This window comes from Paenibacillus prosopidis (assembly GCF_003337375.1).
Lineage (GTDB): Bacteria > Bacillota > Bacilli > Paenibacillales > Paenibacillaceae > Pristimantibacillus > Pristimantibacillus prosopidis.
In genome coordinates this window covers 1-57671 of sequence record NZ_QPJD01000013.1, presented here as the reverse complement: position 1 = coordinate 57671, position 57671 = coordinate 1, and the positions used below count along the sequence as shown (strand labels likewise).

Here is a 57671-nt window from a genome sequence, read left to right as displayed (position 1 = left end):
CTTCCGCTTCGTACCCACTCCGCTGACAGGCCTGACAGCTCTTCTACCGCTGCTATCCATTCCGGAAAATGACGCAAGCTGTGCAGGCATAGCTGGAAGAAGCTGTCCGGCTGTTCCGTATTTTCTGAATATGGCGCAAGCATCCCCGCAGCTGCGCCGGACGCTTGACCGCCAAGCGCAGCCGGCTCAATGAGCGTGACCCGCATGCCTCTGCGTGCCGCTTCAAAGGCACAGGATAAACCGATAATGCCGCCACCCAGTACAATGACCGATTGCGGCATTACGTTTCGCCTCCGCCGGATACGCCTTCACCGGCAGCCGCCGCTTCAAATAAGGAACCCGCCCAGTCGCTGCTTGCTGAAGCGTACCGCTTCTTCGGAATCCTTCCGGCAAGCCTTGCCAGTCGTCCCGCTTCTATAGCTAACCGAAAAGCGCGGGCCATCATGACAGGATCCTGCGCTTTCGCAACCGGCGTATTGGCTAATATGCCATCCGCGCCTAGCTCCATCGCTTCCGCAGCATCCTTCGCCGACCCGATGCCTGCGTCAATAATGACCGGTACGCCTGACTGCTCAGCGATAAGTCCGAGATTGTAAGGATTCAACAATCCGAGTCCTGTGCCGATCGGCGATCCTCCCGGCATAACGGCCGAAGCACCCGCTTCCTCCAATCTTTTGCACAATATCGGATCATCAGACGTGTACGGAAGCACGATGAAGCCTTCGCTTGCCAGCTGCTCCGTTGCGCGGAGCGTCTCTATTGGATCGGGCAGCAGCGTTCGCGGGTCGCCGCTTATTTCCACCTTGATCCAATCGCCCAAGCCTGCTGCCCGGGCAAGCCGTGCAATACGAACCGCTTCCGCAGCCGTTCTCGCGCCCGATGTATTCGGCAAATAATGAATGCTCTTCTCATCAAAGTGCTGCAGCACGGAGTCATCCTCTACGCTGTCTAAATTAACCCGCCGGACAGCAAACGTAATCACTTCGGAGCCCGATGCTTCAAGCGCTTGCTGCAATACCGCCGGACTCGGAAAGCGTCCCGTTCCAAACAAAAACCGCGAGCGCAGGGCATGGCCCCCAATGACTAACGGATCGTCACCCATCCATTCCTTCAACCTGCTCAGCCCCCTCCGACAAAATGTACCATCTCAATCGATGCACCATCCTGCAATTCTGTCGCTGTCCATTGCGCGCGCTGGACAATGACACCGTTTAGCTCGATTATAAGCTTCTTGTTTTGTTGTCCTAACTGCTGCACCAGCTCCTCAACCGTTCGCGCGCTTGTCAGCTCCTGACGCCCGTTCACAGTCAACGACTTCTTGTTCGCGATTTCGGCCTTGCCGCCCGCCGCTTCAATCCGTCTCAGGAAGGAACGGCATACACTGGCCGGATCATCGCTTCCTACGATCGCCGAAACGGCGCAAATTCGTTTTGCGCCAGCAGCGAGCACTAAATCCACGTTATCCAGCGTAATCCCGCCAATCGCTACGAACGGAATGGAAACATGGCGTGCTGCCTCCGCAACATAGCTTGTCGTGACTGCGGCTCTGCCAGGTTTCGTATCGGTTGGAAAGACCGGTCCGACACCGATATAATCAGCCCCGTCCCGTTCCGCCGCCAGCGCCTGATCCAAATTATGCGTAGAAATACCTATGATGCGATCCGGCCCTAACAGCCGTCTCGCCTCGGCAACCGGCATATCCTCCTGCCCCAGATGTACGCCGTCCGCATCCGTCTCTATGACGATATCCGGATAATCATTAATAATGAACGGGACGTTGTATTTGCGCGTCAATAAACGCAGCGCCTTTGCCTGTTCAAGCACTTCAGCCCTTGTGCCTGTCTTATTACGAAGCTGTACGATCTGCGCGCCTCCTATAAGCGTCTGTTCAATGACATCAACTACCGGTTTCCCTGGATGATTAGATTGTGCCGTAATGACATACAGCCGAAAATCAAGCCATGCTTCCCTGCTCATTTCGTACGCTCCCTTCCATTCCTAAATAGTCATCTGTCGTTCGTTCCAATAAATAAGTTTTGCAAAGCCGGACGGCATGAGACGCCTCCGTCGTTCCTTGTACGAGCACCCGGCCATCCGGGAAAATCACCAGCTGCTCGCCGCCTGGAAGCTTCGCCCTTACCAAATACCGATTTACCGTCAATGGAAAGCTCTGTACGCTTAACCGTTTCTCCAGACGCTCCAGGTTAAGCGTGCTGCCAAGCGTTACCTGAACAGTATCCCGTCCGCAAAGCACGACGGAATGCATAGCTTCGTCATCCCTCTCAGCCGCAGCATTTGCATCCGAATTCCCGCCATGCCCCTGTCCGCAATAAGAACATTCTTCACGTCCCGAAGGAAGCGCCGATTCACGCAGACGGAATGACCATAAGTCTACGCTGACCCATGTTTGACGCATCGCGTCCTGATTTCCGGTAAGCCACTTTATAGCTTCGGCCGCTTGCAGCGAAGCGACGAACTCGACAGCCGGAGAGAGCACGCCAACCGTATCGCATGTGTCGGCTTCCCCTTCTCCGTCCGACGCTCCGATTAAACAGCGCAGGCATGCGGTTCGCCCCGGCACAAGCGCGGCATTCATTCCTTGCGCTCCTGCTACGCCGCCATATATAAACGGAATATGGCGCTGAAAGCAGACATCGCTAAGCAGCAGCCGGGTTGCTGCATTGTCGGTGCCGTCAAGCACAAGGTCCGCACCTGCCGCAAGCTGCTGAACGGTCAACGCGTTCACATCAACCACGGAAGCTTCAACACGGACAGCGCTATTTATATGGCGAAGCTTGTTGGCAGCTGCAACAGCCTTCGGCAGTACGGCAAGCGCATCCGCCTCGTCGAACAGCATCTGCCGCTGGAGATTGCTTGGTTCGACGAAATCGCGGTCGGCCAGCCTAACCTCGCCGACGCCCGCCCGAACCATATGCTGCGCAAGCGAAGCGCCGAGCGCGCCAACGCCGACGATCAGCACGCAAGCGTCAGCCAGCTTGCGCTGGCCGGCCTCACCTATGGGCGCAAATCTCGTTTGTCTGGAATAACGGCCAGACCAAACGGAATCAGCTGCATTAGCCATAAATAGAACTCCCCGCAGCCTTGAACGCTTCCGACTTCTCCTTCATGCCGGCCTCAATCGCCTCGGTTGTCTCCATTCCGTTTTGCGCCGCATACTCCCTAATGTCCTGCGTGATGCGCATACTGCAAAATTTCGGCCCGCACATGGAGCAGAAATGAGCCGATTTAGCCGCATCCGCAGGCAAGGTCTCATCGTGGTACGCCATCGCGCGTTCCGGATCAAGCGAAAGATGGAATTGGTCGCGCCAACGGAATTCAAATCTGGCCTTCGACAGCGCATCGTCACGAAGTTTCGCGCGGGGATGTCCTTTCGCCAAATCGGCTGCATGTGCCGCTATTTTGTACGTAATAACCCCTTCCTTCACATCCTCCTTGTTCGGAAGCCCGAGATGCTCCTTCGGCGTTACGTAGCAGAGCATAGCCGTACCGAACCAGCCGATCATTGCCGCCCCAATAGCCGATGTAATATGGTCGTATCCAGGGGCGATATCGGTCGTAAGCGGACCCAGCGTGTAGAACGGAGCCTCATCGCATACCTCTAATTGACGATCCATGTTTTCTTTAATGAGATGCATAGGCACATGACCCGGGCCTTCAATCATGACCTGTACATCATGCTTCCAAGCAATCTTAGTAAGCTCGCCAAGCGTATCCAGCTCGGCAAACTGAGCGGCATCATTCGCATCGGCGATAGAGCCTGGTCTGAGTCCGTCACCCAGCGAGAACGACACGTCATAAGCCTTCATAATTTCGCAAATCTCTTCAAAATGCGTATACAAAAAGTTTTCCTTATGGTGAGCCAGGCACCACGCCGCCATAATCGAGCCGCCGCGCGAGACGATCCCTGTCACCCGCTTCGCCGTCAACGGTATGTAACGCAGCAGCACGCCCGCATGTATCGTGAAATAGTCGACGCCCTGCTCCGCTTGTTCAATCAACGTGTCACGGAATACTTCCCAGCTGAGGTCCTCGGCTTTGCCGTTCACCTTCTCCAACGCTTGATAGATCGGCACGGTACCTACGGGCACCGGTGAATTGCGGACGATCCACTCGCGTGTCGTATGAATATTTTTGCCTGTCGACAAATCCATAATCGTATCGGCGCCCCAGCGCGTTGCCCATGTCATCTTCTCCACTTCCTCCTCGATAGAGGACGCAACGGCAGAGTTTCCAATATTCGCATTAATTTTAACGTGAAAATGACGTCCGATAATCATCGGCTCGCTCTCCGGATGATTGATATTTGTCGGAATGATGGCCCGGCCCGCCGCAATCTCGCTGCGCACGAATTCGGCATCCATTCCCTCACGTATCGCGATATACTCCATCTCGGGCGTGATGATGCCCTTACGAGCGTAATGCAGCTGCGTTACGTTATGACCTGCCTTCGCCCGCAGCGGCTTTCTTGTCAAGCCCGGAAACCGCTCCGCTCCGCGCTGCTCCGCCTTCTCCTCCGTGAAGAAGCCGTTATCCTCAGGCCGCACCTCACGCCCATCATAGCGCTCCACATCGCCGCGCTCGATAATCCATTCGCTTCTAAATGTCGGCAGTCCCCGTCTCACGTCAGCCTCATAGCTTTCATCGGTATAAGGTCCGCTCGAATCGTAGACAAATACCGGCTCGTTCGGCACTTCCTCTCCGTTTCTTCCTGAACTTGGCGCGAGCGCAATTTCCCTCATCGGTACACGAATGCTGTCTGTTGATCCCGTTACATACACTTTACGGCTGCCTGGCAGCGGCGTTGTTGCTATTGACATAATAAAAAACCTCCTAAATGGAATAGTCGGAATTCCACCTGGAGGCGTATATGAGCATATAAGAAAGTTTATTACACCGCTAAAATTCGCACGCGAAAGCGACGCGAGCTGCAATCGCTGAGGCGGAGAGAGACGCAGTGCAGCCTCAGATACGAGAGCGCAGCACTATGAAGTCGCAACAAAAAAACCGCCCCAACGAAGAAGCGGTTGAAATGTGTCGTCATGCGCGATAACCATTCCGGGTCATCCCCGGGCCGATCTTGCACTGCCATCCGTTCTTATTCCAGCTGACGATTCAGCTGAATCCGGCAGAGCATTTCCTCGCGCTAATGCATAAACGCACAATCCCACTTTCCTACGCTGGCATAACCCAGATCAGGTTCAAAGGGACCAAAGCATATCGCTTTATCTCAGCCATGACGGCGCCCCTAGTGGATTTCCTTGTTTGACTATAACGTTAATTCAAGAAAAGTGTCAACCCCCAATTTTGCTATCCACAGCTCTAAGGCGCCTGCTACAAGCCGCTTTCCTTCAGCAGCTTCACCCACCGGTCAGCCGTATGCTGCCAAGTAAACGTCTGCTCTACCCGTTCACGGCTGCGCTTGCCGAACTTCTGACGCAGCTGCTTATCACTAAGCAGCAACTGCAGCTTCTCCTTCAGATCCGATTCCACCCGGCTCTGTCTAACCAAATAACCGGTCACGCCGTTACGAATGATTTCCTTCATTCCGCCTGCCCGCGTTGCAACGACCGGCACGCCGCAGGACATCGCTTCGACGTTAACAAGCCCGAAAGCTTCACGCTGACCGGACGGAACAACGGCTACATCGGCGACAAGCATCCAGCCCGGCACCTCCGTATAGGGCACGTATGGCACGAATCGTACATGACCAGGGCTTTTGCGTCCAAGCATCTCCAGCTTGCGGGCATAAGCTGTCTTCCGGTGCGATCCGTAGAATGGGCTGCCGACAATGACAACGACAAGATCAGGATGGCTTTTTACGAGCTCGGGAACGATGTTAAGCAAGTGATGAACGCCCTTTAGCGGAATAAGCCTTCCCATGAACAAGATGACCTTTTTGCCGCTCAAACCTCTTTTTTGACGCAGTCTTTCCCGCTTGGCCGATCCTTCCGCAGAATATTGCGACGGAAACCGTTCCGTATCGACACCCGGATAAATAACCCGCATCTTCCCTGCTACTTCAGGCGCTTTAGCTACGACGACACGTCTTATAAACTCGCTGTTTACAATAATTTTATCCGCCGCCTGCAAGCACTGATGCAGCTTGGGTGGCGATATATAGGATGGAGCGATAAAAGTGGATGAATGCAAATAAAGCCAGATACGTTTGCCTGGATTCATTCTCTTCATGATCGGTACAAAGTTGGGGCGATTTTCGACGTCGATCACGTCTGGAGAAAAACGGTTAACGGCACGTGCTACCGCTTGAATATACCGCTGCCTGCTTCCGGCAGGAAACCGTTCACAGTCAACGCCATTAAACTGTCCGCGACGCGGCAGTCTCTTACTCAATTTCCCATATATTCGAGGTTCGGCATAAGGCTTTAGCAGCGGCGCAAACTTCTCAATCACCCGTTCAACGGAGCTGCTGTTTGATGACGGAATCGGGAAAGAACCGGGGGTGACGATCGCCACCTTAATGGGTGCCATATATTCGGATGCCTCCTACATATCTGCTATTTTGCAGTATCATACGCTCCGAACTATAGGATTGACACGGCCAGCCCCGTTCCTAAAGCTTTATTTTCATTTGGAACAATCCGGCCCTCCGGGCAGCCATATAAATAATGACGACAAGCGGTCCGATGAATACGCCGATGACGCCAACGAGCTTGAAGCCGACATATAAGCTAATAAGCGCGGACAAGGAGCCGATCCCAACGGAATCACCGAGAATTTTTGGTTCAACAATCCGGCGAAATACCGTTATGAACAGAAAGAGGATAATAAGCCCGACACCGGTGAATGCATTTCCGGTTAACGCCAAATAGGTTCCCCAAGGGACGAGCACTGAGCCTGTACCAAGAATCGGCATAATGTCAACAATTATTATGAGCAACGCTATCGCCAGCGGGTATTTAACATCAAGCACCAGCAGTCCGACCAAGGAAATAATATACGTTAGGGCACTCAAAATGAATTGCGAACGCAAGAAACCGAATATCGATTTTTTCAAATTGTTCAGCACATCGTTTACTTGCGGATGCGATTTTTCATCAAATAACGATAACACGCTAGCCTTCATCGTATTCAAGCTAAAGCTGAACATATACACCGCAACTAGAAATACGACAAAGAAGATGAACATGCCCGGAATACTTGATGCAAATGAAATGACTGTTTTTGATAAGGTTCCGACCATATTTGTAATCATATTCGTTAAATCCATTAGCCATCCTTCGAGCGTAGCAACCGCATCCGGCGGAAAATTCTGATATAACGCCTGTGCTTGCAGCATCAGGTCATCAACCACTTCGTTCGCATTCTCGAAATAATTAGGCACCTTTTTGAAAAAGGCGATAAGCTCAGCAACAATCTTCACGCCAAGCAATGCGATCAATCCGATGAGAATGACGGTAAAGATAGTGCTGGTCACGGTTGCCGCTACAAGTCTATTCATCCGAAACTTCTTCATAAACAGCTGGTTTAGCGGCTCAAGTGAAATAGCTACGACAAGGGCAAGCAAGAATGGCGCTCCGACAGTAAACATTAAGTAGAGCAGCAGCAATCCGAGCGCAATAAATACAATCGTCTTAATAGACAAGCCTTTTTCCTCCCCTCTCAATGCTATATGCGTTTGCTATAGTAATTAAGCCTTCTGTCTTAGCGTTTTATGGACTACTCCATTACTGCGCTGCGCTCATGGAAATCAATATGCTTATAGTACATATCTTTGACAAGCAAATTCGGCCCGCAGCATGCGGCTGCCGGACAATGACAATCAACGCTGCGCGCAAGGGAGTGGTCCAGCCATTTGTCAAACAAATCATCAAGCTTCGACGAACCGATGTTGCCGAAAGCCGGTACATCCGAAAAGTCCGTTACGAACACGTCACCTGTGAACAAATTAACATTAAGCCTGTTGCGGCCGTCCGGATCGTTTCGTACCGTTACATTCGGCTCATTCGCCAGCCTTCTGAGAAGTTTCCGTTCGTTCGCGTTATCGCTGCATTGATAGAACGGCAGTGTACCGAACAGCATCCAGATCGATTTATCTCTCGTATCAAGCAATTGTTCAATTGCCCGCAGCATTTGCCCGCGCGAGAGCACCGGCAAATCTTTTGCGAAGGCGCTCGGATACATCGGATGCACCTCATGACGTTTACAGCCCATTTCAACGATCAGCTTATGTATCTCGTCGATTTTGTTATAGGTTCTGAAATTAATCATAGATTCAGCGGAAACGAGTACGCCTGTCTCGCTCAAGCGGCGCGTATTATCAATCATCCGTTCATAAAGCTTCGCGGCCGCTTCTAGCGAAACATGATGGCCTGCTTTAGCAAAACCGATTTGGTGGAAATCTTCGGCCGATGTATAGTTAAAGGAAATATGCATGACATCTAAGTACGGAGCCAATTGCTCATATCTGCTGTAAGGGAGAGTTACGTTTGAATTGATCTGTGAACGAATCCCGCGGCTGCGCGCATATTGAAGCAGCGGCACCATATAATCGCGTACCGTTCGATCGGAGAAGGAAGGCTCTCCGCCTGTAATGCTGATCGTTTCGAGATGCTCCACTTCCTCCAGTCGGGACAGCATCTCCTTTAGGGGCAGCTTGGAAGGCTCAGATATTACGAGTGTATCTCCAACGGCACAATGCTCGCAACGCATGTTACAAAGGTTAGAAACCGTCATTTCTACACTGGTTAAACGGTGTCGGCCATGCCGCTGTAGCGAGCGGATGGGATCCCAAGGATCATTTGTTGGCGATAGGGCAGAAAGCGGACTATAAGATGGTTGCAAATCTATCATATTCATTTATTCAGCACCTGACTTAATTATCTTGTTATGATCGTTCTCTTTTTATTGTAATGTCCGTTTGGGCTGGAAGCAAATAAAACAGTGAAAAAAAGCGAAAAAGGAGCCTCAAAGGCTCCTAGGCAATCTGACCTATTAAATACCCGACGCTTGCTGTACTTTAGCATAGCTGTCATTTACGCCGACAATCATCACGGTCAGGTGCTTCGACAAATCAATTTCAAAAGGCATTGCTATCTCTTCGCCCGCTTCATTATACAGTATGCGGATAATCGGTCTATGCGGATAAGCATGATTGAGGTCGACAACGATTCCCGACTCTCCCGTTTGAAGCCTAACCGTAATACCGATCGGGTAAATGGCAACCTTATCGCGGAAAACCTGAACCATTCGTTGCTCATACAGCGTTCCCGTTCCAGCATACAATCGCTCTATGGCATGATGCGGCAGCATCGGCGCGCTGTAAACGCGGTTCGTCGTCATAGCGTCATAGGAATCGACAAGTCCGATCCATTTCGCGTAATCATGAATTTCATTGCCTCTAATTCCGCGCGGATAGCCGCTTCCATCGATCCGCTCATGATGCTGAAAAGCGCAATGTGCAACCAGCAGCGGTAAATTCGGTTCATCCTTCAGCAGCTCATAGCCGATTCTGGCATGCTGCTTCATCGCTTCGTATTCTTCGGTCGTGAGCGAGCCAGGCTTCCTAAGGACATCAATCGAAATTTGCGTCTTACCGATGTCATGCAGCAGCGCCCCCATCCCAAGCGTCGTCAGCTCATCGCGTGAATATCCGTTCGACATGCCAAGCAGCGTTGAATAGACGCAAACGTTAAGTGAATGCTGGTACAAATAATGATCGACGGAGCCCATATTCATCAGCATAATCATCGCATCGTGATGACCGGATAAATCGTCAATAATCATATTCATCATTTGTTTGAAAGGCTGAGCGATATAGGGATAAGTAACGCCCTTCTTGCGCTTTGGACGATCCATCATTTCGCGGAAGCTGGTGCGTATTTCTTTGAGTGCAACCCGCATCGTATCCTCACTGATTAAGGTTGGCAGAACAATATCGTCCGTTCTCGGATCGGCTATATACACATATTGAATCCCGCACTGTTCAAGGCGGGAAATAAGACGTACTGTCAGCTCAATATTTTCGCCGAGGAGGGCAAGTCCTTCCTGAGAAAATATTTTTTTGGCGAGCTTCATACCCGGTCTACACTCCGCAATTGGCAGCAAACGCATTTTCTCGATCCTTCCCTTACATGGTATCTTAACTATTACATCGGAAAAAGCCGTTCGTAATGTTAATGTACGGGAAAATCGACAAAATTTCAACCATTTTATGCTATTTATTCGACATCTCGTGTCGATTGTTGACATATTTTATTAATGCGATTGATCTTGCCAGCGAAGCTGACGACAGTCGTTGAGTGCCGACGAGCTTAGAAGCTGAGCGGCAATGACGTCCCGAATAAATTCCGGCAAATAGAAATACAATTGTTCCGCATTAGCCAGCGTTTCATAGCCTGCTTTGAAGCTGAACATATCGATTGTTCCAATCGTGTATAATCGCTCATCCGCCAGCGGGTCTCCATTCACGGAAACTGAAACAAGCTTATGCATAGCAGGACGCGAGGAATCATATTCAATGGTCATGCCATCTACCGCAAGCGTACCCAGCACTTCGCCGCGAAAGCCGAAGCCTTTGATCGGCTTATTTATAAATTCGGGCAGCAGCGACTGTTCAAGCGCTGCACGAAGATGTGTGCCGGCAATAATCATCCGGCACGGGTTGATCGGCGACGGACAGAGGGCGTGTAATTCGCCCGCTGTCACGTCTCCTTGCGCCAAGCCGCCAAGCAGCTGCCCCGCGTTAACGATGCCGATCTCGGCATCGGTCCAGCGGCGAAGGCCGGCGGCCAGAAGATTGCCGAGCGGCGATTCCCGCTCGGTTCTAACGGGCAGCGGCGCTTCAAGCCGGGCAATAACCCGGCTCAGGCGCTGCATGCCCGCTTGGCGAAAGCCGCCGATGATGGCGGCGGCTTCGGGATGCTCCGCTAATGCGGCCGTCGGCACGCATGCCGCACGGAACACCGGGCGGGAAGAAATCGGATCGATTCCGATTTCAACCCGCCCGATGTACTCGCCGAATTTCCCGGCTGCGCAAATCGTTGTGCCGCCGATAATAACCGGCTCCTCCAACAAATGATGGGTGTGCGCTCCGAGGATAAGGTCGACACCCTCCACCCGCTGCGCCATCATTCGATCCGACGAGAGCCCGAGATGCGACATAACTACAATAACGTCGGCACGGCCCTGCAGCAGCCCGACCTGCTCGCGCACGGCTTCGAACGGATCCGTTACGTTCCAGCCAAGCAAGGAATAAAAATCGGTAAATGCCGCGGTTACGCCAATAATGCCAAGACGCAGTCCATTTTTGTCGATGACCGTGCTCGGAACCAGCCATTCTGGCCGTTCGCCGGTTGCGGAATCCCGCATATTCGCGCACACTACCGCGAACGTCGCCCGATTGACATACGCGTCAGCAAGCGTCTTTGACGAATAGGTTAACCCTTCATTGTTGCCAAGCGTGACAGCTTCATAGCCTGCATCATTCAGCAGCTCAACGTTAACGATTCCGTCGCTGCCCTCGGTTTCCACCCGCATACGATCCATATGGTCGCCGCAATCGACCGCCAACACACGATCGCTGCCGAAAGTCCGCCGCTCCTCAGCGATGAAGCTTGCTATTTTGGCGGCATGCTCAAGTCGGCTGTGAATATCGTTACTATGAAGGAGCACTACTTGGGTACGTATGCTGTCAGTCAAATTTATGCACGCCTCCTCCTTGCTCCATTTCAGCGTTACAAAACAATCTACTTTTTCATACGCAAATCATCAGCAGTAAATGTATGTTTAAAGCCGTACGATGCCTCTTCCGGTTCACTTGCAGCATTATACCCTATCTTCAGCTTAACGATGCTTTTCACATTCAAGCACTTGCTGCTTCCGTTCGGGACATATAGACGTATAGGACCGGTTTTCGTCAGCGGCTCTCCCTCACATGAGATCAATACAGCCGCTTGATCAAGCTGCTCCCATGGAATCGTTGCTTCAAACGTATCTGCTGCCTCCACCATCAGGTACGACGGGGACAGAGCTGCCTCCTTCGTACCATTATGCTTCAGCCAAGCGGAATACCAGCTTTGCCAATCAATCGCCTCTCCTGCTGCTTCAGGCACTCTGTCAGCGATCGGGAAGCTCGCTCCCGCCAGCTCAGCCATCTCAGCCGCGCTCGTCACCGATAATCCGAGTTCAAAATGATCAATCGTTAATTCACGCATCCGTTTTCGTTAGCCTCCTATTTGTGACATTCGCCGTTCCGTCGGCACGTGTGACAACGCGCCATCGGCAAGCTTTGCCGCCATTTCATGATTTTCAGGCTTAATATCCATTGCCCTAAACAGCAATTGCTTCATTGCATCCGGATTGCCAAAAGCATCCTTCACGTTTAATTCGTCAACCCAATAAAGACACGGTTTAATCGAACCGTCTGCCGTTAAGCGCAGCCGGTTGCAGTTACTGCAGAAATGATCGCTGATCGGATGGATCAGCCCGAACGATCCGCGCCCGCCCTCCATTTGCCAATCGTCCGAAGGACCATTGCCGTGAACGTTAGGCCCGCGATTTATATCATAGCCTTCCTTCTCTGCTACCTCCAACACGCGGGATAGCGGCAGATAATGCTTTTTCCAATTTTCATCGGCATGACCGATCGGCATGTATTCAATAAATCTGACATGCAAGGGCTGCTCATAAGCAAGCTTTAGAAAAGACGCGATCTCATCTTCATTTACTTCCTTCAGAAGCACGCAATTCAGCTTTATCGGATCAAATCCAACGGCAGCAGCCGCTTCGATCCCTTCCATCACTCTTTTTAGGTCACCGCTCCGCGCAATAAAGCGAAACCGGGCCGGATCTAACGTGTCCAAGCTAATATTAACGCGGTTCAAACCAGCCGCCCGAAGCGCTTCAGCCTGCTTGGCTAGAAAAACGCCATTTGTCGTTAACGCTATATCCCGAATGCCGGGGATGGCTGATAATCGTTTAATTAATCCGTCCAAGCCTGGACGGATTAGCGGTTCGCCGCCCGTAATGCGCAGCTTCGATATGCCTAGCTCCGCTCCGGCTTCAACTACCTCAACAATTTGATCGTATGATAACAAATTTTCTGACTCGGTAAACTCCATGCCTTCTTCAGGCATGCAGTATAAACATCGCAAATTACATCGATCTGTTACTGAAATACGCAAATAATCGTGCACGCGCCCGAAACGGTCCGTCAAGGTCGGCATGAGTCACACTCCCTTTTCTATGTACATATCAGCATAACATTTTTTTTGAAATTATGATATTCTATTAACATCTTTAAGCCATGACGATGAGAGGTTTTATGCCATGACATATAATTGGAATATTAAACTGTTCGCCGGACTGCCTGAAAGACTAGGCCTTTCGGAAATTCACTTGCAAACCGAATCGGAGCAGCTAACCGTCGAACAATTGAAGGAAGCTGTCGCTGCCATTTATCCGGAACATGCCGGGCTGATTCAAATATCGTTTGTCGCACGCAACCATGCGTATGCCGCAGAGGATTCGGTTCTTCGCGCAACGGATGAGCTGGCCCTTCTGCCGCCGGTTTCCGGCGGCGAAGAAACACAAGAGCTCCCCTCCAATGATCAGCTTGAACGCTATGTGATTACAAACGATACCATTAACTCGGATGATGTGCTTGCGAAAGTAATCGTCCCGGAGCATGGCGCTGCCATTGCTTTTGTCGGGACAACAAGAGAATGGACGCACGGCAAGCGTACAGTGCGATTGGAGTATGAGGCTTACGCTCCGATGGCCATTGCTACAATGCAGCAAATAGGCGATGAAATAGCCGATCGTTGGTCAGGTGCCCTATGTGCGATAAGTCATCGCATCGGCGTTGTCGGGCTCGCCGAAACAAGCGTCGTTATTGCCGTGTCCTCGCCTCACCGGGAAAGCTGTTATGAAGCGAGCCGTTACGCAATAGAAAGACTTAAACAAATCGTGCCGATTTGGAAGAAAGAGATATGGGAGGACGGCTCGGAATGGAAGGGACATCAGCTGGGACCCTGGAACCCGACAGCGCCGTTAACCGATTTTTAAACCTATCCTTATGAAGTAAGTTTTTCTTTGTAAGCTTTGAAGGAGACTCTGTAGATGAACAAACAATACTCGCAAGCAACTGAATCCACTTCCTCTGTGCCTGCCGGATCCGCACGTTATGCAAGACAAATGCGCTTTGCGCCTATTGGCACGGGCGGTCAGCAAGCGCTTGGCAGCAGCCGTGCAGCTGTCGTTGGCATGGGCGCTCTCGGGTCCGTAATTGCCCAGCATCTCGTCCGATCCGGCGTAGGTTATGTGCGCATAATCGATCGTGACATTATTGAATGGAGCAATCTGCAAAGACAGATGCTTTATACCGAGCAGGATGTCGTTTCTCTGCTTCCTAAGGCGGAAGCGGCAGCCGTCCATTTGCGGGCAATGAATAGTTCAGTCACCGTAGAGGCTGTAGTTGCCGACTTGACAGCCGCCAATGCTGAAGAACTGCTTGCAGACGTACATCTCATTATTGACGGAAGTGACAACTTCTCCGTCAGATACTTAATGAACGACTACAGCGTTAAGCATGGCATACCTTGGATTTATGGCGGTGCAGTCGGCGCATCAGGGATGACGATGACCATCGTCCCTGATGAAACGCCTTGTTATCGCTGCTTATTTAATGAGCCACCAGTTCCAGGCACAACAGATACATGCGAAACAGCGGGCGTTATATCGCCTATCGTTGATATAATCGGTTCCGTTCAAGCTGCCGAAGCCATCAAGCTTCTTTCCGGCAACCGGCAGGCGCTGCATCGAACCTTATTCCAAGTTGACCTATGGAACCATTCCTGGCTTCCTGTCTCGATAGCCAAAGCAAAGCGCAGCGATTGTCCATCATGCGGGAGAAATCATTATGACTTTTTAGATGAGATGATGTCAGAACCGGCCGCTGCTTCATTGTGTGGCCGCAATTCCGTACAAATTACGCCTAATCAGCCGGTATCCCTGCATTTGGATGAGCTCGCTGTAAGATTACAGCCTGTGGGAGCCATTACCTTAAATCGTTACTTGCTTCGGATTGAGCTTGAGGATGACTTGACCTTTGTCCTATTCAGCGATGGACGGGCTATCGTTCAAGGGACCGATCAATTGACAAAAGCAAGGTCTATTTATTCCGAAATATTAGGAAATTAGTCATATTTTTAAAACCCTCTTATTGCCATTCCGACAATTCATTGCTACTATTGTACCTATAACATTACTACAATCAATTGAGGTGTCTTGATGAGGGTTCATGTCACAGATTTGATAAATGGGGATCAGTTGAGCCGCGATACGTTTAACAACTTCGGGCTTCATGTTCTCTCCAAGGGTACTACTTTATGCAACCAAGAAATATCAAGACTGTTTCAGCATCAAATTGATTATGTCGATATAGAAGAAAGAATGACCGAGCAGCTTGTACGCACGATCGAGTCCACCATCAATCCGAAGTGGCTTCCTACCGTACAGCCTATTTACGAAAACGCTGTCAGAAGCTTCGAGGGCTTATTTTCGAAAGCTCTTGATCAAGGTCTAATCGATGATGATGAAGTAAATGCGGTACTTCAGCCGCTTTTAAATAATATTCAGTTAGAACGCGATGTCGTATCCATGCTGCTTCTGCTTAATACCAAAGACGATTATACGTATCAGCATTCGGCACAGGTTGGGATGCTTTCGTATTATTTGGCCACCTGGGTCGGTTATTCCAATGAGGAAGCCCTCCAAATTAGCAAAGCCGGATTTCTCCATGATATCGGCAAGTGCCGCATTCCGGATGATATATTAAATAAACCGGGCAAATTAACGGATGCTGAGTTTGAAGAAATAAAAAAACATACCACTTACGGCCACGAAATTATTTCCAACTCATTTGAGGAAGCATACTTAGCTATTGGCGCACTTCAGCATCATGAACGAAATGACGGCAGCGGATATCCTCATGGACTAACAAACGATGCCATTCACCCCGTAGCCAAAATCATTGCCGTAGTCGATATATACAGCGCAATGATTTCAGAGCGCGTCTATCGGCAGAAGCGTGACTTGCTATTCGTACTTAAAGAGCTTTTCCAATTAAGCTTCAGCAAGCTGGATCCATTTACTACCCATACATTTATTAAACATATGATGCCTAATTTCATCGGTAAGCGCGTTGAGCTCGAATCCGGAGAGATTGGCATTATCGTCATGACTCATCCTATTGAGTTTTTCCATCCCCTTATTCAAATCAATAACCGTTTCATCGATTTGACAATCGAGCGCGAGTATGAAATCAAGCATGTATATTTATAAATAACCAAAAAGCCCCGTATGCAGACGAGTAAACTCGCTGTTAACGGGGCTTTACTTATTAATGGATTAGCCGATGGAGCCTTCCATTTCGAACTTGATCAAACGGTTCATTTCTACCGCATATTCCATTGGAAGCTCTTTTGTAAACGGCTCGATGAAGCCCATAACGATCATTTGCGTAGCTTCTGCTTCGCTAAGACCGCGGCTCATCAGATAGAACAATTGGTCTTCTGAAACTTTCGATACTGTCGCTTCGTGCTCAAGCGTAATGTTATCGTTCAAAATCTCGTTGTAAGGAATCGTATCCGAAGTCGATTCATTATCGAGGATGAGCGTATCACATTTGATGTTCGCTTTCGCACCGTCAGAGTTGCGTCCGAACGAAGCTAGACCGCGGTACGTTACTTTACCGCCATGCTTACTGATTGACTTCGAAATAATCGTTGAGCTTGTATCTGGAGCCAGGTGAGTCATTTTCGCCCCTGCATCCTGATGCTGGCCTTTACCAGCAACTGCGATCGACAATACCATGCCTTTCGCGCCGCGGCCACGCAAAACGACTGCCGGGTACTTCATTGTCAGCTTAGAGCCGATATTTCCGTCTACCCATTCCATCGTTGCATTCTCATCCGCAACCGCACGTTTCGTAACAAGGTTGTAAATGTTCGGCGCCCAGTTTTGGATCGTCGTATAACGAACGCGCGCATTCTTTTTGCAAAGAATCTCTACAACTGCGCTGTGAAGCGAGTTCGTGCTGTATACCGGAGCCGTACAGCCTTCAACATAATGGACAGTGCTGTCTTCATCGGCAATGATGAGCGTACGCTCGAATTGACCCATGTTTTCGGAGTTGATCCGGAAGTAGGCTTGAAGCGGAATATCACACTTTACGCCTTTCGGTACGTAAATAAAGCTGCCGCCCGACCAAACTGCGCTGTTCAAAGCCGCGAATTTGTTATCGTTTGGAGGAATGATCGTTCCGAAATATTCTCTCAGCAGCTCTGGGTGCTCACGCAGCGCCGTATCGGTATCTGTAAAGATAACGCCTTGCTTCTCCAGGTCCTCTTGCATGCTGTGGTAAACGACCTCGGACTCGTATTGTGCCGATACGCCGGCAAGAAACTTTTGCTCAGCTTCTGGAATACCGAGTTTGTCGAACGTTTCCTTGATTTCCGAAGGAACCTCTTCCCACGTTTTACCTTGCTTCTCGGAAGGCTTAACATAGTATTGGATGTCGTTAAAATCAAGATCATCCATGTTGCCGCCCCAAAGCGGCATTGGCATTTTGTTGAATTGCTCTAGCGACTTCAAGCGGAATTCAAGCATCCATTCCGGCTCGTTTTTCATTTCTGAAATGGTCCGGACGATTTCTGGCGTTAAGCCTTTTCCCGATTGGAAAATCGATTTGTGCTCGTCACGGAAACCGTATTTATACTCTTCCATTTCCGGCATTGATTTTGCCATTTTTTTCAGCTCCTCTATGCGTATTTAATGTTATTCGTGCTGATGCTCGATTCCTTTGCGCAATGCGTTCCACGCTAGCGTCGCGCATTTGATCCGCGCTGGAAACTTATTAACGCCCGAAAGTGCCTCTATATCCTCTAATTCCTCGAACTCGACAGGTTCGCCCTTCATCAGGGCTGAAAATTTGTCAGCCATCGTTAGCGCCTCGTCGAACGATTTCCCTTTGACAGCTTCCGTCATCATCGACGCCGAGCTCATGCTGATTGAGCAGCCTTCACCGCTGAACTTCGCATCCGTTACTTTGCCGTCAACGACTTGAAGCTGCAGCGAAATGCGATCGCCGCATGTCGGATTGTTGAGATTGATCGTCACCGATTCCTCATTCAACGTTCCGCGGTTACGAGGATTTTTGTAATGATCCATAATGACTCTGCGGTATAAATCATCCAATTGCATGACCGAAGAACTCCTTTGTCTGTAGTAATGCATCGACTAGCCGGTCTATGTCATCTTCGGAATTGTATAAATAGAAGCTCGCTCTAGCCGTTGACGATACGTTCAGCCATCGCATAAGCGGCTGGCAGCAATGGTGGCCTGCCCGTACGGCGACGCCTTTGGAATCCAGCACTGTCGCTACGTCATGGGGATGAACGTCATCCAAATTAAAGGTGACCAGTCCAACGCGATTTTGCTTCGGTCCGTATACCGTTATGCCTTCCATCGATGACAGCTTTTCATAAGCATATGACGTTAAGCGACGCTCGTGCTTATCGATTTCATCCAGCCCGACTTCTTTCAAGAAATCGATAGCCGCACCTAGACCAACCGCACCTGCGATAATCGGCGTGCCGCCCTCGAAGCGGTAAGGGATTTCTTTCCAAGTCGACTCGTACAGATCAACGAAATCAATCATTTCACCGCCGTACTCGATCGGTTCCATCTTGTTCAGCAGCGCCTTTTTGCCATATAAAGCCCCGATTCCGGTTGGTCCGCACATTTTATGTCCTGAAAACGCGAAGAAATCAACATCGAGATCCTTCAAATCGATCTTGATATGCGGCGCGCTTTGAGCTCCGTCCACGACCATTACCGCACCGTTGCGGTGAGCAATTTGCGTTATTTCCTTAATTGGATTAACAACGCCAAGTACGTTGGACAAATGAGTTACGGAAACGACTTTCGTCTGCGGAGTAATTGTTTTCTCGACATCCTCAATCGAAATTGAGCCGTCCGGCTGCAGCGGGATATACTTGAGCGTTGCGCCCGTTGCCTTCGCCGCTTGCTGCCACGGAATCAAATTACTATGGTGCTCCATCGGCGTTATGACGATTTCGTCGCCTTCCCCGCACTCGGACCGCGCATAGCTAGAGGCGACCAAATTCAAAGCAGTTGTTGTGCCCCGCGTGAAAATGATTTGTTCCGTCGCTCCAGCGTTCAGAAACTTCGCTACCTTCTCGCGCGCTCCCTCATAGGCGTCAGTCGCTCTAGAACCAAGCGTATGCACGCCGCGATGAACGTTCGCGTTATTCAGCTCATAGTATCGGTTAACCGCATCAATGACGGAACGCGGCTTCTGAGAAGACGCCGCGCTGTCCAGATAAACGAGCGGATGCCCGTTTATTTCTTGATGCAATATCGGGAACTGTTCCCGAATCGCATTTATATTCATCCCTCTAGCTTCCTTTCGAGCAAACGCTGAAGCTGCCCGCGAACCGCTTCGACCGGAATTTCCGATACGACCGGAGCCAAAAAGCCGTAAATAATTAAACGTTCAGCGTCCTGCTTAGATATACCGCGAGACATCAGGTAATATACCTGCTCCGGGTTAACTTGCCCTACGCTTGCCGCATGACCGGCAGTTACATCATCTTCATCTATAAGCAAAATCGGATTGGCATCGCCGCGCGCTTTAGGGCTCAACATGAGCACCTTTTCGGTTTGTACGCCGTTCGCTTTCGTCGCGCCATGCTCGATTTTTGTAATGCCGTTAATAATCGCAGATGCGGAATCTTTCATAACTGCGCGGGTAACCATGTTGCTGTCGGAGTTTTTGCCGAAGTGAACGGCTTGCGTCGTCAAGCTATTTTGCTGCGCGTTCTTGCCTACGCTAATTACTTTCGCGTCTGATGTTGAGCCTTGACCTTTAAGGATCGACTTTGTATCAGACAATGTGTTGCCATCATTCAAATCCCCGATAATCCATTCCATTTGACCGTCGTTTTCTATAATGGCCCTGCGAATCGTCATATCGACACCCGTCTCGCCCATAGAATGTATAGAACCGAAACGAACGTGCGCGCCCGGTTTCACGAATACTTCCACGATGGAAGGGTGAACGAACGGAGCAGCTGCCGTTCCAGGCTCGGACACAACACAGTCTACGTAAGTCACACGGCTGTGACTGTCAGCAACGATTAGAATGTGCGGCGCAAACGTCGATTCTGAATTATCATTGTACAAAATCGCTTGCAAAGGAAGCTCAACTTCTACATTCTTTGGAACGTAAACGAAAACTCCGCCGTTCCATAATGCTGCATTTAGTGCCGTCAGCTTGTCTTCGTCTTTCGCTATTGCTTGGAACAAATACTTTTGAACGAGCTCGCCATGCTCCTTGCATGCCGTCTCCAAATCCGTAAAAATAACGCCTTTGTTGGCAAGCCCGGTTGAAAGCTGCTTCCAAACGGAGCCTGAATTTCGTTGTACCAGTAAATTTTCCGTTCCTTCCGAGACCAATTCGCGAACGATTTCCGGCAGCTCGCTAATGGCTTTGACCGCCGTCGGCTGCTCGTAGCTTCCTACAGCCGTTAAGTTCCAACGCTCAATGCGCACCTTTTCAGGCTTTGGCCAACCAATTGTTCCGGCAAGCTCAGCCGCTTCGCCGCGCAATTCAACAAGCCAATTCGGCTCGCCCTTGCTGCGGGCCAATGCTTCTGCAGATTGACGGTCGGTCGGAGTCGATAGTTGTGTACTCATCCGTTATGCCCCCTTCTCCGCTTAAGCCTGGCCGACCGTTTCATCTACGATGCCAAGTTCTTCTTTAACCCAATCATAACCTTCGTTTTCCAGACGCTCAGCCAGCTCGGGACCGCCCGATTTAACGATGCGACCTTGCATCATAACGTGAACGTAATCTGGTTTAATATAGTTAAGCAAACGCTGATAGTGAGTAATGATCAAGAATCCGCGTTCCTCCGAACGCATTGCGTTAACGCCGTTCGAGACGATGCGCAGCGCGTCGATGTCAAGACCCGAATCGATTTCATCGAGCACAACAATCTTAGGATCGAGCAGCATCATTTGCAAAATTTCGTTACGTTTCTTTTCACCGCCGGAGAAGCCTTCGTTCAAATAACGGTGCGCAAATTCAGGATTCATTTCAAGTTCCTTCATTTTGCCTTCCATTTGACGGATAAACTTAATTAGGGAAATTTCATTACCTTCTTCACGGCGAGCGTTTAAAGCACTGCGCAAGAAGTCGGAGTTTGTAACGCCCGGAATTTCACTTGGGTACTGCATGGCAAGGAACAAGCCTGCGCGGGCGCGCTCGTCAACTTCCATTTCGAGCAGGTCTTCACCGTTCAACTGGGCTGAACCTTCTGTTACTTCATATTTTGGATGTCCCATCAAAGCGGATGCCAGCGTACTTTTACCGGTACCGTTAGGGCCCATGATCGCGTGAATTTCTCCACCTTTGATTTCTAAGTTAATGCCTTTCAAAATTTCTTTCCCGTCGATAGCCGCCTTTAGGCCATCGATAACAAAATGCGTTGCCATAGTATGCTGATCCCTCCAAGGTTGGTATAATTCGACCAGTCACTCGGCAGTGGACAAGCTTGTCTATAGCCGAGTGATTCTCATTGATTCTCAATAATTATTTTAATATAGTTTTTGTTATAAATCAATGCGGGAAATACCCGTTAAAGCAGATACCCCTACTTTGCATTCATTTATTTTAAGCTAACGCCCGTTTAATTTGCTCAACTTGAGCTTGAAATACTTCTTCATTTAGTACAGGGATCAGGCTGGGAACAGCCATTACATCTTCCAGTCTTACCCAAGATTTGCATCCATTATAAGCAGGGCGCATTGGAATTTCTAATGGCTCCTCTAGACGGTAAACCCGGAGAATCAATATATGCAGCGGTTTTGTTTTCTTCCAGCGCAGTCTCTCCTCCGCAAACGTATCTGTCCAAATATGAAAATCGCGGAGCCGGTCCAGCGTTTCCTGATCGGTTACTTCGATATCTTCTGCGACCTCTGCATACGATTCCACCTTCATCGTCTCCATATCCGCCGACCATCCTTCGAGCGTTTTGTCGAGTTCGTCAGCGTAGCCTTCTTTTAACAGCTGTTTTTTCTGATGCTCATAGGCAGGCATTAAATAAAAGGAATGGCTGATTAGCTGAAAATCACGGGTTTCCTCAATAATTCCGCCTTTGCGCATTACAATAATTTGCTTACCCTCGGCAAGAGCCTGTACGCTTACGGCCCACTCTTTTAGCGCAACTGGCTGCCGTTCATCAAGTACTGTCATTATGCTTCCTCCATCCATCATGTCTCTAATGTGATACTATTATATCAAATGAGGGTATTCCAAGGCGAAAAAATATACATTATACTATGTTGAGATGAATACTGGGCATTAAAGCCCGATTACTTAAAAACCGGAGGTGGACAGCCATGTCTGCATATCATCCTTTAACCGAACAAGAAGCAATTCAAATAGCTGGCTCGCTTGAGGGGTTCTTCCCCGCAGGAGCAGCGCTGCAATGCCGTGAAATCGGCGATGGCAACTTAAACCTGGTATTCCACATTACGGATTCAATAAGCGGCAAGAGTCTTATTATGAAGCAAGCTCTACCCTATGCGAAGGTTGTAGGAGAGTCTTGGCCGCTTACCCTCGACCGGGCACGCATTGAGAGCGAGAAGCTTCTTTTGGAAGGTAAACTGGCGCCAGGACTTGTTCCGGTCGTTTATAAATATGATGCCGAGCTGGCGCTAACCGTTATGGAAGACCTTAGTGACCATATCATCATGCGCCAAGGCTTGATCGCAGGTACCCGTTACCCGAAATTCGCCGACGATATTTCGACCTTTATAGCCCGTACCTTATTTTTCACTTCCGATCTAGGAATGAATCAGCAGGACAAAAAAATGCAAGTCAAGGCTTTTATTAATCCCGAATTGTGTAAAATAACAGAAGATCTTATCTTTGACGACCCTTACACGAACTCGCCAAACAACAGCTTTGACCCGGCTATCCAAGATGCTGCTGAAGCGCTTTGGCAGGATAACGGGCTTCACTTTGAGGTTGCCCTTTTGCGGGAGAAATTTTTGACAAACGCGCAAGCGCTCCTTCACGGCGATCTTCACACGGGCAGTGTATTTGTAACGCCTGCTTCAACAAAGGTGATTGATCCTGAGTTTGCTTATTATGGTCCTATCGGCTTTGATATCGGTGCCGTAATTGCTAACCTGCTCCTTAACTTTGCCGGTCAGGAGCATTGGACGGCCGATGCAGACCAGCGCGGCGACTTCCGCCGTTACCTGACTGACACGGTTCGTGATGTATGGAATTTGTTCGATAAGAAGTTTCGCGCGCTATGGGACGAGCATGGCTTAGACCGTATTGCATCTGAAACCCCTGGCTACAAAGATTACTACATGAATCGTTTGCTGCAGGATGCCGTCGGCTTTGCCGGCTGCAAAATCGTACGCCGCATCGTCGGCTTATCTCACGTTATTGACATCGACCGTATTCCGGATGCCGCTGTTCGCGAGAAGGCACAGCGTCTCGCATTAACGATCGGAACGTCTCTCATACTCAATAACCGTAAGACGCAATCCATCGAGGAAGTCATCGAATTAGCAAATTCAGCTGCAAGCAAATGATTCAAAGAGAGGATATGACATTATGACTTCAAATTATGCGGGCTTGCAATCGGTCATTTGGTCCGGGGATAAGCTTGATCTGTTAGACCAGCGGCTGCTTCCGGAGGAAATTATATATTTGCCTTTAACAACTTCAGAAGATGTATGGGAAGCCATTCGGCATCTAAAAGTTCGCGGGGCACCGGCAATCGGTATTTCCGCTGCCTATGGCGTTGTTCTTGGAAGCCGTGACGAACAGACATTGGAAGATTGGTTGGGGCAGGTTAACAAACAAGCGGAATACCTGGCCACCTCCAGGCCGACTGCTGTCAATTTATTTTGGGCACTCGATCGAATGAAAGCTGCGGCCGCCTCATTTGTTCAAAAAGGCTTGGCTCTAGAAGCATGTAAAGCTGCTTTGTTGACCGAAGCAATCGCCATTCAGAGCGAGGATGAGGAAACCAACCGATTGATCGGTGAACACGCACTTTCCTTGTTCAAAGATGATATGGGCGTACTAACGCACTGCAATGCCGGCGGGCTGGCTACTGCCAAATATGGAACCGCGCTCGCACCATTCTATCTAGCCTTGGAGCGAGGCATTACGCTGCGCGTATTCGCTGATGAGACACGACCAGTCCTGCAGGGCGCCCGCTTAACCGCCTTTGAATTGCAGCAAGCAGGCGTCGATGTAACGCTTATTTGCGATAATATGGCAGGTATGGTGATGTCAAAAGGCTGGATTGATGCTGTAATCGTCGGTACCGACCGCGTCGCCGCAAACGGCGATGTAGCTAATAAAATCGGCACATATAGTGTAGCTGTGCTGGCTAAAGCGCACGGTATTCCATTCTACGTCGCTTGTCCGTTATCGACTATCGATTTGAATACACCTACAGGCGCGGAAATTCCGATTGAGGAACGCAATGCGGAAGAGATTACGGAAGGCTTCGGCAAGCGTACGGCTCCGCAAGGGATCAAAGTATATAACCCGGCCTTTGACGTAACGCCTAATGAATATGTAACGGCCATCATCACCGAAAAAGGAATCGTGCAAGCTCCTTATGATGTTAATCTGCGCAAGCTGTTTGATTAATCAAGCGTAAACGGCTGTCGCCGTCCCTGGCGGCAAAAGCTCGTTTCGCGGTGAAATATAAGCATCGTTTAAGGTTCAAATTTATACTTTCTTATATTTTGAACAATTAAACCAGTTTAAAGAAACAGCCCTAATCAGCAGCGCATTGTTTCAATGCCGCATAGCTGATTAGGGCTTTTTATAGGGTTTGTCATTATACGCTCAAAATTACACTTCTTGATGAAACAGCATTAAACGAAGCGCTTCCGAGCCCTTCATGCCTACAACGACGCCAAGCCTCTCTGCTGTAGTCGTTACAGATTCAAGCGGCGCTTCCATCAGCTCCTCCAATGTTCGTACACCAACCGCACGACCGGCTATTATTTCCCGATCCTTAAGCCGTTCGTTAAGGAGAGAAACATCTAGCGCACCGCACATAATATATCCTTTGTCCGTCATTATCGCAAGCAATGTAGTTTTGGGCAGCTTCACTTCAACGCCAAGAACGGTTTCCCCATTCTCTAGTGTTAAAGGAACCATTCGCATCATATAGGATCCACCCCCTTCATCCGCTTAATAAGAGGCAATACACCGCAACATCATTATATGCAGGATTAGATTTTCAGGGCCCTGATAAATGCGTATTTATAGTACTACATGGACTGCTGAATTGATGGTATAATAATATATTATGTCGTTCGGAGGTTATATGAAAAAACAACCCTCATTACCTGATCAGTCTTCCTTTATCTACAATGTCGAGGTGCTTGTTGAAGATAAACACAATGCCGCTGCTCTGGAACAGCTGCTTCACGCGCTGAACAGCTGCGGCTTTCTTGATTACCGCATTCTTTCCGGCATACAGCTTGGCGGGCAAATTGATGAGCGGAAAGCAAACGCGGCTTCAATCAAGAATGTTCCCATTCAACTGAAGCAGACAGCAGCCGAAACCGGAAAACAATCTTCCGTATCACCTGCAAAAGCAGCTGCTGCCGCTTCCGAATCATTAAGCGGGTTTGAGAAAATAAAAGCTATTATGATAAGCAATACATTAATTCGTCTTATTGTGAACAAAGGACTTGGAATCAAACTCAGCATCCCTTGCAGAATAATTAATTTGGATGAGACTGAAAACCTTATTACGGTTTACCATGTCGACGAAAAACAAGTATATACGTTCAGGTTGACTGAAATTGAAGATTTTTCGTAAAAAATACCCGTTCAGATGACTGTTAAAGCAGCCAATGAACGGGTATTTTATATATGACTGGGACTTAGCAGCTGCTCAATGTTATCGCTTGAAACTGGCGGGCTCCAGTAATAGCCTTGCATTTCATCGCAATTGTGCTTGCGCAAAAATTCCATTTGTCCCTCTGTCTCTACGCCTTCAGCAATAACCTGAATGTTCAGGTTGTGCGCCATTGCAATGATCGCTGCAACGATTTCTGCATCGCTCGGATCCTGCTGAATATCGCGCACGAAGGAACGGTCAATTTTTAAACGATCGATAGGGAAGTTTTTTAAATAATGGAATGAGCTGTATCCGGTTCCGAAGTCATCGACACTTATGCCTACACCTAATTCCGTTAATGCTAATATGCAGCGGGATACGTGGCCCACGTCCATCGTCATCGATTCGGTTATTTCAAGATCAAGATATTTAGCATCCAGACCCGTTTTGTCGAGCACGGCAGAAACTTTGGTTGCCAAGTCGTTTTGCACGAATTGCCTGATCGACAGATTGACGGATACCGGTATTGGCGGAAGTCCCGCATCCTGCCATGCTTTATTTTGACGGCATGCTTCTTCCAGCACCCAATCGCCAATCTGGACGATCATTCCGCTCTCTTCCGCCAGAGGGATAAAGCTTCCTGGAAAAATGATGCCCTTAAGCGGATGGTTCCATCTGACAAGCGCTTCAACTCCAACCATTCTGCATGAGTCTAAATCGTATTGCGGCTGATAATGCAGAATAAATTCGCTGCGCTGAATCGCGCGGTACATTTCATGCTGAAGAGTAAGCCGCTCTAATGATGAGTTGCTCCAGCTCTCTGAATAGAGCAGACAGTCATTTTTGCCGCTTTCCTTCACTTTGACCAGAGCCATATCTGCTTTCTTAATAAGCGTATAGCTGTCGTCATCTTCGATACGGTTCGTAACCGAACCGATGCTTGCTGTAATATGTAAGGGAAACCCTTTTAATTCGTAGGGCTCTTCAATCGATTTCAACAGCTGTCGGGACAGCTCAAGCAAATGCTTCTCTGACTGCAGGTTACAAAACAATAAGGCGAATTCATCGCCCTCCATGCGTGCAGCAAAATCGTTCTCGGAAAGATCCCTGTTCAATCTCTCAGCAACTTGCATGAGAAGCATATCGCCGAATTCCCGTCCGAACGATGCATTGACGAGCTTAAACCGATCCAGATCTAAATAACAAATGCCGACTACCCGGTCTTCCTCTTTGGATCTGGCAAGCGTCTCTGTCAGCTTCATCTGAAACAAAGTCCGATTCGGCAATCCGGTCATGTCGTCATAATAAGCCATGTAACGGATTCGCTCAACGTTTCGCTTCCGGTCGCTCAGATCTTGACTGATCATTACAGTTCCGATAACTTCATCCTCTTGAATCATCGGGGCGCATATGACTTGAAGCTCCAGCGGAAAGCCTGAACGATGCGTAATGTTTATGTTAGTCTGCTTAGCTTCTCCCAGCAATGCCTGCTCAAGAGTCTCTTGCAGCAGCTGGCGGCTGCCCGGCTCGGCTAAGCGCCCAATCGGCTCTCCGAGAAGCTCCGAACGTTGGTACCCGAGCGTGCGGCTGGAGGCTTCATTCATCTCCATCACAATGCCGCTGCGATCTAATACAGCAAGCGGAACAGCTTCGGAACGAAGTAAGGTTTCCACTATTGCTGTGTGATAATTATGGAAGCTTAACGATTGATGCCGTTTTAAATAAACGATGATTGCTGTAACGAATAACGAAGCGGCAATGGCCGCAGTGGTCCATTTGTACATCGGATTAGAAATCAATAGAAATGAAATAACGATCCAAACCGACGCGAGTGCGGCTAATAGCGCACTAATTATCGACGGCCCGTTGAACGGCTGCTTTAGAAGCTGCCGCTTTCGTCTTTCAGGCAAACCATCCATCCGTTTCGTCACGCACCAACGTCCTTCCTCTTTTTCGAGTCAAGTGAGTGTTAGCTTCATTATAAACGATGTACTTGTTCGGGTATAGAAATATTTACTAAAGTTTATTGATTTTTTGTTAGATAACAACGAATTATGTCGAGACTGCTTACAGCATCCATTCTTAGCTTAAATTGTACTTTTTTTAAAAGCTGCCAAGATAACGCATGTCCAGCCCGCGAGAATAGCAACGCCTCCAAAGGGAGTAATGATGCCAAGCTCGCTCACACTGCTTAATGCAATTCCGTATAAGCTGCCGCTGAATAATACAGTTCCCGCCAAAATAAGACGGCCGCCATTCTGTACGAGTTTTGTGACGTCCGTATGTTTAGTAAACAGCGATATGAGCATTAGTCCAAGAGCACTATACATGTGATATCGGACGCCCGTTTCGAATACTTGCAGATAATGCTCAGAGATTGAATTTTCCAGACCGTGTGCACCGAATGCGCCAAGCGCGATAGCTAGAGCAGCATTTATGGCACCAATTGCAAAATATTTTGGAAACATGTGGTTTTCAATCCTTTCAAGTTTGTGTATAATTTTACCGTAATTAGTAAAGGAGACGATTTTAATGGAAAACGAAAACGACCGCAATGACTCACCCGAACTACAAAGACAGCATAATACTGAGAATAATAATGAGGAGCATAATCGTACCGCATTTGCGCCCTACCCTCCTGAATCAAGCATTTCAAGCATACCGCCGGGCGAACTAGGGCCTAAGAAGCAATCAGGACTGGGCATCGCATCATTCATAATCGCATTAGTATCTGTAGTACTGATAATTGTTTCAATTGCAATAGCAGCTTCATTCGCTGCAGATTTTGCTAATAATGAACTGCTGTTAAATGATCCTGCAGCCATTGAATCGATGGATGAGGAAGCGCTGGTACCAATCGTGTTAGCCGGCCTTTCAATTCTTGCTTCTATAGGCGCTGCCGTGATTGGGCTCATTCTCGGCATTATTAGCGCCTTCTCAAAGACACGGCGCAAAGTTTTTGGCGTTATCGGCATTATTTTGAATGGGCTTATCGTAATTGGTGCCGTTGGTCTGGTTGTCGTGGGCTTGGCTATAGGTGCATCGGCTGTTGCTTAAGCGCATAATGTTATACCATAATCTTACAATAAAGTTGTGCCTGTTCTTCAAAAAAGTCTGCTTACGCTCAATTGAACGCATAAAGCAGACTTTTTCTTATGAACTCCTGCCTACTTTACCGTAATCGATGTGTGGCTGAATCCTTCTTTCGTCTTGCTTACTTCAAGACAAGCAGGAAAAGCATCCTTGAGCTCCTGTACATGAGAGATAACACCAATCATTCTGCCTGCCCGCTGCAAATCGACCAGAGCAGTTATCGCCTTCTGCAACGACTCCTCGTCCAGTGAACCGAACCCTTCATCAATAAACATCATCTCGATCGTGACACCGCCTTGATGCGATTGGATAACGTCCGTCATTCCAAGCGCCAGACATAGGGATGCGTTAAATTTCTCACCGCCGGATAACGTCTTCACATCACGGTTTTGTCCGGTATAGGCATCATAAACGTCAAGACCCAGACCGCTTTGCTTGCCGCGATTTTCTAAACGTTCGCTTCGCTGCAGCATAAACTGCCCATTAGAAAGATCCCGGAGCCGGACGTTTGCCGCATATAGGATATGCTCCAAAAACTCAATAAGGATATACCTTTCAAATGAAATTTTCATCGCGTTATCGCCCTTAAGCATTTGGAAAAGATCCATCACTTCCTCCAGCTTGGACTCAAGCGACTTCACACGTTCATAGGCTCGTCCGATAGAAGCAGACAACCGCCCGGCTTCTTGAGCGGTTCGCTGTGCTGCCTGAGCGTCGGCAATCAATTGCTCAAGCTGCTGCTTCAAAGCGTTAAGCTGGTCTTGCAGCGCGGTGATGTCCATCCGCTGCTTTCCTTCAAGCTCTGCTCTTAGCTCAGCAAGCTGCTGCTGCAACAAAGCAACCGCTGATCGGTACGCTTCGATTTCTTTCCGCAGCTCTTCTCTAGCCGAATCACTCAGCGCTGCTTCGCGGTATTTCTGCAAGTCTGCAAAACCAGCCTTCATCAGCTCATCCATTAGCCTATGCTCAGCGGTCAACCGGTTGCTCTCCGCCTCCTCAAGCTGCTTTTTCGCCTGATCTTCGTAGGCTTTCTGTTCCGCCAGTTTCGTCGTCATTCGCTGTAGCTGCTCCTGGGCAGCCTTCCAGGAAGAGGCAAGGCGTTCAAACTTCGCCTGCTGCTCGCTTAACTTGGCCGCCATCCGTTCTGGAGAACGCAATGGTTCCGGAATTCGATCGAGCTCCATCTGCAGCACCGATTGCTGAGCTGTCCGCTCTAACATTCGCTCCTGCAGCTCCTGCTGCAACTGTTCCTTCGCTGTCAACTGCTGCTCAAGCAAAAGGTCCTGCTGCTCAGATTGCTGCTTGAGTACAGGAAGCTGCTGCGCTTTAAGCTGAAGCCTGTCGGTCTCATCCTTCAGCGCACGCCATTGCTGACGAAGCTGCACCTGCTGTTCCTCCAGCTTTGCAGCCTCCAAGCCATACTCGGCCAGATCTCTCGTTCCCTCCTCCCGCGTCGCTTGCGCAGCTGCTGCTTGGGCCCTCGCCTCGAGCAGTTCACGCTCGACCTTACCAAGCTGCTCCTTTACCTGCTGCAGCCGCTCCCTGGATGGGACTTCCGCGGACGTGTCCGCCTTCGATGGATGAATCTCGCTGCCGCACACCGGGCAAGGTTTTCCGTCATGCAAATGAACGGCAAGCAAAGTCGCTTGACCCTCGATCCACGAAGCCTCCAACCGGTCGTGCTCTGCCTTAACCTTCGCAAATGCCTGCCCGAATTCCGTTTCAAGCTGCGTAATCCGTGCGATTTCTTTTTCTACATCAATTAATCGCTTCAGCTGCTTTCCCTGCTGCTCGATCTGCCGCAACGTGTCCAGCTTATCGGTCAAATGAGCTGTTTCCGATTCAGCTTCTTTGATTTGTATATTTGCGGCTTGCTTCGCGTCGCGAAGCTGAGTGAGCGCTGCTTCGGCTGACGCCAGCTTAGCGGCACAGCTCTTCTCCTCCTGCAGAAGCCTTTCAATCGCTTGCTGCTGACTGGCGAGCGTCTTTACGACAGGCGCAAGCTCTGTTAGCTTATTCAGCTCCCGCTCACTTTCGCGCCTTTCTTCCTCCCGCTGCTCCTCGCCGCGATACCGTTCAACTGCCGACCCGTAATCCCGCTCAGCCGCTGCCAGCTCGTTCAGCCGCACCTCTAGCTGACTCCTTTTGGCGGTTGCATCAGCGGCCGTTCGTTCAGCCTGTTCCTTATACGGAGCAAGATGCGCAGCCCTCTCCGCAAGCGTCAACCGCTGCTCCCGCTGCGAATATTCACTCTTCTGGGCATCAAGCTGCTCCTGCTGCGCTCGCTTCCTGTCATACTCCTCGTACTTGCTGTTCAGAGCAATGGCTGCCCGAAGCTTCACTTCCTGTTCTTCCAGCAGAACAGAAAGCTTGCCTTTCCGTTCCTCAGCCTGCGAATTCAGCTCTGAATAGTATTCAATCTCCAGCTGTAATGCTTCCGTTACTTGTGCTGCACTGTAGACCTCTTGCTTAAAGGTGCGGTAGAGCTCACTGCCCTCTCGCTCCGGCAGCGCCTCATGCGCTTGCTTCATATAGGCAGCCGCATTCGTCCGCGCTTCCTTCAGCTGATCCTGCATGTCGCGATTTTTTTGCTGAAAACGGCTCTCCAGCTTCTCGTACAGCTCCGTACGAAAAATGCGCCGCAATATTTCTTCCTTATTGTCTGTGTCAGAGGTAAGCAGCTTGCGGAATTCACCCTGCGGCAGCATAACGATTTGACTAAACTGCTCCTTCGTAAGCCCAATAATCGCTTCGAGCTTCGCATTTACATCGGATACAATGAACCGATCTACTGCGGGAACGGGTTCCCCGCTTGTCGTTTCGTACAGCTCGGCCTTTCCGCCGGTCTCGCTTTTGTTCCCGCCCTTGCGATGCGCCATTTGCCTCAATACAAGATAGCTTCTGCGTCCCACCGCAAACTCAAACTCCACTGCGGTATGCGTTTCTTCATTAGCGAACTGGCTTCGCAGCATACGCGGGTCAGAACGGTCCTCACCGCTCGCCGTTCCATAAAAAGCAAAGCAGATCGCGTCAAAAATCGATGTTTTCCCTGCTCCCGTATTACCCGAAATGACAAATAAACGACGATGCTCGAGCAATCCAAAATCAATCGTCTCCATGTCGCGATACGGTCCGAAAGCGGTCATCGTTAGCTTAAGCGGTCTCATACGGCACCTCCTTCCTCGCGCAGCAGCTCCGCATATGTATCAGCAAATAGCTTTTTCTTCGTTTCCGTGAGCGGTGATCCTTTGACCTCCTGGTAAAATGCGGCAAACAGCTCAACTGGATCTGCTTCACGCCTCCCCGCTCCACCGGGTGCTCCAGCAGCTCCATCATCAGCACCTAAGTTGCCGGCTGGCGTCGTCCGGCGTTCCACATGAAGCGCATTCGGATAAACAGCACGCACCTTTTCCATCGGGAAAAGCACCGGATTTTCATTAAGCAGCGTTACAAAAACATAGTCGTCGTTCACCGGATGCGTCTCCAGCTCTTCAATCGAGGCGGCAACCCGCCGCATGTTGCGGAGCGGCGTCAGCTCGCGCTTCTCTACTTGAACCGCTCCTGCTTCATCAAGCTCAACTACGAAATAACCCTTTACGTGGTTTTCCTCTGAAATAGAATATTTAAGCGGCGAACCGGCATATCTTACCGTATTGTTCCGGACAAAGTGCGCCTGGTGAAGATGACCGAGCGCCGTATAGTGAAACCGTTCGAAATAAGCTGCGCTGACATGCTCAGCGCCGCCCACCGATAACGGACGCTCGGAATCGCTCGTATTATGCTCCGGTTCCCCCGTCGCCGTAACGAAAGCATGGCCGATGAATACATGCCTGGCGGCCTTGTCCATTACCGCGTCCAGCTTCGCCGTAATCGCGCGCATCGCATCGTCATGCGTCCGAATCGACTCATCTCCGAATTGGTGGCGTACTTGCGCCGGGTCAGCATAAGGCACAAGATGAAAATGAACCTCGCCATGCGCATCCCGAAGCACGACTGGCCTAAAGTCCGCCTTTAACTGTCCGGCCAAATAAAGACCGCGGCCTTCCATCATCTTTGTGCCAAAGTTTATTCGGTCCGGACTGTCATGATTGCCTGAAATAGCAAGCACTGGCGTATTCAAATCAATTACGATTCTCTCGAGCAGTTCATCAAGCAGCTCAACCGCCTCTGTCGGCGGCACGGCCCGGTCATAGAGATCGCCGGCAATAATGACAGCGTCCGGCCGTTCCAGTTCTATGGCTTGCAGCAGCTGCTGCAGCACGTAACGCTGGTCTTCAGTCATATATACACCTTGAACCAGCTTTCCTAGATGCCAGTCCGCGGTATGAAATAGCTTCATTCGTAGCTAACATCCTTTCATAGTAAATCGCTATAAATCCCTATCTATCAATCCAATCTATCTACTATATTAACATTCGTCTCTATCTATCGTATAGTGAGACGCAGGCTGCATGCCGAATGCCTTGCTTAACCTCACAATCCGCGATAAAGTTAAGGGCGGATCGATGCTGCCATTAAGCCTTTTTTCTCTCTATCATTTTACTCACGGAGGTCAACAAATTTTGTCAAGCCAATCTATCACCATAAACAAAAATTATATTCTGCTGTTAATTGTAGTGTTCGGCGGCTTTCTCGTATTCGGATTTTCTGAAAATATTAAAGGGCCTGCGCTCCCTCGGATGCAAGCGGATCTATCTCTAGACGAAATGCAAATCGGCCTGCTTCTAGCCTTCAACTCGCTGGGCTATCTGCTTGCGTGCAGTTTCACAGGCTGGCTGGTCCGCCGGGCGGGAATGAAGTTTACAACCTCGCTAGCCTTCGGCTCGATGGCTTTATCAGGCATGTTCATTTATTACGCCGCTAATTACGCGGCGCTGTCCACCGCCTATTTTCTCATGTATGTCGGGAATGGGATACTGGAAATTGCATTAGCCATACTGGCGGCTCGCATCTTCACGAAGAACACCGGTACAATGATGAACCTGTCACACTTCTTCTATGGGCTTAGCTCAACCTTCGCTCCTATTATCGCAGCAGCGCTGATGGGCGTGAACGTATTTGGCCCGGCTCTTGGGTGGCGCGGGATGTATATGCTGATGCTTACCTTGACCATATTGCCAATGCTGCCTGGGTTGTTTGCCCGCTACTCAGGTGACGAAATGAAACAGGAGGAACGGATTTCGTTGAAGGATTATGCTCGTGATCCGGTTGCATGGTTAATTGTGGCGGTGCTGTCTTTCGGGGTTATATCGGAGCTTGCCGTAGGCGGCTGGCTTGTTAACTTCCTTGAGAAAGCGTATGGCTGGAGCAGCGATGCGTCAGCAGGCATGCTTTCGGCGTTCTTTTTCTGCTTTATGCTGGCGCGGCTTCTACTTGGACCCGTAACGGATAAAATCGGCTATACAATGTCGCTTATCATATTGTCGGCTTGCTCTGGGCTATGCTCGATCGCAGCAATTATAGTAGGTGAACCGGGGGCGTTTCTGTTCGCATTAGCAGGAGTGGGCATCGCGCCGATTTATCCGACCGTGATGGCTCTTCTTGCCAAACGTTACCGAAGCGCAGCCGATACTGCGATCACATTCACTGTAACACTAATGGGAATCGCCAGCGTAATCGGTAACTTCCTGATTGGCGCGATAACCGAGTGGACGAAGCATCTATTTGCCTATGGTGAACTTGAAGAGGCAGGTCTGATTAAGGGGCTGCAAGCCGGCTATTTGTTTATCGGTATTTGCGCGTTGCTATGTTCCATAACTTCTTTGCTGCTCTACCGGATGCTAAGGAAGCGGAATGAAGTTTTGTAGCATAGGCTTTATTACACAAAAATAAAGGTTGCCCTAACAGGTCTGCTTCGCAAACAACCTGCATGGGCAACCTTTTTTAAGCCGAAACCGATTGTATACATTCATTTAGATCCGTATAACTAAGCCCATGCGCATTCGCAACAGCTTCGTAAGTCACGAAGCCTGCAATCGTATTTACTCCCTTGCTCAAAGCGGCGCTGTTTAGCAAGGCCCCTCTCACTCCCGCATTTGCGATCGCGAGAGCATACGGCACTGTAGCGTTCGTCAGCGCGGCGGTAGCCGTCTGAGGTACAGCACCAGGCATGTTTGCGACTGCATAATGCAGCACGCCATGTTTTTCGAATATAGGCGAAGCGTGAGTCGTGATCCGGTCGATTGTCTCAAAGATGCCTCCTTGGTCAATCGCTACGTCAACGACCACCGATCCATTCTCCATTGCCATTACCGCATCCTCACCGACCAGCTTTGGCGCACGCGCTCCGGGAATAAGTACCGCTCCGATTACCAAGTCGGACTCGGCCACCGATTCGGCTACTTGATGCGTTGTCGATGCACGCGTTTGAACCCTTCCGCCAAACCGTTCATCCAAATAACGCAGCCGGTTTGCATCGGTATCCATTATCGTTACGTTTGCACCTAAGCCAAGCGCGATTTGAGCAGCTCCCGTTCCCACGACGCCTCCGCCGATAATCGTAACCTTGCCTTTCCTGACACCCGGGACGCCGCCAAGCAAAATCCCTTTTCCGCCATGCGTCTTCTCTAGAAACTGCGCCCCAATCTGCGCTGCCATGCGTCCTGCTATATCGCTCATAGGCGTTAGCAGCGGCAATTGGCCGTTTGCCAACTGGACCGTCTCGTAAGCAATTGCCGTAACTTTATTTCGTACTAAAGCTTCGGTCAGCTCAGGCTCTGCCGCCAAATGCAAATACGTAAACAATATAAGCTTCTCATGAAAATAACGATATTCTTCCTTTAACGGCTCCTTTACCTTGAGCACAAGCTCCCTGCCCCATGCATCCTCCGGATACGGCACAACGACCGCCCCCGCTGCCTCAATCTGCTCGTCTGTTATTCCGGAACCAACACCCGCTCCGCTCTCCACGAACACTTGATGTCCGCCGCGTATAAACTCATGGATGCCGCCAGGCGTAATGGCGATGCGGTTTTCTTGACTCTTCACTTCTTTCGGAATGCCGATCTCCATCTTGCTTCGCCTCCTATGCGACCAAGCGCAATTAACTGATGCCATCCTCAAAAGTTATTTTCAAAAATATCTGGACGTTATCATCTTCTTCTTCGTATAAAACTCCACGCCGTCTCTTCCATTCGCATGCAAATCCCCATAGAAGGAATCCTTCCAGCCGGAGAAAGGGAAGAAGGCCATCGGAGCCGGAACGCCAACGTTGACGCCGAGCATGCCGGCCTCCGCATCCTCGCGGAACCGGCGAACCGCCTTCGCATTTTCCGTATAAATGACAGCCGAGTTGCCAAAGCGGGAGCTATTAACGATTGCCAGCGCCTCATCCAAATCAGCAGCCCTTAGTACCGATAACACAGGCCCGAAAATTTCCTCCTTCGCGATCGTCATATCCGTCTTCACGTCATCAAATATAGACGGACCAAGAAAAAAACCTTCTTCATCGGGAGCAGCGGCAAGCCTTCCATCCAGCAGCAGTTTCGCTCCTTCCTCCGTCCCCCGTTCGATATAGGCTTCCACCCGTGCCCGATGCTCGCTGCGGATAAGCGGGGTCAGCGTAACTTCATCCTTCATCCCGTTCCCGATAACCATCGCTTCTGCCGCTTTCTGCAGCGCATGCATAAACCCGCTCCCGTCGCCCACCGCCACGACCGCGGAGCAAGCCATACACCGCTCACCTGCACTGCCGAATGACGACGCGATAATGTTTTCTACCGTTTTGTCTACATGGGCATCCGGCATTACGATATGGACGTTTTTGGCGCCGGCTAGCGCTTGAACCCGTTTGCCGAATGAGGATGCCCGTTCATAGACGTATTTGGCAACCGGCTGCGAGCCTACGAACGATATGGCCTTAACGGCTGGACTGCTTGTTAGGGCATTGACAACGGCATGGCTGCCGTGTACGACATTAAGCACGCCGACCGGCAAGCCTGCCTCCTGAAACAGCTGCGCCAGCTTATTCGCAGTGAGCGGCGTTCGCTCCGACGGCTTCAGCACGAACGTATTGCCAAGCGCAACCGCAAGCGGGAACATCCAGCACGGTACCATCATCGGAAAATTAAACGGCGTAATGCCGGCAGCTACTCCAAGCGGAACTCGAAACAGCTCCGAATCGAGATCGGTCGCAATATTGGCAAGCGTCGCGCCCATCATATGCGTCGGCGCTCCGGCCGCAAACTCCACATTTTCAATGCCGCGCTGTACTTCGCCTAACGCTTCCTTGTAGCTTTTGCCGTTTTCGGTCACTATGATTTCAGCCAGCTCCCCGGCATGCTCCTGCAACAGCTGCCAGTAACGGAACAGCACTCTTGCCCTGCGCGGAACCGGCGTTTTGCTCCATGCCGGAAAAGCCTTCTCCGCAGCAAGCACAGCAGCATCGACATCCGCCTGCTCTGAGAGCGGCACATAAGCGATGACGGCGCCGGTCGCAGGATTTAACACTTTCTCTACCAGCTCACTCTCCGGATCAACCCATGACCCATTAATTAGATTCCTTAATTTGTGCGTCTCCTTTAACGATATCGGTTCTATGGCCATTACTCTCAGCTCCCGGCGGCACAAATTTTCCACACAATGATTTGGACATCTTGTATAATCAGTAAAAAACGTTATAAATCCAATTTGGACGGTGACTGCCTATGGTGAAGACAGTACTGCAGCTGACGGTAAAAGATATTTTGAAGCGCCCTCTGTTTAAAAAAGCGGAAGCAGTCGCCAGCGAAGAAGCGCTGAACCGCACCGTGAAGTGGGTTCATATCATGGAAGTAACGCAAGTTGGCCATTTATTAAACGGCCATGAGCTTATTCTTTGCACCGGCATTGGCTGGCACGATAATGAGCAGCTTAGCGTCTCGTTCCTGCAGCAGCTTATCGATAGCGGCGCATCCGGACTTTGCATTGAACTGGGTCAGTACACGAAGCAGCCGTTCGACAAAATGAAGGAGCTCGCTCAGCGCGAGAACTTCCCCCTTATTTTTTTCCACGAAGAAGTTCGTTACATCGATATTACCCAAGATCTTCATGCCTACTTTATCCATCAGCATCACCGCATGGTTTCGGAGCTTGAGACGCTGTCGACAGAGCTCAATCAATTGCTATTGTCCGGCAAGGGCATGATGTCGCTGCTGCGCCTGCTTCACCAAACGACCGGCGAGCAGGTCGCTTTCTTCCCGCTCGGTGCCGAAGCGCAGTTCGTGCCGTATATGCCGCGGGCGAAAGCCGATGTCTTCTACGAGCAGTGGATTTACGGCAAAATGTTTGCTGCGCCGAACACGAAGAGCACCCTTGCACACCGTCCGATACTGGCTCTGGACCATTTGTTTGCCGATTTATTGCTACAATCCAAGCAAGAGCTGAGTGAATTTCAAATATTAGCGTTAGACCGCTGCGCCACAGCCATTGCCCAAGAAATGATGCGCACGAAGTATATAGAAGAAAGGCGCCGCCACAAGGAGGACTTGTGGTCTGTCGATTGGCTGGGCGGCAAGCATTCGCCAAAGGATATACGGGACTACATTAGCTCGCTCAAGCCCTCCGCTAAGCTGACCGGTGTTACAGTATGCTTATTTGAATTGGACTCTTCCTCAAAACGAACAGCCGACAAGGATGACGGTTCGCTGGTTATTCAAAAAAACATGGTGGCGCGCGCTATTTTCGAGGGCGAGGGCTTTGTGCTGCTTCCGCTGCTGCTGCATGACCAGATCGTGTTTATCGTGCTTGATCAGCTTGGAGCCGTTAAATGGAAAGAGCGCCTGCTAAAAGCCGTTAACCGATTGCAAAAGACGGAACGGCATCAGGAGCCGGCTTTCTTCTCGTCACCGATGGGGATCGGCAGCTACATGACGCAATTAACGAATATAAAAGAAAGCTATGAGACCGCTAAAGAAACGATTGCCATTCAGAAGGATATCGGTTCTCTTCCTTCTCCCTTCTATAACGATCTGCACCTGCACAAAATCATTTATACGCTTAAAAAGGCGGATACTCTTCCTGCTTTGATAGAGGAATATATCGGTCCTGTCGTCGCCAGCGACCGGGAGAAAAATGGTCAACTGCTGTTAACCCTGAAGGTCTATTTATCGCTAACCGGATCGAAGCAGGAAACAGCTAAAGCGTTGTTCATCGCAAGGCAAACGCTTTACCATAGACTGGACAAGCTTAGTGCTCTTTTAGGCGATAACTTCATGGAGCCTGATAAGCGGTTAACGATAGAGCTGGCGCTTCGCGCCTACGAATACGTGCACGGCCCGATAGTTTAAGATATACGCGACTGCTTAATCAACACATTTGATGCATATTTACGGGCGTCCGCGGTCAGGAGCAGCAGGACAGCCTGATCGCCGCCCGGGTGCTGCAGCGAAAGCCAAGTACCGCTCAAATCTTCACGTACGCCTATAATGCTGTATTGCTGCTTAATAAAGTCATCAAGCTTGTTTTTCTCTTCTGCAAACTGTTTATATGCCGACATTGAGAGTACCCTCCTTCAGACTAAAGCTTCACTTTTGGCTTCGGATCAGGCGCTGTCTCGCTTGCAGTTATATACGGGGCACGCTTTAAGTAACGGCCGGCGCCAAGCTCACCGACGAACTGCTGCTCACGAATTACAAACTCTCCCCGGGACATAACGCTTACCGGTACGCCAGTCACCAGCAATCCCTCGAATGGATTATAGTCAACGTTCATATGATGCGTTTCCGCCGATAGCAGGCGCTGGGCCTCCGGATCGAATATGACGATATCCGCGTCGCTGCCGACCGCGATCGTCCCCTTCCGGGGAAATAAGCCGAATAACTTAGCGTTACGTGTGGATATGATGTCCACGAACTGGTTCAGCGTAATGCGGCCCTTGCGAACCCCTTCAGAATAGAGGAGTGAAAAACGATCCTCAATCACCGGACCGCCGTTCGGTATTTTACTGAAATCGCCAAGCCCAAGATCCTTCTGCCCGTTGAAATTAAAGGAGCAATGGTCGGAGCCGATCGTTTGCAGCTGGCCGCTCTTCAGCGCATTCCACAGCACTTCCTGATGGGACTTCTCGCGAAGCGGCGGCGACCATACGTACTTCGCTCCTTCAAAACCCGGCTGCGCCAAATACGATTGATCGAGCACCAAATATTGCGGACATGTCTCGCCCCATACGTCGACGCCTTGCCCCCGGGCTTCCGCAATTTGCTGCACCGCCTCCGCGCACGTCACATGAACGACATACAGCCTCGCTCCGGCGAGGGCCGCAAGCTTAGCCGCGCGTCCGGTCGCTTCCCCTTCGATAACGGAGGGTCTTGTAAGCGCATGATAGATCGGATCCGTATGGCCTTCCTTCAGCGCTTTTTGGATAAGAAACTCAATGACATCGCCATTCTCCGCGTGGACCATGACCATCGCACCGAGCTCCTTGGCGGCAAGCATGGTTCGGAATAACGTACCGTCATCGGCTTGAAACACATTTTTGTAAGCCATGAACACTTTTAATGACGTTATGCCCTCATCCTTAACAATTGAAGGAAGCTCAGCCAGCACCTCATCGTTTATTTCACCGATCATCAAGTGAAAGCCATAGTCGATGACCGCTTTTCCCTTTGCCTTGTTGTGCCATGCTGCGATGGATTCGCTAAGCGGCTTGCCCTTCGTCGTTAAGCAAAAATCCACGATCGAAGTTGTCCCTCCGAATGCCGCCGCCGTTGTGCCGGTTGCAAAATCATCGGCCGTCACCGTGCCGCCGAACGGCATTTCGAGATGGGTATGCGGATCGATGCCGCCTGGAAATACGTACTTTCCTGACGCATCAATGACTTCATCCGCCTCGGCATCCAGATCGAATCCGATTTTTGCAATAATGCCGTCCTTAATAAGCACTTCGGCTGTATACGTATCCGCCGCTGTTACGATTGTTCCGTTTTTGATCAATTTGGCCGTCATCCTACACCGCCTCCTTCGAATCGGAATCTTTCGAGCCTTTGTCTGTACCGGGTGTACTGAGTGCTCCGATTGCTGCTTGACGCATGTTCCAGCTTAGCGGCATCTCCGACGCAGGAATTTCCACCATCGAGATCGCGCCTTCGACAGGGCAAACAATCGAGCACAAATTACATCCGACACAGTCCTCCTCGCGCACTTTCAAATAGGCGGCTCCATTCTCGTCTGTATGCCGCTCGATACATTGATGCGACGTATCCTCGCAAGCAATATGGCATTTATTGCATACGATGCAGTTGTCCTGCTCGATTCGCGCGACTACCGCATAATTCAGATCGAGATCGCCCCAATCGGAATAGCGGGAAACCGACTTGCCGATTAGCTCGTTCACGGACTGCAGTCCTTTGTCATCCAAATAATTGTTTAACCCGTCGATCATATCTTCCACGATGCTAAAGCCGTGATGCATGGCTGCCGTACATACCTGCACGCCTGTCGATCCCATTAACAAAAACTCTACCGCATCCCGCCAATTGGATACACCGCCGATTCCGGAGATCGGAACGCCGACAAGCGGATTACGGGCGCATTCTGCAACCATGTTCAAGGCAATCGGCTTGACCGCAGGACCGCAATAGCCGCCGTGAGCCCCTTTGCCGCCAACGTGCGGAATCGTATTCCATGTATCGAGATCCACGCCGGCAAGCGAGTTAATTGTATTAATAAGCGATATCGCGTCTGCTCCTCCTCTGACGGCTGCCTTAGCGGTAGCCGTGATGTCGGTAATGTTGGGAGTCAGCTTAACGATGACCGGCGTTTGCGCAACCTCCTTCACCCACATCGTCTGCATTTCCACTAAATCCGGCTGCTGGCCGGAAGCGGAGCCCATCCCCCGTTCAGCCATCCCGTGCGGACAGCCGAAGTTAAGCTCCAGCCCGTCCACGCCGACAGCCTCTACCTTTTTTACGATTTCATGCCACTTTTCCTGCTTGGGCTCTACCATTAACGAAACCACGACCGCATGGTCCGGAAACCTTTTTTTCGTTTCATATATTTCTTTCAAATTGATCTCAAGCGGTCTGTCTGTAATAAGCTCGATATTATTGAAACCGGCTACCCTTTGCCCGTTAAAATGTACGGCCGCGAAACGCGAGGACGTGTTAATAATCGGATCGCCGAGCGTTTTCCATACCGCCCCACCCCACCCGGCTTCGAAAGCGCGCTGCACCTGATATCCGGTATTCGTAGGCGGTGCCGATGCGAGCCAAAATGGATTTGGTGATGAAATGCCTGCCAAATTGATGCGTAAATCAGCCATAACGTTCCCTCCTCGCACTTAGCGTTTTGTAAATGGAATAGGCGGCAAGCTTGCCCTGCTGCGCTGCCGATACAACCATCGCCTCGCCTTGGCCTTCCCCGAAAACAACGTCGCCCGCCGCATATACTTTAGGATTGGACGTTTGATAGGTTTCGGGATCAACGGTGACGGTTCCACGCTTGTTTACCAGACCAAGCTGTTCGATCAACGGTAAATGCCGAGTTTGGCCAATCGCCTTAATAACGGCATCTACCTCAAGCAGAAACGCCGATCCTTCCACGGGAACCGGACTTTTTCTGCCGCCATCCTCCGCAGTCTCCAGCCTCATTCGTATACATTCGAGCGCCTTCACGTTACCGGCCTCATCCCCGATAATTCGGCTCGGAGCGGTCAACCATTGAAATTCGACGCCGTCCTGCTTCGCGAATTCATATTCAAAATCGTAAGCGGTCATTTCTTCTCTTGACCGGCGGTAAACCATCTTCACATTGACTGCTCCGAGCCTAATCGAGCAGGTTGCCGCATCGATTGCCGTATTGCCTGCGCCAATAACCGCGACCCGCTTACCGACAAAGTCAGCGTTAATTTCCGTCTTGGTCGCTTCGATAAAATCAATGGCATCGAAGACCCCCTCCAGCTGTTCCCCTTCTATTCCGAGCATTGGCACCTTCGACATGCCGATTGCCAGCACAACCGCGTCATACTCCTCCAGCAGCTCCTCCGTGCCAACGTCTTCACCGACCTTCGTGCTCGTACGAATGTCGACGCCCAGCTTCTTCACTTGATCCACCTCCCAGAGCGATATGCTCTGAGGCAGCCGGAACGAGACGATCCCATACGTGTCGAGACCTCCTGCCTGTTCCTTCGCTTCGAATATCGTTACCGCGAAGCCGAACCTTGCAAGCTCGCGTGCCGCTGACAGTCCAGCCGGACCGCCGCCGATGACGGCCACCGACTTACCGTTGCTTTGTCCGGCCGTAAACAACGTCTGCTCGTTCTTCATTGCCCAGTCCGTCGCATAGCGCTGCAAATCGCCGATCATGATCGGTTTGGACGAATGATTAAGTACGCAAGCACCCTCGCACAGCTCTTCAGTCGGGCATACCCGCGCGCAGGTGGCGCCGACCGGATTCGCATCCATAATAGCGCGCGCCGACCCTTTCATATTGCCGGATGCAATTTTTTTAATAAAGGAAGGGATATTAATGCCAGTCGGGCATGCCTTAATACAAGGTGCATCGTAGCAATACAAACAGCGATTTGATTCCTCAATAGCTTCCTTCGGCCGCATTCCCGCTTTCACTTCGGCAAAATTCCGCCTTAGCGAATCGATGGGAATGAACGCCGCACTGGCAGACACGCGATTGCTCATGCCGCTTCCCTCCACAAATTTTATGCGATCCCATCATCCGATTCGAACTCATATGCTCATAAACCAAGCGTAAACGGCTTCGCCGTCCTTTGGAGGCGCAGCTTACGTTTCGCGGTGAAATATAAGCTTATTTATAACTGTGAAACTTATAAATTCTTATATTTGAACGATATTGTCATACGTTTCCGGCCTGCGGTCACGGTAAAATTGCCACATATTGCGCACCTCGCGAATGAATTCTTTATTCATTTCGCCAATAACGACCTCATCCCGATCTCTGCTCCCGATCGCAACGATCGAGCCTCTTGGATCAACCAAATACGATTGCCCGTAAAACTCGCCCATGTTCCAAGGCGCTTCCGTTCCGACCCGGTTGATTGCCGCCACATAGTAACCATTGGCAACCGCATGCGCAGGCTGCTCCAGCTTCCATAAGTATTCGGACGTACCTGCGACAGTAGCTGACGGATTAAAAACGATTTCTGCGCCATTCAGCCCAAGCGCCCGCGCTCCTTCCGGAAAATGCCGGTCGTAGCAGATGTATACGCCGACTTTAGCAAACGCCGTATCAAAGACGGGATACCCAAGATTCCCCGGCTTAAAATAATACTTCTCCCAAAAGCCGCATGAGCCTCCGCCGGCCGCCACATGCGGAATGTGATGCTTGCGGTATTTGCCGAGATAGGCTCCGTCCGCATCAATAACAGCAGCTGTATTATAATAAGTCGCAATTCCTTCTCGCTCATAGATAGGAAGAACGATAACAACGCCAAGCTCTTTCGCCAACTCCTGAAACAGCCCCGTTGTCGGTCCGTTCGGAATTTCCTCCGCCGCGTCATACCACTTCGTCTGCTGCTCGGAGCAGAAATAAGGCCCATAAAAAATTTCCTGCAGCGAGATGATTTGCGCTCCCTTCGCTGCCGCCTCCCGAATGAGCCTTATGTGCTTTTCAATAGCCGCGCGCTTATGCTCTTCAACGGGCTCGTCGCCATGCAAGTCATTGGCGGCCTGAATCAATCCGATTTTTACGATTGACACTGCATTTACCCCCCTTTCCGTTCACTAATTTTACGGGCAGCCCGGTAGAGCAGCTCCGTCCCCAGCTGTATATCCTCAGGTGCAGCGTATTCCTTCGGGTTGTGACTGATCCCTTCCTTGCAGCGGACGAAAATCATGCTGTAGTCGCAAACATATGACATTGTTAAGGAATCGTGAAATGGCCCGCTCATAAGCTCTGGCGGCGTAAGCCCCATTCCTGCAGCCTCGTGACGAAGCACATCCTTAAGCCAATCTGCGCAAAAGCGCGGCTCGCTGTTCGTATCCTCACGGATCGTGTACGACAAACCATGCTCCAAGCAAGCGTCGTCAATGAGCATACGAAGCTGCTCTTCCAGACCGTTTCTGCGTTCCAGATCAATATCCCGCAAATCAACGGTAAACGACACCCTCTCCGGGATAATGTTTCGTGAATCCGGAAATACGGTCAGCGAACCGACCGTTCCGACTGTCGGGGCGTCAGGCTCCTGACGCGCCAGCTCATTGAGTGCAACGATGACCTTGGCGCAGCCTACAAGAGCATCCTGCCGCATCGGCATCGGCACCGAGCCGGCATGTCCTGCGAAGCCGGTCATCTCGACCGTCCACCACAGCGGACCGGATATGCCGCTGACTATGCCGATTGGCTCGCCCTTAGCCTCAAGAACCGGTCCTTGCTCAATATGAAGCTCAAGAAAAGCGCCGATCCGTCCTTCTTCAAATGTATAACCGTCAAACCCTGCAGGATCGCAGCCAAATTCCAGCAATGCTTCCCTTCGGGTCATTCCATTCTTATCCGTACGCTCCAGCTCGCCTTCTTCGAGCTTTCCTGTCATGCCTCTTACGCCGAACAGCCCTTTATTGAAGCGGCAGCCCTCCTCATCGCAGAAGGCGACAACCTCTATATTCATCTCCGGCTCATATCCGGCTTCGACCATCGTCTGAACCGCTTCGATTGCGCCCAGCACGCCAATGACTCCATCGTATCTGCCGCCATAAGGCTGCGAATCGACATGTGACCCGAGCATTAATACAGGAGCATCAGGGTCGCGCCCTTCCAGCACGCCGATCAAGTTGCCGAAAGGATCGATTCGCGTAGTCATCCAAGCTTCTTCCATCCAGCTCTTCACAAGCTCGACGCCCGCGCGATCCTCCTTCGATAAAGCTAGCCGGCAAACGCCGGTTTCACCGATTTTCCCGATTTGCGACAGCTTATAAATCCGGTCATGAAGCCTTTTGGAATTAATATGGATTGGAGTAGTCACCTTCATCTGCCATCCTCTCCCGCCCCAGCCTCGAACACCTGAAGAAGCGTATCGGCAATAAAGGCGATTTCGTCGTCCGTCGTTGACAATGGGGGGCTAAGCGTCAAAATATTCATAAAACCGGGGACGGTGTCGCCGTTTTTGCCTATGAGCAGCCCTTTTTGTTTACAGCCGGCAATAATGGCGGCCACTGTCGCAGCATGCGCCGGCTCCTTTGTCAGCTTATCCTCGACCAGCTCGATGCCGATAGCCGAACCAAAAATTCGTACCTCACCCACATTAGGATGCTCTCCCAGAGTTTCAATCCGGCTTAGCAGCTCTTTGCCTATATAAGCGGAACGGCTCACCAAATTTTCACGTTCCAAAATTTCAATATTTTTGAGCGCCACCGCGCATGATACCGGGTTGCCGCCAAACGTATTCACATGCCGGAAGTGGCTGTCCGCCCCATTCGTTTTGAAGCTGTCGTACATTTCAGCTGATACAGCCGTTGCCGATAGCGGCGAATACGCGCTGGTAAGTCCTTTCGCCATCGTGACGATATCCGGCCGTACGCCGTAATTGTGATGCCCGAACCGCTCGCCCGACCGGCCGAAGCCGCAAATGACCTCGTCGACGATCAGCAGTACATCGTGTTTATCACAAATTGCCCTCAATTTAGCTAGATAATCATCCGGAGGTACGATCATCCCCCCGCCGGTAATGACAGGCTCAACAATGATAGCCGCGACTGATTCCGGACCTTCCCACATAATGGCGTCTTCATAGGCCTGCGCGCATTGCGTTTCGCATGAGCCTTTCGTTTGTCCGAAGGGACAACGATAGCAATAAGGCGGCGGTACGTGAGTAAATCCTATGCCAAGCGGCTCGTACTTCAGCTTCCGCTGCGCCTGCCCTGTCGCGCCGAGCGCTCCCATCGAATTGCCGTGATAGGCTCTATGACGTGAAATAAACTTATGCTTGCTTGGCTTTCCCCTCTGATGATGGTATTGGCGGGCTATTTTGAAGGCGACTTCATTGGCGTCCGATCCTGAATTGGAGAAGAAAATCCGATACTCTCCCTCGAGCCATTCATTCAGCTTGGCAGCAAGCTCAATGGCAGGCACATGGGACTGAATAAGGGTTGAATAAGCGAGCGTCTTCATCTGCTGCGCAGCCGCCTCGGCAATCTCAGTCCGCCCGTGCCCGACATTAACGCACCATAAGCCGGACATGCCGTCCAAGTAACGATTGCCGTCAGCATCGGTTATCCAGCTGCCTTCTCCCGAGACGACGACCATCGGGTTTTCGTTATGGGGGGTAATATGATGCCATACATATTTGCGGTCCTTCTCCAGCAGCGCTTCTTTCGCCTCTGTATCCATCGCTTCCTCTTTCACATTCATAGGCTGCTCTTCCTCCTTCACGACTGCCGTTCGTATAGTAGTGGAATGGACCCGCGGATAGACCATCCGAGGGTCCTTACAGACTAGCCTATGCGGTTACTTCGCCGCATCTTCCAAAATTGTTTTGTCGATAGCTGACGCGAGGTCGGGCTCTTTTTTAATAAGCCCGTATTTGACAGCAATCTCTACCGTTCTTTGAACGGCATCATCCACGAACGAGCCGACCTGCGCATCCGTAAAGCCTTCCGGCTTAACGAGCTTCGCCATTTCCATCAGCATCGTCGTCTGATGCTCCTTTGTCGTACTGCCTTCCGTTACGGCGCTCATAACGATATCAACCGATTCGGCTTGATTCGCTATCGCGTAATTCCAGCCCTTCATCGTCGCTTTGATCGCTTTGACGGCAATGTCACGGTTGTTTTTCAACCATTCATCTTTGACTATGAGTGTATCCTCCAGCATGCCGACGCCTGCATCCTCAAAATCATAAACGTACAAATCCTCTTCCTTTATGCCGCTTTCGAGCACAACATGGTACTCGTTATATATGGTCGAGACAGCAACGTCCAGCTGCTTATTGAAAAACTGGTCCATCGTAAAGCCCTGCTTTACCAGCTCAACGTCTTTCTTCGGATCCAGCCCGTTCTTCTCCATGAACGCAAGCACTTGGAATTGCTGGCTGCCCGTCCACATGCCTATCTTCTTACCCTTCATCTTCGCTGGCGAGTCGATGCCGGACTCTTTGCTCGCTACAAACCGGTAAGAGCTCTTCTGCAGCACTTGAGCTACCGATACGAGCGGGAGGCCATTGTCCCGGTTAACAAGCAAGCTGTCGAAGCTCGTTACCCCGATGTCGGCTGCGCCGTTCACGACCTGCTGCTCAATCACAACGTCCGGACCGCCCGGGATAATTTCGACATCCAGTCCTTCTTCTTCATAAAAGCCTTTCTCCTTCGCGACAAAAATACCGGCGAACTGCGCTTGAGGCACCCACTTTAGCTGAATTTTTACCTTCTTGAGCGGTTCAGCAGCCGGCTTGTCGGCCTCCGGCGACGCATCAACGGCAGTTGCGGGCTCGTTTGTCGATGCAGCGGGCTCACGGTTGTTGCCACATGCCGATACGACTAGCAGCGCAAGCACAAGCAGAATTGTTGAAACGGATTGCAGCATACGGCTTCTCTTTGTCATGCTGACCATTCCTCTCCATTATCGATTCTATTTAAAAGATGATGACATCCCCTGCTGCCCTGTGAGCCGGACAAGTCCAATCCGTTAAACTATTGCTTCCGCTGCGCGATATGCCAAGGAATCACCAAGCGCTCTATGACCTGAACGATATAGTACAGGATGATTCCGAGTAACGCGGCAATGACGATGCAGGACCATGCAAGCGGCATGTTCGCCAATTTGATTTGGTCGGACAGCAAGTACCCGAGTCCCCGAGACGATATAAAAAATTCCCCGACGATTGCCCCGATAATACTGGTTGACATATTAATTTTTAAAGCGGTAAATACATGCGGAAGCGCGCTTCGAAAACGAAGCTTGGCGAAGATTTGAAACTTACCGGCCGCATACGAATTCATAAGCTCTATAGAAGTCGGATCAATGGAGCGCAGCCCCTTGAATGCGCTGACAGCCATCGTTGCCATCGTCATTACGGAAACAATCGCCATTTTTGATGCAACACCGTCACCGAACCAGTTATTCATGACAGGCGCTAAAGCAACAATCGGGACAGCGTTTAGGGAAGCCATTAGCGTGATACCGCCCCTTCCCGTTCGAGGAAAAAACGACGCCGCCACGGCTGCGATAAGACCAAACAGCGATCCTGCTAAACAACCGCCTACTATCTCGCTCCCCGTATATAGCGAGTAGCTCCAGAGAACATCGACATTTTCGCGAATCGAAACAGCTATCGAGGAAGGTATCGGAAGCTGATATTGCTCCAAATGGAATACCTTATGAAAGCCTTTGAGCTGCCAAATGAGCAGAAACAACACCCCAAAGCCGGATGGAAGCAGATATGCTGAACGTTTACTCTTAAGAGCCCGCCCCTTTTTTAGAGCTGCCGGCTTGGGGCGAATGTTATCTGCAGATTGCGGAACGGCCATCTCCTTCATGTTTCGTCCCTCCCCTTCGAACGGAACTCAGGCTGCCATGGCGTCATCCACCTCTCAAGTAAGGTGATGATAAGATATAAAAGCAGTCCTATGGCCATGCTGATTAGAACGGTTGACCAAAACATATATACTTGGGCTGTCCCGTAATAGAGGGAGCTGACCATTAGAACGCCTATGCCGTCCGGAGCTCCCATTAGCTCGACAATGATTGACGCCGTAATAGCAAGCGGAGCCGACAGCTTTAATCCCGCAAACAAGCCCGGCAATGCCGATTTCAGCTTAAGCTTCAAATACAAAGTCCAAGTCGATGCTGCATATGATCGCATCAGTTCAAGCTGCTCCTGCTTGATGCTCTTTATGCCGCGCAGCGCATTAATAGTGACTGGAAAAAAAGTCACATAACCTGCCATAAGCACCCTGGATAAAGCCGCGTCATGAATAATGCCGTAAATAATAGGCGCCAGACCGATGATCGGAATCATTTGCGAAGCTATCATATAAGGGGACAGCGTATTTTCCACCGTTCTTGATAAACTCATTAGAATAGCCAATGCGAAACCAATCGCCGATCCGATGACAAAACCGGTTATGGAGTTGCCAAATGTAACGGCTCCCTGTTTGATCATCGTCGGGAAGTGCTCTACCAGCGAGCTGAGCACCCGGTGTATGTAAGGCAGCTTGGAAGCTGGAGCAGTCAATTGCGCAATGTCTTCAATAAACCATGCCCCTGCCTCCCACAGAAGGAGAATTGCCGCCGCCCACAATACGAATGTGCCGTTTTGACCAAACTTTTTAAATAGTCTGCCCGTCAAGGAAACCACTCTCCTCGTAAAAACAATTCCTAACCGTCTTCATCATTTCGTGGAATCGTTCCGACTCGCGTATATGGGACGGGTCCCCCTCCTCCCTGACGTTATCCACGATAGAATGAACCCGTCCGGGATGCGCTGACAACACGATGATTCGGTCCGACAAATATACAGCCTCGGGAATACTGTGCGTTACAAATACGATCGTTTTGTTTGTCTTCCGTTTAATTTCAAGCAGCTCAAGCTGCAGCTTTTCCTTCGTAAATTCATCAAGTGCAGAAAACGGTTCATCCATTAATAAAATAGGAGGGTCTAAGGAAAGAGCCCGGGCAATTGCAACACGCTGCTGCATGCCGCCGCTTAACTGCCAAGGATAATAATGCTTGAAGGAAGAGAGCCCTACCATTTCTATTAATTGTTCGGTTAGCGCACTATATTGAGATTTTTTTTGACCCAGTACTTCAAGCGGGAGCTCAATATTTTGTTTAACCGTTCTCCATTCAAATAAGGTAGGGTTCTGAAACACGATACCGAACTTTCGACGGAGGCGAACCTCGCGGGGATGCTCATCTTGAATCATTATTTGACCTTCGGTCGGCTCGAGCAAATCGGCCATCAGTCTAAGGAGAGTTGACTTTCCACAGCCCGATGGGCCCAGGAGCGATACGAATTCGTTACGGTAGATCTTGAAGCTGACATTTTGGAGAGCAGTAACTTCGTGGCCTTTTTTACCAAAACGCATGGATACCTGGTCGACAATGATCTCTGCCTTCTTAGCAGCCTGGGATAGATGCATGTAATCCCTCCTCATTAATAAAGCAATTTGCGTTATGTTAATGACAGGTTTTTAAAGCTCTTGTGTAATATTATATAACACGTATTATAAAATTCATTATACAAAATGGTTAAAAAATGGGCCGCTTATTTGACATAATGTCAAATAGGACGTATGGCTTTTTTGGTAGAATGCTAGAATTGGACTAATTTTCCTTCACATAACCGCTCGGCACTTGAATATATTGAATAACAACAAAGAAATAAGCGAGGAGGTGCTCCGAAATGGGTTCATCGGACAATGGAATGTTCAGCGTGTCACGGGAGGACTGGTCACTGCATCGCAAGGGGTATCAAGATCAATCCAGGCATCAACAGAAGGTCCGCGAGGCGATTAAGCAAAACTTACCGGACCTTGTGTCCGAGGAAAGCATTGTTATGTCTGACGGCAAACAGATCATCAAAGTGCCGATTCGGAGCCTTGATGAATACCGGTTCGTCTATAACTACAATAAAAATAAACATGTAGGCCAGGGTGATGGAGACAGCCAGGTTGGCGACGTGCTCGGCGTAGATCCCGCCTCTGCACAAAAAGGCGGCAAGGGCGAGGGCGCCGGCGATCAGCCTGGCGAAGATGTTATTGAAGCTGAAATCACCTTAGCGGAGCTGGAGACGATGTTATTTGCCGAGCTGGAGCTTCCTTTCCTCAAGAACAAAGATAAGGACCAGCTCGAAACGAAGGAAATTCGCTTCAATGATATCCGCAAGAAGGGTATCATGTCCAATATCGATAAAAAGCGGACGATCATCGAAAACCTGCGGAGAAACGCGACGTCTGGCCAACCGGGCATTCACGGCATCTCTCCTGACGACCTGCGCTACAAGACGTGGGAAGAAATTATCAAACCGCAGTCGAATGCCGTTATCATCGCGATGATGGATACGTCGGGATCGATGGGCTCCTTCGAGAAATATGTAGCCCGCTCGTTTTTCTTCTGGATGACACGTTTCCTGCGTCACCAGTATGAGAAGGTCGATATTGTGTTTATTGCCCATCACACGGAAGCGAAGGAAGTGACCGAGGAGGAATTTTTCACACGCGGCGAAAGCGGCGGTACCATATGCTCGTCAGCCTACGTGAAAGCGCTAGAAATAATCGATAGCCGCTACTCACCGAATTTGTACAATATTTACCCTTTCCATTTCTCCGACGGAGACAATCTGACGAGCGACAATGAACGCTGCGTGAAGCTAATCGGCGAGCTGCTTAAGCGCTCCAACCTATTCGGCTACGGCGAGGTCAACCAATACAACCGCTCCAGCACGCTCATGTCCGCCTACAAGCACATCAATCTGCAGCATTTCATGTACTACGTCATCAAGGAGAAGGGCGAAGTATATAATGCCCTCAAGTCATTTTTCCGTAAGCGGGAAGGCGTACCGGGGTAACAAGCTCGTGACAAAAACAATCCCGCCTTGCACAACAATGCATCAGGCGGGATTGTTTCTAGTGTAACGATCTCTCAAGTTGACACACCGTATCACGAATTTCTTGCTTTACTTTTTTATACTCAATTTTCTCCCATAGACGCAATAACTGAATGTATTTCAGATTGCCTGTTTGCTTGATTTTATCCAAAAACATTAGAATCATTCCGCGATTTCGGTCTTTTAAATAGCTCATATCGATATCAGATTTTCCTTGCGCCAACCATGCGTCCCATTCCTGAAGAAGCTCTTCAGCCATCCTTGCTCGCTCGATCGACCAGCCTCGCTCCGTAAAAACAATCATTGGAAGCTTCCCGCTGAATTGAATCTCCAGGAAATCATTATAAATCATCCAATCTATCTTATTTACGATTTGTTCTAGAGAAAATAACTTATAGTAACCGTAAGACGGACAATCATTCAATCCAAGCTCCAACACTTTTTTCTCGCGGGAGCCTTTTAATATTTTAGCAAGCAGAGTCCGTCCGCCACGAGCAATAATTTCATCAGCTGCTCTAAGAATGGCAAATATGTCCTCATCATATAATTGTTCGTTTATGATCTTGTTAACATAACCTTTTTGTGGCATTGAAGATGCCCTCCGATCGAGTTTACTTTTGAACCATTATAATTCAAAACCTTTATAGCCCATCGCTCGGTAGCCATGTATTCTTTTCTTATACATGCTCATTAACATTGGAACTTGCAGGTCAATATAATCATAAATTTGCACTTCCGTTTTATTGATATACGACCGATGCAGACGGCCGGCATACTGCTGCAATGTTCCCTTCCAAGAAACCGGATGAACCAAGAACAAAGTATCCAGTCTAGCATCGTCAAAACCTTCTCCAATAAGTTTCCCGGTAGCGATAAATACCCTTTCCTCATGATCCTTTATGCCAGCTATTTTTTGCCGAATCGCCTCACGCTGTTTTCTACCCATTCCACCCCGAAGAACGATAACGTTTTTAGCAAACTTCTCCAACCGTTTCTCGAAATATTCTACATGAGCCGTGCGTTCCGCCAAAAGAACCGGTGACCTTCCTTGGTCTAAACATTTGAGTATATCATCAAAGATGAGCGAATTTCGTTCTTCATCTTCAATAAGTAATTGATAGATATCTTGGATTGATAGATTTCCTGTAGTTTGCGGCAACTGTAATGAAGTATATCGAGGTATCACCTTATGTTCCATGCCTCGCGCAGCAGCCTGAGATTTTGCATCAATGCGTATTCGGATCGGTCCGCATTGCATCAACACAATCGGATGTTGACCATCCTGCCTTGCTAGGGTTGCCGTTAAACCGAACCACATACTTAGCTTTTGCCATTTTTAGTACCTGCTCAAAGCTAAAGGCGGAAACGTGATGGCATTCATCTACGATGATCTGTCCGTAACCACTAATGTACTCTTTTACCTGGGCTTTAGAATTCAAGCTCTGGATCACGGCTATATCTATTTTTCCTGTTCTTTTATCTTTCCCGCCACCCACAACACCAATATCGCTCTCCTGGATTTCCAGAAAGGTTTGCAATCGTTCCTTCCATTGATCCATTAACTCCCTGCGATGGACCAATATCAGGGTATTCACTTTTCGTGTTGCGATGATATTAGCAGCCACTACGGTTTTCCCGAAAGCTGTTGTCGCGGAGAGAATACCTATTTCATGTGCCATTACTCCTCTTGCCGCACCATCTTGCAGCATGGATAAAGTTCCTACAAACTCCACTTCAATGGGCTGTCCTTGATTTCGCTCGTCATGAAGCAACGGTTTAACATCATGGTGATTAAATAGATCCAGAACTGGTTGTAAGCAACCTCTCGGAAGCGCAATATGCTTTCGCATCCTATCACTCGTGGTTTTCCATAGGTTGGCAAACGCATTGCCTGTGTCTTATAGAAATCAGGATTTTGAAATGCGGCAAGTCCAATTAATCGGTTTATCATGTTTGACGGAAGCCCATCTTTTGAGATGTAGACCATATTGGACAAAACAATTTCAATACTAGATGGCAGCGCTCCCCGTAAGATTAATTCACTGTTTTTATGGACAGAATCCCATGGTCGTTCGTCTTCCTCTTCAAGGTTTATAAATCCGGCATTTATTACTTCACCATTTGCAGCAGCATCTCGAACAATTTTTTCCACACTATCTGAAGAAAGCTTCCGCATCTGCGATAGGAAACGCCATTGATCATCAAAAGGCATTAACTCATTATCAACAAATACACTATTCCCTTGTTTTCTTGGTACTCCTTGTAAAGGAAGTGCAATTAAGTTTCCGAACCCGCCTTTAGGAAGCGTATCCTGGTTCGGAAACAATCGATCGTACGAATCTAGTCCGATTTGATACCTCGACTGCATTGTCTTTGAAATAATCGAGAACCCAAGCTTCCTTGCTATAGTTGCAGCTATTGGCTCCTCGAAAAAAATCCAAATATGCCCGCCTTGACCTGACCTTGAACGTTCCAATGCAGCGGGCACTCCCATTTCTTCACAAGTCTCCATCACTGCTTTTGCATCAGTTTTCCAGTCGTGCTTGTCCAGATCAATGGCCACAAACCAACAGGTTTCATCTTGCAGCATGGGATATACACCTAATGTTTGATTGAACTTAGCATCCAAGTGCTTATTGATAACCTCGTCTGTCACCGGTAAAAAATGTTGATACGTACAATCAGAGCATTTTACCTGCGGTTTCTTGCATACCGCACTCCATTCGTTTCCACACGCAGGTGAGTAACTCGATTTCCCTGTTTTGTTCTGCCAACGAGCAGGAAATACATCCTCGCGTCCTCGAAACAATTTTCGAAATAATGTGATCTTTTCTATCGGTGTCGAATATTGATGTATGGTTATCTCGTCGTCTTGAGAATTTGTAGCCATTCGGGTATTAACTTCATATATTTTTTGCTCAGTAGTAGTCTCTATAGTTTTGAGTGGAGAATCTCCCTATGTAAAAAAGTCTAATTGCATGCGTAACATAGTATTTTCCATTTTTAATCGCTCGATTTCCAATAAGGCATGCGCTAGCTGTTGCTTTATATCAATCATGATACCCTCCTATAAGGAAGTAAGCTTGTTAATGATCTAAGGATATTATACACGATCCCGTGTTCCTTCTTCTTCAGGATGACTTGTTTCCTGTGATAAAAAAATCTACCGGTTTCGTATCCCTCTTTCAAGAACAAAAACCTTAGCCAACTGTTATGGCTAAGGTTATTTATTATCGTTACTGGCTAACCGTAAGCTGATCCAAGCTTTTAAATTCATAACCTTGGCGGCGAGCCTCATCAATAATGCTCCCTAGAGCTTCACTATTGTCCTTAGATACGGCATGCAGCAGAATAATGGCTCCGGGATGAAGCTGCTTTACAACTTGGCTGAAAGCATATTGTGAACCTTTCTGCGCCTTAACGTCCCAATCCTTATATGCCACTGACCAAAAAACATTCGTATAACCGAATTGTTTACTGGCTGCTAGAACTTTTTCGCTAAAAATACCTCTGGGCGGGCGAAGATACTTCATTTCCTTCTGTCCTGTAAGTATCTCAACCTGCTCCTTCACCTTATCGAGCTCCGTCTTGATGCTCCCCTCCGATAGCTGGGACATATCCGGGTGGCTCCAAGAATGATTGCCAACGATATGGCCTTCCATAACCATTCGTTTAAGCAGCTCCGGTTGATCCTTCACATAATGTCCCGTTACAAAAAAAGCGGCAGGTGCCTTTTTTTCTTTAAGGATATCGAGAATTTTAGAAGTATAGCCGTTCTCATATCCGTTATCAAACGTTAGATACAGCTCTTTCTTGCTTGTATCGCCTAGAAACAACGCTCCGTATTTTATTACGATGTCTTTGAAGCCTTCCTGATCGATAGAAGGCAGTCGGCCTTCCACGCTCTTCTTGAAGCCATAATGATAAGCACCGGGCTGAGCAATCGCGGTACCGGAATTTAATGCGCCCCAAATGATCACGGCAAGCAATGTCGCTAACCACATTCTACGCTTCAACAAAAATCACACCTTTCTGTACTCTTTAGCGTAGCTATATTTCCCTATTGTGATTATAAATAATCATTACTTAAAACCAATTAATTCCCAATGACTTTAAAGCAAACCTGCAGCGTATTTTAAGGAATATAAATAAAAAAACCACTAACCCTACATGTCCGAGGACAGTGAGTTAGTGGTTTTATGTAACAACATTTGTTTAATAATGGTCGGGACGACACGATTTGAACATGCGACCCCCTGGTCCCAAACCAGGTGCTCTACCAAGCTGAGCTACGTCCCGAGAAAAAATGGTGCCGTCGAGAGGACTTGAACCCCCAACCTACTGATTACAAGTCAGTTGCTCTACCAGTTGAGCTACAACGGCACATCAATTGATTGTCACCTGTAAAGGTAAATTTGCTGCTGCTCTATTAAGCTGAGCTGCATCCAAAGTGAAAAAGTGGTGCCGTCGAGAGGACTTGAACCCCCAACCTACTGATTACAAGTCAGTTGCTCTACCAGTTGAGCTACAACGGCACATCGATTATGGTCACTTTAAGGTGATTGGTTGCGGGGGCAGGATTTGAACCTGCGGCCTTCGGGTTATGAGCCCGACGAGCTACCGGGCTGCTCCACCCCGCGTCGTTAAAAAAGTATGGTGACCCGTAGGGGATTCGAACCCCTGTTACCTCCGTGAAAGGGAGGTGTCTTAACCCCTTGACCAACGGGCCTTGTAAAATCGAACGGAGAGAGAGGGATTCGAACCCTCGCACCACTTACGCAGTCTAACCCCTTAGCAGAGGGTCCCCTTGAGCCACTTGGGTATCTCTCCAAACTTGGCTCCCCGAACAGGACTCGAACCTGTGACAACTCGATTAACAGTCGAGTGCTCTACCAACTGAGCTATCAGGGAAAATATGGTGGGCCCTAGTGGACTCGAACCACCGACCTCACCCTTATCAGGGGTGCGCTCTAACCAGCTGAGCTAAGGGCCCTAAGCGAGTTACGCCTTGAAAACCGGATACGAAAGAATTTGCTGCTGAACTTTAGCTGTTTGTCTGCCGGATGTATGGGTCCAGGCAAACGGTTTTAGGATAAGCCCTCGACCGATTAGTATTCGTCAGCTGC

Annotated in this window: 51 protein-coding genes, 8 tRNA genes and 1 riboswitch (1 of these 60 running past the window's edge); of the genes, 10 read left to right on the top strand and 49 right to left on the bottom strand. The window is 49.6% G+C overall.

The features are described from left to right. From thiO to moaA, 12 genes are all read right to left on the bottom strand, one after another. A protein-coding gene (thiO, locus tag DFP97_RS20085) for a glycine oxidase ThiO (protein WP_114381979.1) crosses the window boundary here: on the bottom strand, nt 1–281 show its beginning. It extends 865 nt beyond the left edge of the window; 281 of the gene's 1146 nt are visible here — the first part of the coding sequence; the start codon lies at nt 279–281; its stop codon lies off the left edge, out of view. Beyond that, entirely contained in the window at nt 281–1102 is an 822-nt protein-coding gene (locus tag DFP97_RS20080; protein WP_114382104.1) for a thiazole synthase, read from the bottom strand. Before DFP97_RS20080 ends, thiO begins: the two co-directional genes overlap by 1 nt. Before the next feature lie 17 nt (nt 1103–1119). Further along, on the bottom strand, nt 1120–1977 hold the full coding sequence (gene thiE, locus DFP97_RS20075) for a thiamine phosphate synthase (RefSeq protein ID WP_114381978.1): 858 nt from the start codon (nt 1975–1977) through the stop codon (nt 1120–1122). After that, the gene (locus DFP97_RS20070) at nt 1955–3082 is read right to left on the bottom strand and encodes a ThiF family adenylyltransferase (protein WP_114381977.1); all 1128 of its coding nucleotides are present in this window, start codon (nt 3080–3082) and stop codon (nt 1955–1957) included. Before DFP97_RS20070 ends, thiE begins: the two co-directional genes overlap by 23 nt. Next, on the bottom strand, nt 3075–4838 hold the full coding sequence (gene thiC, locus DFP97_RS20065) for a phosphomethylpyrimidine synthase ThiC (protein ID WP_114381976.1): 1764 nt from the start codon (nt 4836–4838) through the stop codon (nt 3075–3077). Before thiC ends, DFP97_RS20070 begins: the two co-directional genes overlap by 8 nt. Nucleotides 4839–5173: 335 nt before the next feature. Beyond that, nucleotides 5174–5278: riboswitch (TPP riboswitch) on the bottom strand. A 74-nt stretch (nt 5279–5352) separates the two neighbouring features. Beyond that, nucleotides 5353–6510, bottom strand: a complete 1158-nt coding sequence (locus DFP97_RS20060) for a glycosyltransferase family 4 protein (RefSeq protein ID WP_114381975.1) — start codon at nt 6508–6510, stop codon at nt 5353–5355. Nucleotides 6511–6592: 82 nt separating this feature from the next. After that, the gene (gene ytvI, locus DFP97_RS20055) at nt 6593–7624 is read right to left on the bottom strand and encodes a sporulation integral membrane protein YtvI (protein WP_114381974.1); all 1032 of its coding nucleotides are present in this window, start codon (nt 7622–7624) and stop codon (nt 6593–6595) included. Nucleotides 7625–7698: 74 nt separating this feature from the next. Beyond that, nucleotides 7699–8838, bottom strand: a complete 1140-nt coding sequence (gene yfkAB / locus DFP97_RS20050) for a radical SAM/CxCxxxxC motif protein YfkAB (protein WP_114381973.1) — start codon at nt 8836–8838, stop codon at nt 7699–7701. A 135-nt stretch (nt 8839–8973) separates the two neighbouring features. Then, nucleotides 8974–10092, bottom strand: a complete 1119-nt coding sequence (locus DFP97_RS20045) for an HD-GYP domain-containing protein (protein WP_114381972.1) — start codon at nt 10090–10092, stop codon at nt 8974–8976. Nucleotides 10093–10236: 144 nt separating this feature from the next. Then, a complete protein-coding gene (locus DFP97_RS20040) occupies nt 10237–11679 on the bottom strand; it encodes a bifunctional metallophosphatase/5'-nucleotidase (RefSeq protein WP_114381971.1) in 1443 nt (480 codons plus the stop codon). Between the two features lie 47 nt (nt 11680–11726). Further along, a complete protein-coding gene (locus DFP97_RS20035; protein WP_114381970.1) occupies nt 11727–12194 on the bottom strand; it encodes a hypothetical protein in 468 nt (155 codons plus the stop codon). A gap of 9 nt (nt 12195–12203) precedes the next feature. After that, nucleotides 12204–13205, bottom strand: a complete 1002-nt coding sequence (gene moaA, locus DFP97_RS20030; protein ID WP_114381969.1) for a GTP 3',8-cyclase MoaA — start codon at nt 13203–13205, stop codon at nt 12204–12206. 103 nt (nt 13206–13308) lie between these two features. On the opposite strand from moaA, the gene DFP97_RS31960 reads away from it, so the two are divergent. From DFP97_RS31960 to DFP97_RS20015, 3 genes are all read left to right on the top strand, one after another. Then, entirely contained in the window at nt 13309–14046 is a 738-nt protein-coding gene (locus DFP97_RS31960) for a molybdenum cofactor biosynthesis protein (RefSeq protein WP_114381968.1), read from the top strand. A 54-nt stretch (nt 14047–14100) separates the two neighbouring features. Then, nucleotides 14101–15180 (top strand): ThiF family adenylyltransferase, encoded by a 1080-nt coding sequence (locus DFP97_RS20020; protein WP_114381967.1) that lies wholly within the window; start codon nt 14101–14103, stop codon nt 15178–15180. A 90-nt stretch (nt 15181–15270) separates the two neighbouring features. Next, on the top strand, nt 15271–16323 hold the full coding sequence (locus DFP97_RS20015) for an HD-GYP domain-containing protein (protein WP_114381966.1): 1053 nt from the start codon (nt 15271–15273) through the stop codon (nt 16321–16323). Between the two features lie 66 nt (nt 16324–16389). Here the strand turns inward: DFP97_RS20015 and sufB are convergent, their stop codons facing one another. The 6 genes from sufB to DFP97_RS19985 form a co-directional block, all read right to left on the bottom strand. Beyond that, nucleotides 16390–17787: a Fe-S cluster assembly protein SufB gene (sufB, locus tag DFP97_RS20010; protein WP_114381965.1), complete on the bottom strand. Its 1398-nt coding sequence runs from the start codon at nt 17785–17787 to the stop codon at nt 16390–16392. Between the two features lie 30 nt (nt 17788–17817). Beyond that, nucleotides 17818–18243 carry a Fe-S cluster assembly sulfur transfer protein SufU gene (gene sufU, locus DFP97_RS20005; protein WP_114381964.1) on the bottom strand — a complete coding sequence of 142 codons (426 nt, stop codon included), beginning with the start codon at nt 18241–18243 and terminating at the stop codon, nt 17818–17820. Continuing rightward, the gene (locus tag DFP97_RS20000; RefSeq protein WP_114381963.1) at nt 18230–19456 is read right to left on the bottom strand and encodes a cysteine desulfurase; all 1227 of its coding nucleotides are present in this window, start codon (nt 19454–19456) and stop codon (nt 18230–18232) included. Before DFP97_RS20000 ends, sufU begins: the two co-directional genes overlap by 14 nt. After that, nucleotides 19453–20760, bottom strand: a complete 1308-nt coding sequence (sufD, locus tag DFP97_RS19995; RefSeq protein ID WP_114381962.1) for a Fe-S cluster assembly protein SufD — start codon at nt 20758–20760, stop codon at nt 19453–19455. Before sufD ends, DFP97_RS20000 begins: the two co-directional genes overlap by 4 nt. A 21-nt stretch (nt 20761–20781) precedes the next feature. Beyond that, on the bottom strand, nt 20782–21561 hold the full coding sequence (gene sufC, locus DFP97_RS19990; RefSeq protein WP_114381961.1) for a Fe-S cluster assembly ATPase SufC: 780 nt from the start codon (nt 21559–21561) through the stop codon (nt 20782–20784). A gap of 178 nt (nt 21562–21739) precedes the next feature. Next, a complete protein-coding gene (locus tag DFP97_RS19985; RefSeq protein WP_114381960.1) occupies nt 21740–22321 on the bottom strand; it encodes a DUF1802 family protein in 582 nt (193 codons plus the stop codon). A 146-nt stretch (nt 22322–22467) separates the two neighbouring features. Between DFP97_RS19985 and mtnK the strand changes: the two genes are divergently transcribed. Together mtnK and mtnA are read left to right on the top strand one after the other, a co-directional pair. Further along, nucleotides 22468–23679, top strand: coding sequence for an S-methyl-5-thioribose kinase (gene mtnK / locus DFP97_RS19980; protein WP_114381959.1), 1212 nt, complete (start codon nt 22468–22470; stop codon nt 23677–23679). Nucleotides 23680–23701: 22 nt separating this feature from the next. After that, nucleotides 23702–24754, top strand: a complete 1053-nt coding sequence (gene mtnA / locus DFP97_RS19975; RefSeq protein WP_114381958.1) for an S-methyl-5-thioribose-1-phosphate isomerase — start codon at nt 23702–23704, stop codon at nt 24752–24754. 207 nt (nt 24755–24961) lie between these two features. Here mtnA and DFP97_RS19970 read toward each other — a convergent pair whose 3' ends face one another. Beyond that, on the bottom strand, nt 24962–25282 hold the full coding sequence (locus DFP97_RS19970; protein WP_114381957.1) for a YunC family protein: 321 nt from the start codon (nt 25280–25282) through the stop codon (nt 24962–24964). 160 nt (nt 25283–25442) lie between these two features. Here DFP97_RS19970 and DFP97_RS19965 point away from each other — a divergent pair, with 160 nt between their 5' ends. After that, entirely contained in the window at nt 25443–25943 is a 501-nt protein-coding gene (locus tag DFP97_RS19965) for a hypothetical protein (RefSeq protein ID WP_114381956.1), read from the top strand. A 47-nt stretch (nt 25944–25990) separates the two neighbouring features. Here DFP97_RS19965 and DFP97_RS19960 read toward each other — a convergent pair whose 3' ends face one another. Beyond that, complete coding sequence (locus tag DFP97_RS19960; protein WP_114381955.1) at nt 25991–27895, bottom strand: putative bifunctional diguanylate cyclase/phosphodiesterase; 1905 nt, start codon at nt 27893–27895, stop codon at nt 25991–25993. Nucleotides 27896–28051: 156 nt separating this feature from the next. Then, entirely contained in the window at nt 28052–28432 is a 381-nt protein-coding gene (locus DFP97_RS19955; protein WP_114381954.1) for a DUF423 domain-containing protein, read from the bottom strand. A gap of 64 nt (nt 28433–28496) precedes the next feature. Between DFP97_RS19955 and DFP97_RS19950 the strand changes: the two genes are divergently transcribed. Next, on the top strand, nt 28497–29021 hold the full coding sequence (locus tag DFP97_RS19950) for a hypothetical protein (RefSeq protein ID WP_114381953.1): 525 nt from the start codon (nt 28497–28499) through the stop codon (nt 29019–29021). Nucleotides 29022–29131: 110 nt separating this feature from the next. Here DFP97_RS19950 and DFP97_RS19945 read toward each other — a convergent pair whose 3' ends face one another. Then, nucleotides 29132–32224: an AAA family ATPase gene (locus DFP97_RS19945; RefSeq protein WP_114381952.1), complete on the bottom strand. Its 3093-nt coding sequence runs from the start codon at nt 32222–32224 to the stop codon at nt 29132–29134. Then, nucleotides 32221–33396, bottom strand: coding sequence for an exonuclease SbcCD subunit D (locus DFP97_RS19940; protein WP_114381951.1), 1176 nt, complete (start codon nt 33394–33396; stop codon nt 32221–32223). Before DFP97_RS19940 ends, DFP97_RS19945 begins: the two co-directional genes overlap by 4 nt. Before the next feature lie 223 nt (nt 33397–33619). Between DFP97_RS19940 and DFP97_RS19935 the strand changes: the two genes are divergently transcribed. After that, nucleotides 33620–34864: an MFS transporter gene (locus DFP97_RS19935; RefSeq protein WP_245976458.1), complete on the top strand. Its 1245-nt coding sequence runs from the start codon at nt 33620–33622 to the stop codon at nt 34862–34864. A gap of 76 nt (nt 34865–34940) precedes the next feature. Here DFP97_RS19935 and ald read toward each other — a convergent pair whose 3' ends face one another. Both ald and DFP97_RS19925 read right to left on the bottom strand, forming a co-directional pair. Next, nucleotides 34941–36068, bottom strand: coding sequence for an alanine dehydrogenase (gene ald / locus DFP97_RS19930; RefSeq protein WP_114381950.1), 1128 nt, complete (start codon nt 36066–36068; stop codon nt 34941–34943). Nucleotides 36069–36128: 60 nt separating this feature from the next. Next, entirely contained in the window at nt 36129–37601 is a 1473-nt protein-coding gene (locus tag DFP97_RS19925; RefSeq protein WP_114381949.1) for a CoA-acylating methylmalonate-semialdehyde dehydrogenase, read from the bottom strand. Between the two features lie 101 nt (nt 37602–37702). Between DFP97_RS19925 and DFP97_RS19920 the strand changes: the two genes are divergently transcribed. Continuing rightward, on the top strand, nt 37703–39322 hold the full coding sequence (locus tag DFP97_RS19920) for a PucR family transcriptional regulator (RefSeq protein WP_114381948.1): 1620 nt from the start codon (nt 37703–37705) through the stop codon (nt 39320–39322). Here the strand turns inward: DFP97_RS19920 and DFP97_RS19915 are convergent. The 11 genes from DFP97_RS19915 to DFP97_RS19865 form a co-directional block, all read right to left on the bottom strand. Continuing rightward, nucleotides 39319–39531, bottom strand: a complete 213-nt coding sequence (locus DFP97_RS19915; RefSeq protein WP_114381947.1) for a hypothetical protein — start codon at nt 39529–39531, stop codon at nt 39319–39321. The genes DFP97_RS19920 and DFP97_RS19915 overlap by 4 nt on opposite strands. A 20-nt stretch (nt 39532–39551) precedes the next feature. After that, nucleotides 39552–40979, bottom strand: a complete 1428-nt coding sequence (gene hydA, locus DFP97_RS19910; protein ID WP_114381946.1) for a dihydropyrimidinase — start codon at nt 40977–40979, stop codon at nt 39552–39554. Nucleotide 40980: 1 nt separating this feature from the next. After that, nucleotides 40981–42294, bottom strand: a complete 1314-nt coding sequence (gene preA, locus DFP97_RS19905; protein ID WP_114381945.1) for an NAD-dependent dihydropyrimidine dehydrogenase subunit PreA — start codon at nt 42292–42294, stop codon at nt 40981–40983. Next, nucleotides 42287–43666, bottom strand: coding sequence for an NAD(P)-dependent oxidoreductase (locus DFP97_RS19900; RefSeq protein ID WP_114381944.1), 1380 nt, complete (start codon nt 43664–43666; stop codon nt 42287–42289). The genes preA and DFP97_RS19900 overlap by 8 nt, the downstream gene beginning before the upstream one ends. Before the next feature lie 156 nt (nt 43667–43822). Further along, on the bottom strand, nt 43823–44704 hold the full coding sequence (locus DFP97_RS19895) for a nitrilase-related carbon-nitrogen hydrolase (RefSeq protein WP_114381943.1): 882 nt from the start codon (nt 44702–44704) through the stop codon (nt 43823–43825). Between the two features lie 5 nt (nt 44705–44709). Continuing rightward, the gene (locus DFP97_RS19890) at nt 44710–45972 is read right to left on the bottom strand and encodes a M20 family metallo-hydrolase (protein ID WP_114381942.1); all 1263 of its coding nucleotides are present in this window, start codon (nt 45970–45972) and stop codon (nt 44710–44712) included. Then, on the bottom strand, nt 45969–47351 hold the full coding sequence (locus DFP97_RS19885; RefSeq protein WP_114381941.1) for an aspartate aminotransferase family protein: 1383 nt from the start codon (nt 47349–47351) through the stop codon (nt 45969–45971). Before DFP97_RS19885 ends, DFP97_RS19890 begins: the two co-directional genes overlap by 4 nt. Nucleotides 47352–47447: 96 nt before the next feature. Further along, on the bottom strand, nt 47448–48539 hold the full coding sequence (locus DFP97_RS19880; RefSeq protein WP_114381940.1) for an ABC transporter substrate-binding protein: 1092 nt from the start codon (nt 48537–48539) through the stop codon (nt 47448–47450). 89 nt (nt 48540–48628) lie between these two features. Next, nucleotides 48629–49474: an ABC transporter permease gene (locus DFP97_RS19875; protein WP_114381939.1), complete on the bottom strand. Its 846-nt coding sequence runs from the start codon at nt 49472–49474 to the stop codon at nt 48629–48631. After that, a complete protein-coding gene (locus DFP97_RS19870) occupies nt 49471–50286 on the bottom strand; it encodes an ABC transporter permease (RefSeq protein WP_114381938.1) in 816 nt (271 codons plus the stop codon). Before DFP97_RS19870 ends, DFP97_RS19875 begins: the two co-directional genes overlap by 4 nt. Further along, the gene (locus DFP97_RS19865; RefSeq protein ID WP_114381937.1) at nt 50267–51079 is read right to left on the bottom strand and encodes an ABC transporter ATP-binding protein; all 813 of its coding nucleotides are present in this window, start codon (nt 51077–51079) and stop codon (nt 50267–50269) included. The genes DFP97_RS19870 and DFP97_RS19865 overlap by 20 nt, the downstream gene beginning before the upstream one ends. 263 nt (nt 51080–51342) lie before the next feature. On the opposite strand from DFP97_RS19865, the gene yhbH reads away from it, so the two are divergent. Next, nucleotides 51343–52506, top strand: coding sequence for a sporulation protein YhbH (gene yhbH, locus DFP97_RS19860; protein ID WP_114381936.1), 1164 nt, complete (start codon nt 51343–51345; stop codon nt 52504–52506). Between the two features lie 58 nt (nt 52507–52564). On the opposite strand, the gene DFP97_RS19855 is transcribed toward yhbH, so the two are convergent. From DFP97_RS19855 to DFP97_RS19805, 13 genes are all read right to left on the bottom strand, one after another. Beyond that, nucleotides 52565–53134, bottom strand: a complete 570-nt coding sequence (locus DFP97_RS19855) for an RQC-minor-1 family DNA-binding protein (RefSeq protein WP_114381935.1) — start codon at nt 53132–53134, stop codon at nt 52565–52567. Nucleotides 53135–53170: 36 nt separating this feature from the next. Then, entirely contained in the window at nt 53171–53743 is a 573-nt protein-coding gene (locus DFP97_RS31210; RefSeq protein WP_220271178.1) for a DEAD/DEAH box helicase, read from the bottom strand. Between the two features lie 28 nt (nt 53744–53771). After that, a complete protein-coding gene (locus DFP97_RS31205) occupies nt 53772–54254 on the bottom strand; it encodes a DEAD/DEAH box helicase family protein (protein WP_220271177.1) in 483 nt (160 codons plus the stop codon). 11 nt (nt 54255–54265) lie between these two features. Continuing rightward, nucleotides 54266–55435, bottom strand: coding sequence for a TOTE conflict system archaeo-eukaryotic primase domain-containing protein (locus DFP97_RS31200; RefSeq protein WP_220271176.1), 1170 nt, complete (start codon nt 55433–55435; stop codon nt 54266–54268). Nucleotides 55436–55781: 346 nt separating this feature from the next. Continuing rightward, entirely contained in the window at nt 55782–56549 is a 768-nt protein-coding gene (gene pdaA / locus DFP97_RS19845; protein ID WP_114382102.1) for a delta-lactam-biosynthetic de-N-acetylase, read from the bottom strand. A 218-nt stretch (nt 56550–56767) separates the two neighbouring features. Continuing rightward, a tRNA-Pro gene (locus DFP97_RS19840) sits at nt 56768–56844 on the bottom strand. 8 nt (nt 56845–56852) lie between these two features. Beyond that, nucleotides 56853–56928 (bottom strand) — tRNA-Thr (locus DFP97_RS19835). A gap of 76 nt (nt 56929–57004) precedes the next feature. Further along, nucleotides 57005–57080 (bottom strand) — tRNA-Thr (locus tag DFP97_RS19830). Nucleotides 57081–57108: 28 nt separating this feature from the next. Then, nucleotides 57109–57185, bottom strand: a tRNA-Met gene (locus DFP97_RS19825). Nucleotides 57186–57199: 14 nt separating this feature from the next. Next, nucleotides 57200–57274: transfer RNA gene (locus tag DFP97_RS19820), tRNA-Glu, on the bottom strand. Between the two features lie 13 nt (nt 57275–57287). Next, nucleotides 57288–57375 (bottom strand) — tRNA-Ser (locus DFP97_RS19815). Between the two features lie 5 nt (nt 57376–57380). Further along, nucleotides 57381–57456 (bottom strand) — tRNA-Asn (locus DFP97_RS19810). A 5-nt stretch (nt 57457–57461) separates the two neighbouring features. Then, nucleotides 57462–57538: transfer RNA gene (locus tag DFP97_RS19805), tRNA-Ile, on the bottom strand. Between the last annotated feature and the right edge of the window lie 133 nt (nt 57539–57671).

Bases quoted from the DNA above. Each gene is read 5' to 3' on its own strand.
- DFP97_RS20080 (WP_114382104.1), bottom strand. From the start codon at position 1,102: ATGGGTGACGATCCGTTAGTCATTGGGGGCCATGCCCTGCGCTCGCGG.
- thiE (WP_114381978.1), bottom strand. From the start codon at position 1,977: ATGAGCAGGGAAGCATGGCTTGATTTTCGGCTGTATGTCATTACGGCA.
- DFP97_RS20070 (WP_114381977.1), bottom strand. From the start codon at position 3,082: ATGGCTAATGCAGCTGATTCCGTTTGGTCTGGCCGTTATTCCAGACAA.
- thiC (WP_114381976.1), bottom strand. From the start codon at position 4,838: ATGTCAATAGCAACAACGCCGCTGCCAGGCAGCCGTAAAGTGTATGTA.
- DFP97_RS20060 (WP_114381975.1), bottom strand. From the start codon at position 6,510: ATGGCACCCATTAAGGTGGCGATCGTCACCCCCGGTTCTTTCCCGATT.
- yfkAB (WP_114381973.1), bottom strand. From the start codon at position 8,838: ATGAATATGATAGATTTGCAACCATCTTATAGTCCGCTTTCTGCCCTA.
- DFP97_RS20045 (WP_114381972.1), bottom strand. From the start codon at position 10,092: ATGCGTTTGCTGCCAATTGCGGAGTGTAGACCGGGTATGAAGCTCGCC.
- DFP97_RS20035 (WP_114381970.1), bottom strand. From the start codon at position 12,194: ATGCGTGAATTAACGATTGATCATTTTGAACTCGGATTATCGGTGACG.
- moaA (WP_114381969.1), bottom strand. From the start codon at position 13,205: ATGCCGACCTTGACGGACCGTTTCGGGCGCGTGCACGATTATTTGCGT.
- DFP97_RS31960 (WP_114381968.1), top strand. From the start codon at position 13,309: ATGACATATAATTGGAATATTAAACTGTTCGCCGGACTGCCTGAAAGA.
- DFP97_RS20020 (WP_114381967.1), top strand. From the start codon at position 14,101: ATGAACAAACAATACTCGCAAGCAACTGAATCCACTTCCTCTGTGCCT.
- DFP97_RS20015 (WP_114381966.1), top strand. From the start codon at position 15,271: ATGAGGGTTCATGTCACAGATTTGATAAATGGGGATCAGTTGAGCCGC.
- sufB (WP_114381965.1), bottom strand. From the start codon at position 17,787: ATGGCAAAATCAATGCCGGAAATGGAAGAGTATAAATACGGTTTCCGT.
- sufU (WP_114381964.1), bottom strand. From the start codon at position 18,243: ATGCAATTGGATGATTTATACCGCAGAGTCATTATGGATCATTACAAA.
- DFP97_RS20000 (WP_114381963.1), bottom strand. From the start codon at position 19,456: ATGAATATAAATGCGATTCGGGAACAGTTCCCGATATTGCATCAAGAA.
- sufD (WP_114381962.1), bottom strand. From the start codon at position 20,760: ATGAGTACACAACTATCGACTCCGACCGACCGTCAATCTGCAGAAGCA.
- sufC (WP_114381961.1), bottom strand. From the start codon at position 21,561: ATGGCAACGCATTTTGTTATCGATGGCCTAAAGGCGGCTATCGACGGG.
- DFP97_RS19985 (WP_114381960.1), bottom strand. From the start codon at position 22,321: ATGACAGTACTTGATGAACGGCAGCCAGTTGCGCTAAAAGAGTGGGCC.
- mtnK (WP_114381959.1), top strand. From the start codon at position 22,468: ATGTCTGCATATCATCCTTTAACCGAACAAGAAGCAATTCAAATAGCT.
- mtnA (WP_114381958.1), top strand. From the start codon at position 23,702: ATGACTTCAAATTATGCGGGCTTGCAATCGGTCATTTGGTCCGGGGAT.
- DFP97_RS19970 (WP_114381957.1), bottom strand. From the start codon at position 25,282: ATGATGCGAATGGTTCCTTTAACACTAGAGAATGGGGAAACCGTTCTT.
- DFP97_RS19965 (WP_114381956.1), top strand. From the start codon at position 25,443: ATGAAAAAACAACCCTCATTACCTGATCAGTCTTCCTTTATCTACAAT.
- DFP97_RS19955 (WP_114381954.1), bottom strand. From the start codon at position 28,432: ATGTTTCCAAAATATTTTGCAATTGGTGCCATAAATGCTGCTCTAGCT.
- DFP97_RS19950 (WP_114381953.1), top strand. From the start codon at position 28,497: ATGGAAAACGAAAACGACCGCAATGACTCACCCGAACTACAAAGACAG.
- DFP97_RS19945 (WP_114381952.1), bottom strand. From the start codon at position 32,224: ATGAGACCGCTTAAGCTAACGATGACCGCTTTCGGACCGTATCGCGAC.
- DFP97_RS19940 (WP_114381951.1), bottom strand. From the start codon at position 33,396: ATGAAGCTATTTCATACCGCGGACTGGCATCTAGGAAAGCTGGTTCAA.
- ald (WP_114381950.1), bottom strand. From the start codon at position 36,068: ATGGAGATCGGCATTCCGAAAGAAGTGAAGAGTCAAGAAAACCGCATC.
- DFP97_RS19925 (WP_114381949.1), bottom strand. From the start codon at position 37,601: ATGGCCATAGAACCGATATCGTTAAAGGAGACGCACAAATTAAGGAAT.
- DFP97_RS19920 (WP_114381948.1), top strand. From the start codon at position 37,703: ATGGTGAAGACAGTACTGCAGCTGACGGTAAAAGATATTTTGAAGCGC.
- DFP97_RS19915 (WP_114381947.1), bottom strand. From the start codon at position 39,531: ATGTCGGCATATAAACAGTTTGCAGAAGAGAAAAACAAGCTTGATGAC.
- hydA (WP_114381946.1), bottom strand. From the start codon at position 40,979: ATGACGGCCAAATTGATCAAAAACGGAACAATCGTAACAGCGGCGGAT.
- preA (WP_114381945.1), bottom strand. From the start codon at position 42,294: ATGGCTGATTTACGCATCAATTTGGCAGGCATTTCATCACCAAATCCA.
- DFP97_RS19900 (WP_114381944.1), bottom strand. From the start codon at position 43,666: ATGAGCAATCGCGTGTCTGCCAGTGCGGCGTTCATTCCCATCGATTCG.
- DFP97_RS19890 (WP_114381942.1), bottom strand. From the start codon at position 45,972: ATGAAGGTGACTACTCCAATCCATATTAATTCCAAAAGGCTTCATGAC.
- DFP97_RS19885 (WP_114381941.1), bottom strand. From the start codon at position 47,351: ATGAATGTGAAAGAGGAAGCGATGGATACAGAGGCGAAAGAAGCGCTG.
- DFP97_RS19880 (WP_114381940.1), bottom strand. From the start codon at position 48,539: ATGACAAAGAGAAGCCGTATGCTGCAATCCGTTTCAACAATTCTGCTT.
- DFP97_RS19875 (WP_114381939.1), bottom strand. From the start codon at position 49,474: ATGAAGGAGATGGCCGTTCCGCAATCTGCAGATAACATTCGCCCCAAG.
- DFP97_RS19865 (WP_114381937.1), bottom strand. From the start codon at position 51,079: ATGCATCTATCCCAGGCTGCTAAGAAGGCAGAGATCATTGTCGACCAG.
- yhbH (WP_114381936.1), top strand. From the start codon at position 51,343: ATGGGTTCATCGGACAATGGAATGTTCAGCGTGTCACGGGAGGACTGG.
- DFP97_RS19855 (WP_114381935.1), bottom strand. From the start codon at position 53,134: ATGCCACAAAAAGGTTATGTTAACAAGATCATAAACGAACAATTATAT.
- DFP97_RS31210 (WP_220271178.1), bottom strand. From the start codon at position 53,743: ATGGAACATAAGGTGATACCTCGATATACTTCATTACAGTTGCCGCAA.
- DFP97_RS31205 (WP_220271177.1), bottom strand. From the start codon at position 54,254: ATGCTGCAAGATGGTGCGGCAAGAGGAGTAATGGCACATGAAATAGGT.
- DFP97_RS31200 (WP_220271176.1), bottom strand. From the start codon at position 55,435: ATGGCTACAAATTCTCAAGACGACGAGATAACCATACATCAATATTCG.
- pdaA (WP_114382102.1), bottom strand. From the start codon at position 56,549: ATGTGGTTAGCGACATTGCTTGCCGTGATCATTTGGGGCGCATTAAAT.